The following is a 57671-nucleotide window of genomic DNA, read 5'->3' as shown; positions in this document are numbered from 1 at the left end:
AGTGCCAAGCGACGGCCCGGTGATTGACGCGGGCTGTGGCGGTGGACGATGGCTGCTCCGACTCCACCAGCGCGGTCGGCGTATGATCGGTGTGGATCTGTTCGAGCCGGTGCTGCAACAGATTCATCGCCAGGCTCCGGCGGTTCCGTTGGTGCGAGCCGTCATCGCGACGTTGCCGTTTCGATCGGCATCGCTGGCGGCTGTGGTATCGCTCGGTGTCGTCGAGCACAACGAAGCAGGGCCCGACGACGCGCTGCGCGAGTTCGCTCGAGTCTTGCGTCCGGGCGGTCGGCTATTGGTGTCGGTTCCCTATGACAATCTGGTGCGGCGATTCGTCGTGAATCATCTGTATCGTCGCTACAACACGCCCTGGGCTGGTCGCGGGTACTATTTCGTCGAGTATCGCTTCCAGCGGCACGAGATCCTCGCGGCGCTGGAGCGAAGCGGATTTCGTCCACTGAGCTGGCACCCGCACGATCTGAAGCCGCCGCGCAGCGTCGGTCTGGTGGCCGACCTCAACATGCTCGGCATCCGCTTCGAGCAACGCGACGGAGCACTGCATTTGCACGTACCGCCCAATCGTGGGTGGAAGCTGAACGGCTGGCGCGGTTGGGCGGCACGCTTGCTGCCACGAGTGTCGCCGTGGCTGACGGCGGCGGAGATCCTGGTGGTGGCGGAGAAGGCCGGAGGCCCCGCGTGACGACGTCGCGTCGTTTGGTGTCGAATACCCTCGTCGTCGTCATCGGCGGCGCGGCGCAGCGGCTGCTGCACTTCGTGACCACCATCGTGCTGGCGCGGGGCTTGGGCGAGGAAGAATTCGGCACCTATGCGTTCGTCGTCGCATACATGTTCATCTTCGGCTTCATCGTCGATCTCGGCTTCGAGCGCGTGATCACGCGCGAGATTTCGCGCCAACCTGAACGCGCCGGCGAGTTGATTGGAACGGGATTTGTCATTCGAGGCGTTCTGTCCTTGCTGGCTGCGACGGTGGCGGTGGTGGTGGCGTGGCTGCTGAACCTTCCGGCGCTGACGCAGCTCTGCATCCTGCTGACGGCTATCGGTCTACCGTTATCGATCGAGATTCTGGTGCGCGGATTTTTCCAGTCGCGCTTCGAGATGCACTACACCTACCTCCTGACGCTCCCCGGACAGATCGTGTTCGTGGCGTCGGCGGCGGTGGTGATCTCGCTCGGCGGCCGGCTGCCGGCGGTGTTTGTATCCGCTCTCATTACCGGCGTGTTGACGGTCGCGTTGATCCTGTGGGTCGCGCTGCCGAAGATGGCGGTGGTGTGGCGCCCGGACCCTATACTGCTGCGCTACCTGTGGCGCGAATCGTGGGAGTTGGGCGCGGTCATCCTGCTGTTTCTGATCAGCATGCGGATCGACCAAGTGCTGCTGTATTGGCTGCGCGGCACGGCGGACGTAGGGCAATACGCCGTGGCGGTGAAAGTGACGGAAGCGCTCAGTCTGATCCCAGAGTCGGTGATGGTAACGTTATTTCCACTGCTCGCTGCAACCGAGCGTTCGGCTCCGGAGCGTTTTCAGCAGATCTATCGGGTCACGGTGCGCTACCTGATTGCATTGGTGCTGCCGATCGCACTGCTTCTGACGCTGGAGCGTGCTCAAATCATCCGCGTGTTGTACGGCGCGGCGTACGCGGAAGGGGCGACCGCTCTGGCCCTGCTGGCGTGGTGGATGTTCTTTTCGTTCACCGGTGCGGTGTACATCAACCTCATGGTGGTCAACCGCCAGCAACGCGTCATGGCGGTGGTGAGTGCGGCGGCGGTGGCGCTCAACCTGCTGCTCAACCTGCTCTGGATCCCGCGCTGGGGTGCGACCGGGGCCGCGGCCGCGACGTTGGTGAGCGGTGCGAGCAGCTTCGTCCTCTTCAGCGTGGTCCCGCAGACGCAGGCGATTTTGCGTGTGTGTTGTCGCGAGGCGATTCGTCCTCTGATTGCCATCGCGGCGACGGCGGTCGGAGTGCGCTTGCTTATGACGCCGAGTGCACAGGCGGTCGCTGTAGTGCCGCTGTACGTCGTCCTGCTGGTCACGCTCGGCGGCGTCGACCGGCACGACTGGGCGTGGGTCGGCGAGGTATGGCATCCGACACAGCCGCGCCGGTAATGCGCCCGGCGCTGTTGCCGACGGCCGCAGCCATCGGGTTGTTGGCGGTGTATTTCTTCGTGCGCTTTCGTGACGCACTGCTCGTGTTTTTCGCGCGCGACGATTTCTGGGCAATGGACAATGCGGCAGCGATCCATTTCAACCGTCTCGCTGACATCGGCCAAGTGTTTCGTTTCAGTCACAACGGCTTTCTCCTCTATCGGCCGCTGACTGCGGTTGGATACTTCTATGTGCTCCGGCAGCTGTTCGGCTACGACGCATCCGCGTATCACGCGCTGCATCTCGCCGTCCATGGACTCAACGGGTTGCTCGTGTTCGCGATAGCACGGCGCTTAACGGCGTCGACGATCGGCGGACTAGCGGCGGCGGTTGTCTATGCGGCGGAACCCGGGCATGCGAGTGCGGTCTACTGGTTGTCGACTTTCACGATGAGCGGGACAGCCTTGGTAGTCCTGACGATGATCTATCTATGGCTGCGCACATCGTCGTCCGTCCGCGCGGTTGGCTGCGCTACGCTCCAAGTCGTCGGTCTGCTGGCAAGTGAGCACGCGGTGGTAGCGCCGCTGCTGCTCGTTACGATCGCGCTGCTACGCTCGGAGCGAGAGCCGCGCCGCCGTGTGGTCGCGCATCTTGCAGTGCCCTCGATTGTGGTCACGGCCTACCTCACTGCCAAGGTATACTATTTCAGCGCGGTACGGCCGTTTGTAGTTACCGATGCCTACGCGCCGCGGCTGGACCTGGTCGGGTGGTTACAACGTCTGGGGCAGTACAGTGCCGCGTCACTCAATGCGCTGGCACTCTTACCGCTCGGCCGACGCGCGCTGATCGGCCTCGGTTGTGCGGTGACATTCGTGGTGGTTGCCGCGCTGTGGCGGGTCGGGCGTGGCAGCGATCGCTGGCGCCTCATCGCAATCGGGGGCAGCCTGTTCGTGATCAGCTTGCTGCCCGTCCTGCCGCTCGCCGGGCACTACTTCAGCTACTTCATCGGAATCGCCGGATTGGGCGCCGCACTGGCCGCTGTCGGCTCATGTCAACTAGTGGGCGGGGTGTGGTGGCGTGGAGTCGCCGTGTCGATAGTGGCGCTGATTGTGTTGATCGACGTTGCAACCGATGGGCGGGCGGTTCGCGACAATCCGGAGGTGGTTTTGGTCAAAGGCACGGCAGAATGGTCAGCGCGTTGGGTATACCGCGTACGAAACGTTGGCGACGCGGAGCAGGGCGTGCGAGAGGTGCTGATTCCACGCGACGGTATCACCGACGATGTGTTCGCTTTGGGCGGTGCGCAGCGGTTCTTCACGGCCGACCCGCCTCGCGTTGAAGTGTACAGCCCGACCCAACCTCCAACCCAGGCGCCGGGTCGTGTGGTGCTCGTGGGGCAACCCCCGCCGATTCCGGACGCCCAACTTCCAGGTTGGGAGCCGCAGTGGCATTGGCTGCGGCTGTGGGCGGGAATGCCGGGGTGAGGTTGAATGCGATCGGCGCGAACATGGGTCCGACGTGGAGCGCCCATCGTGGGGCTGATCGGCTTCGGAATCGGGCTTGGGCTGGTCGTCCTCGAGCTGGGGTTGCGATTGGCGGTTCCGATGCTCCGTCCCGCCCCGCGCGCAATCGAACCGATTGGCGGAGCGTCGGCACCGATCCGTGTGCTCTGCGTCGGCGATTCCCACACGTACGGGCTGTGGGTCAAAACGGAGGAGAGTTACCCCGCACGTCTGCAAGCCAAGCTGTCGACCGGTCCTCGTCAGTTCGCTGTCCTCAACGCTGGAGTGCCCGGCATGAACTCGTCGCAGCTGCGGGATACGCTGCCGGATCTCCTCGACAGTTTCGCCCCGGATGTGGTGCTCCTTATGGTCGGCGTTGCCGATTTCTGGAACCGAGCTGGCGCGCAAACCAAAGAGGTGCGCAGCTGGCGCTGGATCTTACGTGGTGGCGAGTGGTGGGATCGCAGCCGGGTCGTGAAGCTCGCGCGCCTCATCCGCTTCAACCTTCGCTATCGCTCCGCGGTGCGAAATGCCGGGGTTCCCATCGTGGAGCACGGCGGTCTTGATTGGAAAATCCACGGAGGCACGCACGAGATCAGCGGGACGCACGAAGGGAGTTTCTACTACCCGGCCGAGGAGGAAGAGGTTGTTCGGCGGGTGCTGCGTCGTGATTTATCGACGATGGCGTCGGCGATACAGGCGCGTGGTGTGACGCTTGTATTGATGACGTATGCGCCCGAGGTTCCGCTGTATCGCACGATCAACGGAGTCTATCGCGATGTTGCGCAGCAGACGGGCCTTCCGCTGATTGATCTCGGCCGGCGACTTGCTGAATGGTCGGAGCCGCCGGGGCAAACGAGCGCGTATTTCCCCGACTTCCATCCGCGGCCTGCCGGCTACGAACTGATCGCCACGGTCGTGGCGGAGGCACTGCCGGTCTATGTCGAAAGCTCAAGGCGATGAAGCCGGCGAGTGGGTGCCGAGCGCGAGCAAGCGTTCATCCGTGCTGGCGTCCGGGCTCATCCGCTCGACAATGCGCGCCGGGTTGCCGACGACTACACAGTACGGTGGAACGCTCTCGGTGACGACGGTGCCGGCCCCGACCACGGCGCCGCGGTGCAAGGTAACGCCCTTGAGGATGAGGGTGTTGATGCCCAGCCAGACGTCGTCTTCGATGATGATCGGCGCACTGCGAACGGTCAGCATGCTGCCGAGCGGGATGCGCCGCTCGCTGGCCTGCATCGAATGGACGTCGTTGTCGTAGATCTTCGTGCCGGCGCCGATCCAGCAGTGATTGCCGATTGACACCTTGCGCGCCACGCAGATCACGTGATGCCCGCCAAAGGTGATGTGATTCTTCAACTCCAAGTGTGCCGGATCCGGTAGCCCCATGCCGACGACGAGGGACATGCCCTCGACGAACTCGACGTCGTCACCAATGTCGATGATCCCGTCGCCGTTGATCCGCGGTGCGGGACCGTGGAGCCGCAATTTGCGTCCAACGGTTCGGCAGCGATAGCGCAGCGCCGGTTCATAGACGAGAATTTGCATTAGCAACGTGCGCACATTGAACAGCAGCGGCCGCGCGTAGAACAGTGCGCCACCCAGCATGCGACCGGTTGGCAAGTGGACCGTCCCGCGCGCCCGCTCAAGTTGGCGAATCACCTGGATGAAGGGGTGGACCTTGGGAGCCTCGGCCATGCGCCCATCGCATACGGCAGCCGCGTGAGAGCGTCAACTGAAGGACCGCCGCCGCGATTCCGCGTTTACTTGTCGATGCAAACTAGGTTAAGCTGACAAGTATGGCTGGAATTGCTCGGGCGCTCAGCGTGGTAGCGCCGCGTTCCTTGAAGTTGCTGCTGGCGAAGAACGACAATCTCACCCCACGGCGTCTGTTCAACGTCATCCTCAACAAGGTCGAAATGAAGCTCGGCCGGACCCATTTGGTCTCGCGTCCGTACGAGCTGTGCATCGACGTGAGCAATAAATGCAACCTCAGCTGTCCGTTCTGTCCGACGGGGCGACATGAGATCGGTCGCGGCAAGGGCCATGTCACGTACGAGACGTTCGCCGGGATCCTCGATGAGCTGGCGCCGTATGCGCTGACGCTCGAGCTCTTCAATTGGGGGGAGGCGTTCTTCAACCCCGAACTCCCGCGGCTGATTGCGTTTGCAACCCGCAAACGGTTGGCGACGCTGATGTCGAGCAACCTCAGCTTTCGACTCAAGGAAGACTATATCCGTTCAGTCATCGCGAGTGGCCTGACCTACATGACGGCCTCAGTGGACGGCGCGGATCAGCAGTCGTACGAGGTGTACCGCCGCGGCGGGAAGTTCGATCTGGTTATCGAGAACCTGCGGACCTTCGTGCGCCTGAAGCGGGAGATGAACAGCGAGTTTCCCCGCATCTGCTGGCAGTATCTCATTTTCGCCCACAACGAAGAGCGGGTGGACGAGGCTCGGCGCCTAGCGCAGGAGATCGGGCTCGACACGTTCTCGGCGATGGGTGGGTTGTACGAGGACCCGAGCTGGGCCCCCAAGGGTGACTACTCGTTTGCCTACCTCGACATGCGCGCCAACCGGTGCGCTTGGCTTTGGAAGAAGGCGGTCTTTCACTGGGACGGTGGAATGGCGTCGTGCTGCATGGGCTTCTACAAACACGACGACTTCGCGGACTGGACGCCGGGAACGTTTGGGCAGATGTGGAACAACGCGAAGTTCATTGCCGCGCGCCGAATCTGGACCGAAAAGGACTCTCCGTTACCCGAAGGGCACTTCTGTACCGATTGCGACAAGGTCCGCTTCTATCGAGGCATGCCGTTGCACTCGAAGATGAAGCTGCCTCCCGAGCTGAGGGAACTCGAGGCGAGCTAGCCGCTCTGTGCTTCTACTGAGGAACCATCGAGTCGCGTGACAACCCGAGCCGGGTTCCCTGCAACGACGCAGCCGGCCGGAACACTAGCGGTCACGACCGCTCCCGCAGCGACCACGGCCCCTCGCCCGATGGTGACACCTTTGAGGACGAGCGCATGCAAGCCGATCCAGGCGTCATCCTCGATCACTACCGGTGCGCTCTTGATGAACGGCATGGTGTCGTTCTGCTCGCGGCGCCGCACAGGGTCCATTGGGTGCATGTCGTTGTCGTAGATGCACACCCCTGGGCCGGTACGGACGTGCGTTCCAATCGTGAGGCCGCGCGCGACACAAAAAATGTTCTGTGGCCCAACGTGAGCATAGTCACCGATACGCAACAGGGGTGGTTCAGGAGTGCCGAGGCCCACGAGCAGGCTGAGGTCGGGAGCGATCTCGACCTCGCGCCCAATCTCGATGATGCCGTCGCCCATGATGCGGGGCGCGCCATACAACCGGAGTCCGGTACCGACCTCACGGCAGCGCGCCCGCAACGCCGGCTCGTTCACCAATGTCTGCGTGAACCAACCCCACAAGTTGCCAATGAAGGGGCGCGCGTGAAACAGAGACTCCCGTAGCCATTGCGGATAGGGCAACTGCGTGCGACCGCGCGCAAGATCAAGGCGCCAAGTCAGCCGCACCAGTAGTGGATGAATCTTCTCCGCCGCCATACTGAACGCCGCGATAGGGAAATGCACCGGGCAAGTCAAACCGGTCCCCCGCGATGAGTGGCCTGCGCTTGCTGTGCCGCATGGGCTCGTGTACGAGTTGCGGCCAATTCAGTGGTGAGGGGCAATGACCGCGATCCCGGGTTTCGTACGCCGCAGCTTCGCGAGGCTTGGTTGGCAAAGGTTCTCGGGCGCTGCGGACAACCCGCAAGCCCCGCCGCATCTGCCGATCACGGTCCTGCCGGCGGCGACCCATGTACCGGCGCTCGACGAAGACTGGCTGTATTGGCCGAATCCTGACGAGCACTATCAAGCAATGCTCGCGGGAGAAGCGCGGTACTGGCGCGGCGGTGATCCGCTGAACGAACTCATTGCCAGCCAGCCTCGCACGCAGCGTCGGTACTTCGCATTCATGAATGAGACGCTCACCGGCGATGCCGGGACGCCTTGGTACCGCGCGATAACGCGTGGCCGGCGGTTTGCGCGTGCGGCCAGCCTCGGCAGTAGCGGTGGGACGGTCGAAGCCGAATTGCTCCGTCACGGTGTGGACGAGATGGTTCTCTACGATCTCGGTGGTGCGCCGCCCGCCGGCACATATCAGATGCCGCGCAGCGTGCGAGCCCGGTGCCGCTGGGAAGCGGCCGACCTCAATTTTGCGGCGCTGCCTGAGCACCACTTCGATCTCATCCTCGACAACTCCGCGTTGCACCACATCGTCAACTTGGAGCACGTGCTGTTTCAGATTCGCCGGGCGTTGCGGCCGGACGGAGTGTTGGCGGTGTCGGACTACATCGGCCCCGCTCGCTTTCAACACTCGCAGACGGCCCGCGAGATTGCGGATGCCGTGCGGCGCGCGTTGCCGGCGTCGCTGCGCCGCCCCGGGCTCGATTGCATGGAAAATGCGCCGCTCGGCGAGGCGTGGCCACACAGCCCTTTCGAGTCGGTACGATCGAGCGACATCGTGCCCTTGCTGCACCACTTCTTTGAGCCCGCGCACTGGATCGAGCTGAACGGGCTTTGGTTTTTGCTGGGCTTCAAGCTCGATCCCAAGATCTATCGCGAGCACGCGTGCCTGGAGTGGCTGCTGCGACTCGACCTCGAACTCACTCGTGCGTGCGTCATGCCGGCCACATTGGGTGTCGGCTTGTTTCGGCCTCGCGCGACTGCCGCAACGCAGGCGAATCGGCGCGCGGCACTGAGCGAGGAGAATCATCCTTAACAATCGAGACTCGGCGTGTAACAAGACGCCGATGCGATCGACCGGCAGTGGCTGGCGCGATGCGGCCGTGAGTGGGCTGGTGCTAGCCGCCTGTGTGGTGACGCCGCTGGCGTGGTGGAGTCTGCGCCTTGGCCCTATGCGGTCAGGCGGCATCCCAACCCTCTTTACCTACGACGAATACCAGTACTCGTTGCCCGCGTTGGAATACGCGGCCCAAGCGTTTCGGGCGAGATCCGTCCCACTGTGGAACCCCACACAGTTGTGCGGCACGCCGTATCTCGCGGCGCAGCTCCACGGTGCGTTGTATCCCCTGCACTGGCTCGTCGCCATTTGGGACGTTCCCCAGGTTCTCCGCTGGATGCTGTTTATCCACTCGATGCTGGCGATCGGCGGAACGTATTGGTGCGCGCGCGGCTTTGGAGTCGGCCGCGCGGCGGCGTTGTTGGGTGGCGTCACCTATGCCTTCAGCGGAACAGTCACCGACCTCAACTTCGCGAGCATGGAGCCAGGGCCGGTGATCGCGGCATGGTTGCCATGGCAACTCGGATTGACCCGGAAGCTTTTGCGGACCGATGCGCGGTGGGGATGGTATGCCGTCGGCTTGGGTGCGACGACCGCGTTGTGCGTTGTTGGCGGGCATATTCCGATGCTGGCGGACTTCTTCTACCTCTGCGGGGGGTATGCCATTGCACAGTTGGTCGTCACGGCTCATCGAGGGGGCGCGAAGGCGGCCGGTTCACAAATGGTGCGCCTCGGCGTAGCCGGCGTTGTTTTGGTAACTCTCAGCGCCGTTCAGGTATTCCCCACACTTGAACTGGGGCTGCGCAGTCCGCGCCAACCCGGTGCGTTGACGAAAGGAGGTGGGACCGACCCACCAGCATGGTTGCCACCCGATCAATTGTTGCGGGACATCTTGTACCCGTGGCCACGAGCGTTTGGACTCGGCGGTGAAGGCCATGTCGGAACGGCGGCGCTCGCGCTCGCGGCGGTTCCGCTGTTGTGGCGCCGAACCCGCCGCCGCGGGATATTTTTCTGCGCCGCAGCGCTTGCCGCGACTCTCATCGCGCTCGGGGATCACACCCCCGTTTACCGTTGGTATCTACACTTGCCGGGATCGTCGCTGATTCGCATCCCGCAACGCTTCATGTTGATAACGGCGCTTTGCCTTTCGCTGTTGGGTGCCCTCGGTGCCGATACGCTACGGCGGCATCGGCGGGTGAGCGAAGTGGCCATCTCGACTGCGGCAGGAGTGGGTCTACTGGCAATACTCTGGTGGGGGTTACGTACGGTCAATGTGCGATGGCAGCAGGGTGATCCGTCGGCTGTTGCCGCATTGCGGCAGCATGGGATGTGGTTCGTGGCGTGGGGCGCATTGTTTGCGTTCCCGCATCGCTGGTTCGGCGCACAGTGGCGGCGGGCACTGGTTGTCGTCGTCGTCGCAGCTAGCGTGGTGGAACTATACGGTTCGATCGGTGCACAGTTCTCGATTCCCGCGAACCAACCGGACGCCTTGCAGGTTCCTTGGAACGCGGCCGCCTTCATCCGCCAGCGGCAAGGCTTGACCCGCACCTTCGCCCCAAATGGCTTGTCGTCGCAGGATGCGTTGATGCGCGAGATCCCGCCCAAGCTGGGCATGCTGACAGGCCTGAACGTCATCGGTGACTACGAGGTGTTGCTCGACAGTCGCTACAATACGCTGGTCAATCAGATCGAAGGCGTGGCCGAATCCAAATGGGGCGGGTTCGTTGCCAGTCGAATTGGACGAATCGGAGCGCAGCAAGCGCCCTTGCTACGCGTCTTGGGTGTAGGCTTCGTCTTGATCCATCGCGACGCCGCGATTGATGTGTCCGGATTGCCGCCAGCGGTGTATCGCGACGCCGACTACGATGTGTACGAGATCGCCGAACCGTTGTCGCGCGCGTATGTGGCCACGCATGTGTCGGTGGCGCCGACGGCGGAGCAGGCGTTGGCCGCTCTGATCAACGGCACTGCGCTGATTCTGGAGCATGGAGTCGTCGTAGAGGAAACCGCATTGGCCAACCGCGATTCGGCGGGCCGTGTAACAGTTACGGCATACGCGCCCCAGCGGGTCGAGTTGCAAGCGCAGCTCGAACGCCCAGGCCTCGTCGTACTGCAGGATCAGTTCGATCCGTACTGGACCGCGACGGTCGATGGCCACGCGACGGAGATCGTGCGGGCCAACTACGCATTTCGCGCGGTCGCCGTCGATGCCGGGGCGCATACCGTGCGCTTCGTGTATCGCCCGTGGTTGTTGTACGCAGGTGCCGCAACGACGCTCGCAACGGTGATCGTCTTGCTGGCGCTCGGTCTCCGCTCACTGACCCGATGGAGGCGGGAGCGCTCGATCCCGTTGCACGCCGATGCGTGACGGCAGACGCCGCGACTTCGTGGCGGGTATCATGCTCAGCCTCGCAGGTCTGGCGATTGCCGTCGTCGGCATCGAACTGTACCTGCGCTCGCGCGTGCCACCCAGCTTCGCCGTAAGCGAAGCCACAATTGGCTACGTGCTTGCGCCCCAACACGCGCAAACCATCCCGGTCGTGGAGCACACCAACGGCGATGTCGTGCGACGCACCAACAACCTCGGATTGCGACGCGACAGCGACACGGCAGTCGACAAACCGCCGGGCACCTGCCGCATCTTGCTACTCGGCGATTCGCAGACCGAAGGCGTCGTCAACAATGCCGAGACGTACGCGGCGCGCCTGGAGCAGGGAGAGCGGGAGCGTGGAGCGGCCAATGTGGAAATCCTCAACGCCGCGGTGAGCGGGTATTCGCCGCTGCTCGAGTATCTGTGGCTTCGCGAGCGTGGACTGCGACTGCGACCCGATGCCATCATCGTTGCGCTCTACACCGGCAACGACGTTGCCGAGCTGTTGATGCGCCACGAAGACTTCGGTGGCCTCGGCCCGCGCTTCGCTATTCCATTTTTGGTGCGCGACGGCGGCGAGTGGCATGTCGAACCACCGGGAGCCGACCTCGGCCTTGCCGGTGGCGTCGACTGGTGGCTGCAGACGCGGCTGCGCGCTTACGTCCTGGCACGTCGGGCTGTGTTGGGACCCGCGCGTGAAGTCCGCGACGCGACGGCGCGGGTGGCAGCAGAGTGTGCCGGATGTCTCCAAACAATGTGGCAAGCCGCGATGGCTGACGGCGATCCAAAGCGCCTTGACGATGGCTTTGCGAAGCTCGACTACCTACTTGGCCAGTTTCACGCGATCGCTGTCGGCCTGCGGATTCCGCTGCTGGTGGCGGTCATCCCAACCAAGATTGAAGTCGAGGGAGCCACAGTTGCTCAGTACGTCGAACACGCCGCGACGATCTTGGGATTGCACTACGACGCCGCGGCGTTCGACGACGCCGTGCGCGAACGGATGCTGGCACTCGCTGCGCAAAACGGGCTTCAGACGGTCGATCTGTTACCGGCGTTGCGGGCCGCGGCCGACGCTCATGGTCGCGCGCAGTATTGGAGCGTTGACTGGCACCTGAACCCCGAGGGGCACCAAGTGATCGCCGAACAGTTAGCCCCCTCAATTGCGAGCCTCTGCGCTGCGCGGCTGCGCTGACCACACTGAGCGTTGGATGCTCGAAGCCAATTCCGCTCAGCGGTCGATGCGGGCTTTGCGTACCAGGAACGGTCGCTCGATCGTGCAGTAGGTGGCGGTTGAGAGCACAAGGACCCCGATCGCGAGGAATGCGGCGATGGCGCTGGTTCGAGTGTTCCACTCGAGCAGGGGACCGAATCGCGAGTGTTGCAAGGCGTTCACGGACAGGTCCAGGAAGGGGTAGTGCACCATGTAGATCGAGTACGACAACGTCCCTACGGTCCGCAAGATCGGATTTGACAGCAGTGGCTTGAGTCGTACCGGCGTGTGTAAAAGCAACAGCAGACACACCGTCCACAGCGCGCCTTCGAGTGCGTGCCACACGTGGTAGGTGGACTCCGCGCGCGGGTAGCCGACGGAGGTCACCCACGCGAGCAGGCAGCCAAGCCCCAGCAGCGTCGCCAACAGAGCGAAGTCGGCTCCACCGTAGCGCATCCACGGCCGTTGTGCGCACCACTCGCGGGCGCGCAACCCGTAGCGTGCGGAGTACCAGGCGGCCACAATGCCGAGGGCAAAGAGTGAGGCGCGCCCGAACAGCGAATGCGTCAACCACACCTGAAGGGCGACAGATGGAAGCGTGACATAGCGCGCGGCAAACGCCAGATACGCCGCTGCGTACGTCACAATGAGAGCCGCGCCCCAGAGACGGCCCGTTCGGGATCGCACCGCGTACGGAAGCAGTGGCAGCAGAACGTAGAACTGGACCTCGGTACTCAAACTCCACCACACTGCGCTGTAGGGCCACAGGGGGTTTGCGAATCCGGGGGCGAGATCAACGAAGGCCAAATGTGGCAGACCACGAAGAACGGCGACTGGTTGCGGCGCACACAGAACGCTGGCGGTGAACACGGTGGCCCAGTACAGCGGCAGGATCCGCAACGCGCGGCGAGTGCAGTAGTTGCGGCGATTCACTGGCGCCTCGCCAGCAGCCTCGCGCAAGAACGGCTGCGATAGCAAGAAGGCGCTGAGCACGAAGAAGAGGCTGACCCCTGTGTGCCCGGCGTGCACAAACGCGGACAGCGGCGAGACGGTTGTTCCAAGCAGGCGCTCCTGGCCGCCGGCCATCAGCATGTCGAGGTGGTAAAGCATCACCAAGGTGATGGCGACCCCGCGCAGCGATTCGATCTCTGGAACGTAGACCGAAGACGGTCGGATACCCGCCGGCCGTGCCGCTTCAAGCTCCCGCGGTATGGCTGGCATGGGCGGGATGGTATCTCACGCTCACCACGGAGCAAACCTGATCTCGCCATATCCACGCGCAGCAGGCGTGCCGAGGTTGGGCTGCTCACGATCACACGCTTGACGCTCTCGACCTCATCGCATACTTCTCGCGCGGTTTGCGAAGTCAGCTTGGTGCAATCCACGGCTCGGAGAAAGGGGTGGAGGTCATGATGCCGCACCGAACATTCGCGGTGGTAGTGCTGTGGGGAATGTTGTTGCTCGCGCGTGCGGCGCAGGCGGAGCCGTATCTGGCGGTGCGCGAGGGCTACAACTGTAGCGGCTGTCACACCAATGTTACCGGCGGCGGCAAACGCAGCGACATCCCGACGATTCATGCGCACGACATTCTCCACTACCCGAATTGGTTCGGGAAGTTCTCCAACCCGACCGATCCGTTCACCGGCGAAGTCAACAAGTACATCAGCCTCGGCGGCGATCTGCGCGTGAGCAACGTCGCGACCTTTCAGGACCAGGGTGCCAACGGGCGCGTGAACAACAACACCGCCTTCCGCGGTCGCCTCCAGACCGACACCCTCGACGTCAACGAAGCCGAAACGTACCTCGAACTGCGACTGATTCCCGAGATGCTCACCTTCTATCTCGATCAGGAGTTCGCCCCGAGCACCGACACGCGCGAGGTCTTCGGCTTGCTGCGCGGCTTGCCGTTCAACGGCTTCGTCAAAGCCGGCCGCATGTTCCTGCCGTACGGACTGCAATTGCTTGATGACACCGCGTTCATCCGCGGTGGGCGCAATGGCTCGTCGACCACCAACTTCAGCTTCAACACTCGCCAGGCCGCCTTCGAAGTGGGCGTTGAGCCGGGGCCGTACAGCGCGATCTTCGCAGTCTCCAACGGCGCGTCGGGCGATCGCGACGTGTGGGTGAGCGGGACGGTGTCGGCGATGTGGACCGAGGTGCCGGTTGTGCGCAACGTCTTCCTCGGCGGCTCCGCCGCGCACATGGGCGGCAGCGTTGACAACGTCGAGTTCTGCTTCTTCGGCGGCAGCAACCTTGGGCCGCTGACCGGTCTGGGTGAAGTCGACTTCCTCGAAACCAACACCGCGACCGCGGGGCAACAGGGCACCTTCATCGGCTATGGCGAGCTCGATTACTTGCTGATGCGCTGGCTCAACCTCAAGTCGACCGTCAGCTACTCCGACGATGACGGCGATCTCACCAGCCGAGCCAATGACAGCGAGAACGTTGTGACCGTCGGCCTCGAACCGTTTCTCAACCGCTTTGTGCAAACGCGGTTGACCTACTCCGTGAGCAACGGCGTCGAGTCGAAGCCCAACCACAATCAAGATCTGTGGATCGCCGAGCTGCACTTGTTCTTCTGAGGAGTGGGGACAGGGAAGAAATCTCCCGCAGCCAACCGCCGACTCGCTCCTTCACGGCAACGCTCCCTGCACGATCCATGTGCGGATGAGTTCGATCTGCGCGGCGGTCAGCGGTGATTTGCCGAGTGGCATGAGCGAACCCTCGGGCGGACTGGGGTGGGTCACCTTGATCAGCAGAAAACTGTCCGGCGCATCGCCGGGCTTGACGCGGAGCAACTGCGCGACCTGAGCGGCCACATTTGCCGCCGGTACGTTCACGAGCTGCGCGTATGACTGCCCCTCCACGAGCGAGAGATCGCCGGCTTGGAATGCGGCGGTGTGACAAAACTCATCAATGCACGTCGGGTTGAAAATCGACGTCTGAATGTTGGCGAAGGTTGCATCCGCATTGAAGGTTGGTGTTGCGGTCGCCGTGGCTGTGGGCGACGAGGATGGTGTCGCGGTGGCAGTGGGCGTGGCCCGGAGTGTGCCCGTTGGCGTCTGCGTCGGCGTGTCGCTCGGCAGCGGCGTGGCGGTCTGAGTCGGCGACGACGTCGCGGTGGCGGTGTTAGTCGCGGTGGGAGTCAGCGTCGGCGTCGGCGATGCGCCCTCGAATTGTGGCGCGCCGGTTCTGATCCAGACGCGGATCTGTTCGACCTGCGCGGCCGACAACTGCGCACCGGTGAGCGGCATGCGACCGCCTTCACCGGGCGCCGGGTTCACGCACTTGATGACCAAGAAGCTGTTGTCAGGCTCGAATGGTTGCACACGGCGCAGCCCGGCTTGCTGTGCGACGGCGTTGTTGGTCGGTTGTTGCAGCAGGTCGTGGTAGGCGTCGGCCTCCACGAGGGACAGATTGCCGGCGCGGCTGATGGGGTTGTGGCAACTGCCACTGATGCAACTGGGATTGAAGATGTCGCGTTGGATCGCCGCGAGGCCGCCGGCGGCATCCGAGCCAACGTCGGGGCCCGCCCCCGCACAGCTGAGCACAGTTGTCAGGAGAACGACGGCACCGAGCAATCGGACGCGTGCGCAGGAGTGAGAGCGCAACGGATTCGGCTCCGACGAAGCAGGCTACAGCGCCTTTGAGGCGGTGACCATGAGGCTGGCCACGCCTTGGCGCACGAACTTCTTGCCGGTGACTTCGGCGCGGCTGCCGGTCAACTTCTTGAGCGCCTCGTACGGCTCGTTGTTGTCGTGATCGTCGATCAACAGATACACGTCGCCGGCATCGGTGAGGATGCCCATCGGCACCCCGGACTTGGCGCACAACAGGGCGCAGCTCTTATGGTCCGGACCCTTCTTGTCCTTGGCCATATAGCAGGCCATGTCGAGGATCTCGCCTTGGAAGGTGACGACCTCCTGCGCCCGCGCCGCCGGCTGCAGCCGCGCCGAAACGAGGGCGATAGCGCTGGCCACCAACACGATGAGAACACGACGCCGCATGCACATTTCTCCCTTTGCAAAGCTAACCGGCGTCAGTAGTATGTGCGGTGAAAAGCTTTGTCAATTTGAGTTTTAGCAATGCAAGAAGATTCTCAGCGCAGGATGAAGTTGCTGCGTCGCGCAACCACCGCGTCGTGTGTCTGAGTGCTCCCGTCGCCACCGAAGCGCGTCGCTTGCGCAGTGAAATCGACCGATCGCACAGAAGGACGGTGTCATGTCGCTGAGTAGCCGCCCCGAACCTGCTATGAACGCGGCGCGCAGTGAAGGACGGCGCAGCGATCCGACCATGGCATCGGGCAATCCATTTCGGCAACAGTTCGGCTTCGTGTACGGCACCGGCCTGGCGTTCGGGTTGCACCTCGGGCTGCTGCATCTCTATCTGTTCCGCTCCCCCGGCGCGCTGGCGACCTTTCTCGTCAGTACGCTGATTTTCTCGACCGTCACGCTGATGCTGTGGAAGTGGATGCTGCCGCGCTTCGCCACCGTGCCGCGCGGCTGGCGGCTGATGGCGCAGTTGGCCGCCTGCGCGTTGGTGTTCATGGTCCTGTCGGTGGTGGTGACGGAAGCGCACGCCGCCATCGTCGGCGGGTCGTCGATTTTCTTCTATCCGTACACCGGGAGCGAGGTGACGGTGACCATTCCGGCCGCGGCACTGCGCGGGGCGCCCCTGATGTACACGCTGATTCCGATCGTCCCAACGGCGCTCATGTGCGTGGTGGGCTTCAATCAACATTGGTGGCGCATCCTCACGCTCGAAAATCGCGAACGCGAACTGCGCGAATCGGCGGTCACGGCGCAATTGGCCGCGCTGCGCGCACAACTCAATCCGCATTTCTTCTTCAATAGCCTGAATTCGATAGCGCAGTTGATCTCGACCGATCCGGCAAAGGCGGAGGTCTGCGTGGAACGGTTGGCGGAAATCTTTCGCTACATGTTGCGTCGCGGCCATTCCGAGTTCGTCTCGCTGCAAGAAGAGTTGGAGATCGCCGAAGCCTACTTGGAAATCGAACGCGCGCGATTCGGTGACGACCTCACCGTGGAGGAACAAATTGACGAGCGCGCGCGGCGCATCCCGTTGCCCGAATTGATTCTCCAACCGCTGGTGGAAAACGCGGTCAAGCACGGCATCTCGCGTAAGATCGGCGGCGGGCGAGTGCGGATTGAAGCCGCGTTCGACAACGGCGATCTCCGGCTCACGGTGGCGGACACCGGTGCGGGGATTCCCGCTGGTCGCGATATCTTCGATAGCGGAGTCGGACTGAAGAGCGTCCGCGACCGCTTGCAGCGCCACTACGGCCCGACCTACGCTCCGGTCGTACAGAGCGCGAACGGGCGAGGGACCACGGTGACGCTGCGTATCCCGTTGCCTACCGGAGCCGGTGAAGCTTGATGATGCCGCGGTTCGCACCAATATCCGCGCCAATATTCCTACAATGATCCGCACGCTGTTGGTCGACGACGAAAAATTGGCCCGCGACCGGCTCGCTTCCTTTCTCAAAAGCGTTCCTGATGTCGAGGTGGTTGGGCAGGCCAAGAACGGCGTCGAAGCCGTTCGCATGATCGAGGAGTCCGATCCTCAGATGGTGTTGCTCGACGTGCAAATGCCAGGGCTCGACGGCTTCGGCGTGTTGCGCAGCATCACCAAGGCGCCGCAGATCGTCTTTGCCACCGCCTTCGACGAATACGCGATCCGCGCCTTCGATGTGCACGCGGTCGACTACTTGCTCAAGCCGATCACTCGCGCGCGGCTGGAGCAGGCCGTGGGTCGCGTGCGCGATCGTTTGGCGGCGCAGGCGCCGGCGCCGCAGCTGCGCGCCATCATCGACTTGCTCGCAAAGCGGGAGCCGCGCTACGCGGCGCAGGTGCCCGTGCACAAGGGCAAGCAGATCGTCATCGTCGCGGTCGAGGATGTCCTGTGGTTCGAAGTGGAGTATCGCCTGGTCTATACGCACGTCGACGGCAGTCGGTACATGACCAACTTCACGCTCAAGGAGCTCGAAGAGCGCCTCGATCCCGAGGTGTTTTTCCGCGCCCACAAATCGCGGCTGGTCAACTTGCGCAAAGTGAAGGCGATCGTTCCGTGGTTCGGCGGGCGCTTCAAGCTGGTGATGCGAGATCAAACCGGTTCGGAGGTCGAGCTGAGCCGGGCGCAGGCGCGCACGCTGCGCGCGCGGATGAAGTGGTGAGTGGCGCGAGCTGGCGCGTCCGCTACACGCCCAAAGTGAGCGCGGAAATCGCGTTGACCCTCTCAACGAAAGAGTTTACAGTCCCGCGCCGTCGAATCAGTTGATCGTCAAAACCGTGAGGCGCCTGAAGGAGCACGAATGCGAACGCGAGGCTTGGTTTGGATAACGGGCGTAGCCCTGTGGTTGAGCGCGGGAGCCGGATCGCCGGCATTGGCCGAATGCCCGGGCGATTGTCCGGTCGCTGGCGGCGGCACACCCAGTGTGGATTGCTTGGCCGAGTATTTCGGGTTGGCGGCGACCACCGCGGCGGCGGCAACGAACACGATTGAATGTCAGGACGGGGCCGCGTGCGACCACGATGGCGCGGTCGACGGCAAGTGCGTCTTCGATGTCCATGTCTGCGTCAACCAGGACGATCCAAACCTCACCGCGTGTACGACGAAGGGCGTGACGAGCTATCGCCTGAAGAGTGCGAGCGGCAACGCCGAACTGACCAGCTTGCAGTCGAAGGTGACGGCCATCCTCCCCACCAGCGAGAGCCGCTGCAGCGCCGAGCAGACGCTCACGGTGCCGCTCTTGGGTCCGGCGGACAAACCCCTGCCGGGGCAACTGCGCATCCGCGCCACGGCCAGCGGTGCGTCCGGTGGCGACTACGATCGGGTCACCCTGGTGTGTACTCCCCCGCCGCGCCCGCTCGGCGTGCGCCACTTCAGCATCAATCCCAGCACCAGTCCGCTCGATGCGGTGCTCGGCGGGCTAACGCTGAAGCCGGGCAAGTTTCAAGGCTACCTCGACTTGCGCGCCGGCATTCCGGATGAGAAGGGGATTGCGGTGATCGATGTCGTCGGCGCCAGCGAATTCGTGTTTGCCGATCTGCGGCCCTTGGCTTCCAACATCCTGTGTCTCAAGCCGCACGTACCGGCGATGGCGGCGGGCATTGTCGCCTGTAAGGGTCAGCTCGACCTCAGCTACTCCGCCACCGTCAATCACGTCGCCGGGGTGGTAGGCGAGAACGGCTTCACCGAAGAGGATTGCACCAACCTCACGGACACGCTGGGCCACGGGCACGTGGAAGGTCCGGACGAGGAGCATCCCGGAGTGTGCAATGGCCCGACCCACGTTGGCGTCGCCGGCTTGGGTGATAGCGGTCACGGCGCGATGGCACTGGTCCCGGATTCCGCCAGCGGCTTGACCGGGTTGACCTTCGACCTGTCGTTCATCACTCCGGGTCGCTGCCGCGCCAATACCGAGACGGCGTGCACCAGCAGCGCCGATTGTGCTGCCGATGACGTCTGCATGAAAACCTGCGCCGATGCACCGGCGGGGCAAACGACACCGATACCGTTCGTCTCCGGACCGGTCCACATCGGAATTCAGAACGCCGATGCGCAAGACGCTAACGATAAGGTGTTTGACACCCATGGGCAGAACTTCTCGTGCTACAATTGGACCACCGAGAATGGCCCGGGCAAGCTGGTCTTTGGCTTCCCCCAACTGCACGGGTTCTCCATCAGTGCGGATCAACCCAAGAGCGATCTGATTACCGCATTCGAGTTGTCGGATAAGTGAACGCTTCGTCCCCGACACCCGCGCGGCGCGGTGAGTCTTGGCAACGCCGCGCCGCTCGGCGCGTCGTCGTCGCCTGCGTGAGCGTCGGGTTCTGCGTCGGCGGGTTCTACGCGCGCCTATCAGCGCAGAACTTTGCAGCCGGCGATGCCAACTGCGATGGCGCAATCAACGCCGCGGACCAAGCCGCGCTGCAAGCTGCGCTGTTTCAGAACGGCGACTGTGCCGGCGCCGACGCCAACGGCGACGGTCGTGTGAACGCGGCCGATCTCACCGCGTTGATGCTGAAGTTGGGTAGCCCAACCCCGACGGCGACCGGGTCGCGCCTACCGTCGCCGACGCGCACATTGACTGGAACACGCACGCTCACGCCAACACTGACGCCGACGGGTACGCGGACCGCCAGCCCCACCCTCACACCGACCAATACTCGAACCCCGACCGAAACCATCACCGGCACCTTGCCGCCTACTGACACGCCGACGAGTACGCCGACCGACACCAACACGGCGACGCCGACATCGACACCCACGATCACGCGGACGCCGACAATCACTCGCTCGCCGACGATCACATTGTCGCCGACGATTACCAAGACGCCGTCGTTCACGCGCACGCCGCCGCCGAGTGCGACGCCCTCAACCACTCCCTCATCGACGCCGACGCGCACCAGCTCGCGCACCCCCACGACCACGTGGACGCCGACGCAGACCCGCATTCCCACTTACACGTTCACTCCGACGTTCACGCTGTCGCCGGCGCCGACGCTGCCGCCGACCAATACGCGCACGCCGTCGCGCACCCCAAGCAGTACCCTGACCACTACCCCCTCGTTGACACCGACTGTCTCGCCGACACCTCGGCCGTCGCTGACGCCGACCGTCTCGGCGACATCGACGGTCACGCAGACGCCCAGTCTGACGCGGACGCCGAGTCGTACGCCGACGCCGACCAACACGCCGACCTTTACTCCGACCGGGACCGCGACGTTGACGCGCACTATCACGCGTACCCCGACGATTACCGGAACCCCGACGAATACCGGCACCGCAACCAAGACCCGAACCGCGTCGTTGACTCCTACCAATACCCCGACACTGACGAGCACGAAGACAGCGACCTTCACGCGCACGATCACCGCGACAGTCACGCCGTCGCTGACCCGCACGCCGACGCGCACCATCACGCCGACCATCACCAAGACCCCCACTCGCACGCCGACGCCGACGGTGCCGATCCCGTTTGGTCCGCACCTCACCTTCTTCGGCTTGGCGGGCGCGGACAATCACGTCGCGACGCCCACCACCAGCGACGATCAAGGGCACGACGTGTACATGCGTACGGTGGGCTCGGGTTTCATCATCGTCGTCGAGGCGCAACCGGGGACCGGCCGCAAACGGGTGGGCTCGGCGACCTTCGAGAGCGATCCGTCCGATCCTACCATACGACCCGATCTGCAGATCTTGGCCAGCCGCGCGCTCGGCAACGGCAGTCCGGTGATCTGCGACCGCGGCCCGGCGCCCGCTCCGCTCGGCGGGGTGCCGGCGGCGGTACTCGACTTCGGCCCATCCCAAGCCGTCGCCAACTCGATGAGCGACTTGGCCTGTCGCTTCGATACCCACGAGAGTGGTGGCGATTCCTGTACCCTCGGCGTGCTGGGCGTGCCCGCCTTCCATGGGATGGGGACAACGGAGCAGTTCTGCACCGCGCCGGTGGTCGGCCGCGAGATTTCGTTCCCCCACGGCGACACGCTGATCAGCGTGCAGGTGCGCGATATCCTCGGCAACATCGGCGATCGCCGGACGATCGTGATCCGCGTGCAGTGAGCGCCGCGCGGATTTTGCGTTGCTCGCGGGCCACGGCTATGGTGCCCGCGACAAGGAGATCGCTATGCGGCGTGTCGGACTACTATTCGTGATCGGCGGGTTGGCGTTGGCCGCGGTGGCGGTGGCAGGCGACCCGCCGCCGGTGATGCTTGACCTCGGACCGCTCAAGCCGACGCCCGCGCCCACGCCGGAAGCGGCCGACCGCAAACGGCTGATCACCACCCTAACCGTTCAGAACATCGCCGGCGGCGACAGTGTCATGAGCTTCGAGGCCACCGACGTGGCGGACACCGGCAAGGGAAAGTTTCGCACCATCGCCGCCGCGCGCTACTCGCTGCGCGACGACAATCCGAAGCTCCAGTCCCTGCGCCAGAAGATCATCGAAGAAATCCGATCGCTCGAAGGCGACTTGCTCGACTATGCCAAGATCGCCGGCCCGCCCAAAGAACACCGGCCGCTGCTGAGCGCCTCCAGCAGCTCCGAAGAGAAGGCGGACAAGCCGGAGACGTCCGACAAGCCGGAGACACCGGAGTAAGTCCTAGTGAACCCCAAGCAGCCCGTGTCACTCTGAGCCGCAGGCGAAGAATCTCTCTTCACAGGTTCGGTGGTGGCAGCCGTCCCTGGCTGCCCGTTCACTGCACCGCCGACTGATCCCACGCGAAGGTGCCGGTCTCGATCTGCACGTGGGTCGTCTCTGCGCGCTGACGTCGGGACGGCAAACGTCACCATGCTTGGACCGTCGGTTTGAACGGGTATAGGTATTGATCCATGCTACAGGCTGGCGAGAAAATGAAACTCGCGCGATCTTGGGTGTGCGCGAGCGTATCGGTCGTGCTCGCAGTCGTCGCGTTGGTAAACGAACCAGCAGAGGCCAACGACTGCATCTACGTTGGCGGGCAAAAGGGAATCAGTGTCATCGACGCGCAGACAAGGTCGGTGGTCGCGATGATTCCGGAGCCGGTAATCGGTACGATTGCGATTGACCATGCACGATTGCGGGCGTACGCGGCCAGCGATTCCATCCTGGAGGTGGACCTGCAAACGAACACCGTCACTGCGACTATTCCTTTTCCATGCGGTGTCTTCCCCGGCTTTCAAGTTGTCGTGAGCCCAGACGGTTCGCACCTATACATCCTCGGGTACGACATATCAGGGGAGAGTAAATTGGTAGCAGCCGATATCAGAACCGGTACGGCTTACTCGCCGCCCGTGAACCTGCACGCAAACAATGGCGAGCCGTTGATGGACATCACTCCGGATGGCAAGTTCCTCTACGTGGCCCGCCCGCCCTTCGGCGTGAGCGTTGTCGACACTGCGACATTCACCATCGCTGCCGAGGTTTCAGGGTTTCCGCGGGGGGCGTTTGCGTACTCGGTGGTCATCACCCCGGACGGCACGCGGGCCTACACTATCGACGGCGGCAATCTGGTGTCGGTCATCGATACCGCGACCAACGCAGTGATCGACCGCATCAGAATGATGAATTGCCGAGGGGGCAACTGCGGCACCTACAGCCTCGCCGTGAGCCCGGATAGCCGCTACGTCTACGCCGTCAACTACACCGACGAAAGCATTGGCGCGATCGATACGCTCACCAACACCGAGCTGTACACGTCGCCGTACCCGAGAAGCCTTGCGGACCCGACCGCCCACGGCGCGGTGGCGATGCACCCGGTCTTCATGGCCGTCTCGCCGGACGGGCAGACACTTGCGGTAACCCACGACTACTTCGACAGCGTCCGCGACTTCAACCTGTTACGACCGAATTTCCTGTGGATCGTCCATGCATATACCCACAAGGTAGAGTTCTCGGATTCGCCCAACCCCGTCTTCTTCTCGCGCGCATTGGCGATCGCCTCGGTGCCGGGCGGCTGTGCCGGCGCGCCAATCGCGTGCGTCGGCGATTGCGATGGCTTGGGTACGGTCACCGTCGATGAACTTGTAGAAGGGGTGGCAATGGCTCTCGGCGAACAGTCCGTTGCGACGTGCGCAGCTCTTGACGCGAATCGCGATGACGCCGTCACCGTCGACGAGTTGATCCGCGCCGTACACAACGCGCTGAATGGATGTACGGTTGAAACACCAACGCCTATACCGGTCCCGGTGTGCCCTTCACTCACGCCGACGCAGACGCGCATGCCGACTCCGACCGCAACGTACTGCAACGGCTGTCCGCCGAGCCCCACGCCGACCCGCACCTTTCCGCCGTGAATGAGGGCGCAGCGAGCAGCGCCCCTACGAAGGCGCGGCTACCGCAGCAGCGGCAGCAACGCGGGAACATCCGCGGCCGTTACGACGCCATCGTGATTGATGTCGGCGCGCTGGTTGAGCGGGTCGTTGAAGATCGCCTCGATCAGCGCATCGAGATCCAGTTGATTGGCGATGCCGTCGTTGTTGACGTCGCCGGGCACAGGTGTCGGTGTTGATGTTGGGCCGGTGCGGGTTGGCGTTGCGGTGATCGTCGGTGTGCGGGTGATGGTTGGCGGACGGGTCGGCGTGATTGTCGGCGATATCGTCGGCGTTGGGGTGGAGGTGATCGTCACCGTCGGCGCGGGCGTTTGCGCTTTGCCGAGAAAGAATCGGCTGTAGCGCAACAGATTGCGTAACCCAGCGCCGTCGGCGTTGGGTCGCCCCGTCCAACAATAGGCTAAGGTGGTGACGATGACGCGGCCGTCGCCGTGAACGTACTCGATCCACGACGGCCCGTCGAAGTTCTGCAGCACGCGCGTCGCGCCGGCCGGCACGTTGATCAGCACGCCGTTGTCGGTGGTATTCCAGGCATCGAAGGTCTCCGTCACCAACGCCTCACCGCCGTAGCCGGCGCCGGTGAGGTACGGATGCGCTCCTTGCAGAATCTGTTGCGTGTTGTGGCCGCTGGTGGGGAGATAGCCGACGCCGTCCGGCGCGATCTGGTCTTGCTCGCCAGTGGTGCCGGGGTTGTTCGCGACATTGATCACCACTACGCCGCCCAACGCAGCGAAGCGCTCGATGAAGCCGCCAGGCAATGACAGGGACCGCATCAGATCGTAGTCGCCCTGACGCAAGTCCGGTGCGAGGTACAGGGTCTGGAAGCGTTGCTGCTCGCGCACCGGATCGCGATTGGCCAGCGTATTCAACCCCGGGCTGAACGAAGTGAACGACAGGTCGAGGGAGCGCAGGGTGGTGCAGTCGACCTGATTGGCGCTGACGGGAAAGATGAAGTCGGCGCGCACCAATGGCGTGGGCGTGGCCGTCGGCGGTGTTCCGGTGATCGTGGGCGTGACGGTGATCGTCGCCGACTTGGTGGCGGTGACGGTTGCCGATGCGGTCGCCGTCGCTGTCGGCGTTGCTGACGGTGCGAGTGTTGGCGTCAATGTTGGCGTCGGGGTCGCCGTGGTCGTGCGTGATGGGGAAGGCGAGAGTGTCTTGGTGGCGCTGGTAGTTGGCGAGGTGGTTGCGGTGATCGTCGAGCTGCTGGTCGTCGAAGCGGTGGCGGAGGCTGATGGCGATGCAGAGGCCGTCAGCGTTACCGACGGAGTGTCGGTCGGCGATGGGGTGACCGTCGCGGTCGTGGTGGGCGGCTGACTGCCGGTGACGGTCGGTGTTGCGGTCGGTGTGTTAGTCGGCGTGGCGGTGATCGTGGCGGTGTCGGTCACCGTAGCGGAGGTCGTGGCCGTCGCGGTCGCCGTGATGGTGAGGGTCGGACTCGGGGTGATCGTGGGGCTCGCGGTGTCCGACGGCGTTGGCGTGCTCGTCGGCGTCGGCGACTCCGTGAGCGTAGGGGTTGCGGTCCGCGTCGCGGTCTCCGTTGAGGTGGCGGTTGTCGATGGCGTATCGGTCACGGTTGGTGTCGCACTCTTGGTCGCGGTCGCCGAGGGCGTTTGGGTCGGCGCCGCGGTGAACGTCTGAGTGGGCGTGGCCGTGCGCGTGCCGGTGGGCGTGCGTGTGGGCGTTGCGGTCATCGTGCCGGTAGGAGTGGGCGAAGGCACACCGGTGGTGTCGTACGCCACCTCGATCAGCATCTGCGTCACGCTCGTCGAACGTGTGCTGGAGGCGTGGCGGACGCCGATTTCGGTCGCATCGAGGTCGGCAACGGTCCACGGTTGCACGGTACTGGGATTCAACTGATCGAGCCGCATGAAGGCCTGCGCGTTGGCGCCGAAGTCGACGATGATGGATACCGAGTCCATCCCGCCGCCGCTGCCGCCGCAATGGTTCGAGTCGGTACGCAGAAACAGCCCGGTGTCGGTACCGGCGGCGTCGGGCGACTCGAAGCCCGTCACCACCGTCTTCACCGCAAGGATGCGTCCGAAGACGCCGAGTGGGCCGACCGGCTGATGACAGAAGGACGTGCGGAAGTCGGGTGTGTTAGTCTGCACACTACTCGCGCCGGGCGGACGATTGTCAACGCAAGTGAAGTCGCCCGCGGCGTCACACCCGTTGCCGACCCACTGCGTATACGTGCCGTCGGCCGAGGGGACGGCGGCGGCGATGGCCACGTTAGCCGGCCAGATGTTGGTGGCCGAGAGCGTGTGATCATCCCACACCAGCTTCAGATCATGCGGGTCCGCGGTGTCCGCGCCGATGGTTGTCGTGGTGAACGAAGCGGTGGAAGGCTGGCCGCCGCTCACTTCAGTCGCGCCGTTCACGCGCAGCTCGACTCCGCCACTGAGGTACTGCAACTCGTAATGAGTGAAGGCCGGGCAGAGTGTCAGCGCGGTGGTTGACGTGCCGATCGTGTTGCCGTTCGCACGCACGGTGACGGTCCAGTTTGCATTCAACAGCAACTCGGCCACTTCGCCGTCGAGGCTGAACCACTTGCGGATACGTCGCGGGGCCGGGTTCGTGCCGCCAAGCACGGTCGATACGCGGCACGTGTAGATGCCGTCGGTGAAGATGTCCGAGTCGGGGACCGCGCTGAGCTGGACACTCAGGGCTTTGACGAAGCCGGAGCCTACCGTTGTCAGGGCGCCGTACTGCCCGGTGTGCGGTGTCGGCACGACGATCGCCGCGCCGCCATAGTCGGCCAACCAGTCGGCTTCGAATCCCGTCATGCGATCGAGCGCGCGCAACGTCGGTGCTGTCGCCGTCGGCGTAGCCGTGTCGGTCGGCGTGGTGGTGGAGGTCGCCGTCGCCGTGTCGGTCGCCGTGTTGGATGGCGTCGGACTGAGTGTGATCGTTGGCGTGGCCGTCGCGGTCGGCGTCGCGGTGCCGGTGGCCGTCGCCGTCGGAGTGAACGAGGCGGTGTCGGTCGGGGTGACGGTGGGCGTCGGGGTCGCGGTCGGCGTGGGGGTCGGTGTGAAGGTGGGGGTCGCGGTAAACGTGAACGTCGGTGTCGAAGTGCTGGTCGGAGTTGCGGTCGGGGTTGGGGTCGCGGTCGCGGTCGGCGTGTCAGTGAACGTTGGCGTCGGGGTTGGGGTGACACTGGGCGTTGCCGTCGGACTTGCCGTCGGAGTCGCCGTTGGTGTTGCCGTGGGCGTGGGAGTGGCGGTCGGTGTGAAGGTCGGAGTCGCCGTCGGCGTTGGCGAAGGAAATCCGGTCGTGTCGAAGGCGATCTCACGCAGCACTTGGGTGACTTGGGCGGCGTTGCCGGTACCAGTGTAGGTCAAGAATGTTTCGAGGCTGTCGAGATCTCCCGGAAGCCAAGCGAGGCTCGTGGCCGGATTGCTGCCATCGACGCGGGCGAAACCCAGGAACGATCCGCCCAGCGTCAGCGCCGTCGCGCTCGATGTCGTGCCGGCTGAGCCGCCGCACGCCGTTGAGTTCACACGCACGGCCAGGTCTACCGACGTCGGCGCGGGCATCGCATCGGCGACGACACTGGTCTTGACCGCGACGATGTTCCCGTACACGCCCAACGGTCCGCTCGCCGCGAGGCAGAACGACTGTAGCGCATCGCTCTGGCTAGTGGAGACAAACGTCGTGCTGCCGTTTGGCGGCTGCTCGTTCACACACGTCGCCGCGTCGGCGCAGCCGGTATGCGTCCATTGATCCGTCGGTGCGGTGCTCGGCAGCACACCGACGATCTGGAGCGTGCCGGGGAACGTGGTCGTGCGTGCGACGCTGTGGTCGTCCCACACGATGCTGAGCAGCGCCGCTTCGGCGTCATCGGGACCGATGCGAGTGATGTCGATGAGCGAATTCGACAGCGTCGCGTTCATTCCTTCCAAGGCACCGTCTACGAACAGGCTCGCGTTGGTGTTCCCGACGTATTGCACTTCCACGTGCGTGAAGGCCGGGCATTGGCTCACGACGACAGTGGAGATCGCGATGGTATTGTTGGCGACCCGCAGCTCAAGTTTGTTGTCGGAGCGCAGGATGAGTTCGATGACGACGGTGTTCGCGCTCAGCCAACTGCGAATCCGGCGCGTCGTCCCGGCGTCTTTGGCGCTGATGCAGAGCCACACACCGTCGGTCACTGTGGTCGAGGGCGTCGAGAGGATTGCGTTCACATACTCGTTGCTGCTCGATGCGGCGGCGGTGAGTAGACCGTACTGGCCGCTGTGAGCGGTGATGCTGCCGCTGGGGTTGCCGGCGCCGACGGCGTAGTCACCGGCTCCACCGCTTTCGAAGCCGTTGAAGCGGTCGAAGTCGCGTGAGGTCGCTTGCACGCGCGCGACGCTGACGAGCGACACGACGAGCGCGAGCCTGAACGCGGCACGGCGTGCGCTCGGCAGGCATCTATGAATGATGTGAGATCGCTCCACAGGCGTGAAAGTACGTTGACTCGCTAGAGGGCCTCTGATACCTAGGCCGCGCCTCCGGCACAAGCTTGCCGCATGAAATTCCCTTCCGTGAAAGGATTTCGCGACGTCCTGCCGGACGAAAGCGCCCGCTGGTCGTGGCTCGAAGCGCAAGCGCGTGCCGTCTTCCAGCGATACAACGTGACCGAAGTTCGTCTTCCCATCGTCGAGCGCACCAGCCTGTTCAGTCGTTCTATAGGTGATACGACCGACATCGTCGAGAAAGAAATGTACACATTCTCAGATCGCGATGGGACCGCGCTGTCGTTACGGCCCGAAGGGACGGCGTCGGTCGTGCGCGCGTATGTCGAACACGCCGTCGCGCAACGCGAGCCGGTGTCGAAATGGTTCTACCTCGGCCCGATGTTTCGTCGCGAGCGGCCGCAGAAGGGCCGTACGCGTCAGTTCTCCCAAATTGGCGTCGAAGTGATCGGGCGCGATGACGCCGCCGCCGATGCCGAGGTGCTACTGCTGCTCAGCGACTTGCTGGGTGCGATGCACGTGACCGGCGTCGAGCTGCAGATCAATTCCCTCGGCTGCGGGCAGTGTCGCCCGGCGTACCGTGAGCTGTTGGCCGCATACGGCGCGGCGCGCCGCGAACAGCTGTGCGAGAATTGCACGCGGCGGCTCGAACGCAATCCGCTGCGCCTGCTCGATTGTAAGGTACCGACGTGTCAGGCCGCGACCGCCGATGCGCCGATGATGCTCGATCATCTGTGCGCAGCGTGCGCCGCGCACTTTAGCGCGGTGCGCGCGCTGGTGGATCGCGAAGGTGTGGCGGTGGTCGTCAACCCGCGCATCGTGCGCGGCCTCGACTACTACAACCGCACCGCATTCGAGGTGCTGGCGCCGGGGCTCGGCGCGCAGAACGCGATCGGGGCCGGCGGGCGCTATGACGGGTTGGTGAAAGAAATTGGCGGGCCGGACGTCGGCGGCATCGGCTTCGCGCTCGGCATGGAGCGGCTGACGATGGTGCTGCCCGAGATGAGCGTTGCCACGCCTCCGGCGGTGTTCATCTGCCCGGTCGGCGCCGCGGCGGAGTCCGATGCGATGCACCTGGCGCATCGCTTGCGCACCGACGGCGGCCTCGCCGTCGAGATCGACGCGGCTGGCAAAAGCTTGAAGAGCCAAATGCGTCGCGCCGACAAGAGCGGCGCGCGTTTCGCGTTGATCATTGGTGAAGACGAATTGGCGCGCCAGGCCGCGACGGTCCGCGACATGGTAGCGAAGCGCGACTATCCCAGCGCGCTGCCGTTGACGGTATCGGTCGACGAGTTGCAAGCCACGCTGGCGCGGCTGAGCGAGCGCGCGGGTGATCCGGCATGAACGACGGAGCAAAAGACGTGGGACTCGAAGATTGGCAGCGCAGCCACTTCGCGGGCACGCTGGGTGCGACGGACGAGGGACGCACTGTTACGGTCATGGGCTGGGTGAACTCGCGCCGCGATCACGGCGGTGTCGTCTTCATCGATCTGCGCGACCGCTCCGGTATCGTGCAACTCGTGTTCAATCCCGAGCGCAGCCCGGTGGCGCATGCCGTGGCGGAACAGGTGCGTAGCGAGTTTGTGCTGGCGGTGCGCGGAACCATCGCCCGCCGCTCAGCGGACACCGTGAATCCCAACCTGCCGACCGGCGAGGTCGAGATCGTCGCCAGCGAGGCGCGCATTTTGAATCGCGCGCGTCCGATCCCGTTCGCCATCGACGACGACGCGGGCGTGGCTGAAGCGACACGATTGAAGTACCGCTACCTCGATTTGCGCCGGCCCGAGATGCAGCAGAACCTGATGCTGCGCCACCGCCTCAACAAAGTGATTCGCGATTACCTCGATGCCCAGGGCTTCCTCGAACTCGAAACGCCGGTGTTGGGGCGCAGCACGCCGGAGGGTTCACGCGACTATCTGGTGCCGAGCCGCGTCAACCCCGGCACGTTCTACGCCCTGGCGCAGTCGCCGCAGTTGTACAAGCAATTGTTCATGGTGAGCGGCTTCGATCGCTACTACCAATTGGCGCGCTGCTTCCGCGACGAAGATTTGCGTGCGGATCGCCAACCCGAGTTTACGCAGCTCGATCTCGAGATGTCGTTCGTCCGGCAAGACGACATCCTGCGCGTCGTCGAAGGGATGCTAGTGGAGGTCTTTGCCTTGCGCGGCATCGTGGTGCCGAATCCGATTCCCCGCCTGAGCTACGCGGATGCGATCGGCCGCTTCGGCAGCGACAAACCCGATCTGCGCTTCGGACTCGAACTGGTCGATATCTCCGCCCTGGTGCGCACGGTCGAGTTCAAAGTGTTCCGCGATACGGTCGAGCGTGGCGGCATCGTCAAGGCGATTCGTGTGCCCGATGGCAGTCGCCTGTCGCGCAAGGATCTCGATGGGATGCCGGAGATCGTCGCTCCCTACGGCGCCAAAGGCGTAGCGTGGGTGAAGCTGAACGCCGACGGCTGGCAGTCGCCGATCGCGAAGTTCTTCACTCCCGAGCAGCGCCGCGCCATCGAGGAGGCGTGCGCTGCCATCGTCGGCGACGTGGTGTTGTTCGTCGCGGATTCGCCGCGGGTCGTCAACGACTCGCTCGGGTGTCTTCGTTTGCATCTCGCGAACCTGTTGGGTCTCATCGCGGCCGATCGCTTTGCGTTCGTGTGGGTCACCGACTTCCCACTGTTCGAGCACTCCGCGGAGAAGCGGCTGGTTTCTGTCAACCATCCGTTCACGGCACCGCGCGAAGACGAGCTGGAGCGATTGTCCGACGCGCCCGAGACCATCCGCGCGCAAGCGTACGATGTCGTACTCAACGGCACCGAACTCGGTGGCGGCAGCATTCGTATCCATCGGCCGGAGGTGCAGGCGCGCGTGTTCGAGGTTCTCGGAATGAGTGAAACGGAAGCGCGCGACAGATTCGGTTTTTTGCTCGACGCGCTGGCGTTGGGGGCGCCACCGCACGGTGGACTCGCGCTCGGTGTGGACCGGCTCTGCATGCTGCTGTGCGGCGTCGACTCGATCCGCGATGTGATCGCATTCCCCAAGACGCAGCGCGCCGCGTGCTTGATGACCGAGGCGCCCAGCGTGGTCGATCCGCGGCAGCTCCGTGAACTCGGCCTGAGGCTGGCATGAGCCGCTTCCTCGTGCGCGCGGCTCTTGCGTTGAACGTTCTGATCCTGGGCGGCTGTTCCGCGATCTTCAAGCCCAGCGAGCCGATGATCTCGCCGCCGGTCAAGCTGTTCGCTGTTCTGCCGCTCAAGCGCGTCGACGTGTCGTTGGAACCGCAGGCTGTAGGAGTGGAAGTGGAGCAAGCGGCGGCGCCGGACGCGGAGCGAGTGGTGACCGCGCAGATCTACGCCGTGATGGCCGAATCGTCGACCTGGCGCTTCGTTCCCGATCTGCAAGTGGAGCAAGCGATGCGCGACGTACACGCCGCCGAGTTGGAGGCGCGTGCGTTGCAGTTGGGTAAGGTAGTCAAGGCTGACGGGGTGTTCTACGGCACGGTCTCGCGCTTCCGCGAGCGTGACGGGAGTGAGTACGGTGCCCGCCACGGGGCCTCGGTGTCGTTCCGCTTGGCCCTGGTGTCGGTCGAGACCGGCGCCACGGTGTGGGAGGGACGATTCGATCAAACGCAGCAAGCCCTGAGTTCCAATTTGCTCGACTGGTGGATGTTCTGGGAGGCGGGGCCGAAGTGGGTCAGCGCGCGCGAGCTGTCCCACCTCGGCGTGGAACAATTGCTGGGCCAGTTGCGGGTTCGCCTCCCCTGAGTCAGGCGATGCGCGTTGCGGTGGTCGGAGCCAATGGCCAGCTCGCCAGCGACTTGCTGCCGCTGCTGAGCACCCACCATACGCCGATCCCGCTCACCCACGCGGATTGCGAACTGCGCGATCACGAGGCGGTGCGCGCGCGACTCGATCGCGAGCGCCCGGACGTGGTCATCAACACCGCCGCCTTTCACCGCGTCGATGACTGCGAACAAGAAGTCGAAGCCGCCTTCGCGGTCAACGCGTTCGGCGTCTTGCAGTTGGCGCGCTGGTGCGCTGCGCACGACGCAACGTTGATCCACTTCAGCACCGACTACGTGTTCGCCGGTGACGTCGCCTCACCGCGCAGCGAGGCCGACGCAGCGGAACCGCTGAGCGTGTACGGAGCCTCGAAACTGGCGGGCGAGCATCTCGTGCGACAAGCCTGTCCGCGTCACTTCGTCATTCGTACGTGTGGACTGTACGGTCACGCCGGCAGCAGCGGCAAAGGCGGCAATTTCGTCGAGACCATGCTGCGCCTGGGGCGTGCAGGCAAGCCAATTCGCGTGGTCCACGATCAGGTGCTGACCCCGACCGCGACGGCCGATCTCGCGCCGAAGGTGTTGCAGTTGCTCGAAACCACAGCGTTCGGTCTGTATCACATCACCGACGCCGGGGCGTGCTCATGGTTCGAGTTTGCCGCCGCGGCGTTTCGGCTCGCCGGCATTGTCGCTGACCTGTCGCCGACGACGTCTGCCGCGTTTGGCGCGGCGGCGCGGCGGCCGGCCTACTCGGTGCTTCGTCATGATCGCCTGGCGGCGCTGGGTCTCGATGACTTGCCGCCTTGGCAGGACGCACTGGCGTGTTATCTGCGCGGCCGCCCGTCGTCAGTCTGATTGCACCGCGACCAGCGCCTGCTGCGCTTCTAACCAATCCGGTTCCGCTTCGGCGATCCGGGCGGCGAGTCCCCGTGCCTGCTCGCGGTGTCCGCTGTGCACGAGCAGCGAAACAATGTTCAGCAACTCGGGGTTGCGGAGCGATATGCCGGGTTCGGCCGCGGCGAGTTGGTCGACGAGACGGAAGACGGCGGGAACCGGCCCGGTCTGCTGGAGCAAGTCGCGCAGCCAGCGGCCGCGCGCGAGGGCCGCGGTTGGCAGGTCGAACCCGGCGATCTCGCGGAGGAGCATCGCGCGACTCGTATCGCCGCCGTATAAGATTAGCGGATCGTCGCCGACACTGAGATCAATGACGTTGCCGCTATTGATCCAGCCCGTCAGCTCGGGCCAGGCGCCCCCGAGCTGCACGCTGAGCGGCGCCACCAACCATCCGCGCACACCGTGCTCCAAGGCGCTCGCGAGACGTCCCGCGGGCGCTTCGGGTAGCACTTGGCGCAGCAGGCCCGGCGCGTAGAAGAGCAACGCCTCACGCGCGCCCGGCGCTGCGACCGCGTCGTCCGACCATGCGTTGTTGCCGACCACGGCAGCGACTGTGCGCCAGTCGGGTAGCGGCGTCGCCGCCGGCCCGCGGAGCACGAGCAGATTCGGCACGATGATCGCCAGTGCGACGGCGGCTCGTAGGTATGGTCGTGCGGGTGGTCGGATCAACTGCAACGGCCACTCGAACCCGCGCGCCGCGAGCAACAGGTAGAGCGGCAACAGCAGTAGGACTTGGTGAGGATCGAACGGGTGGGGGAGCTGATAGGTCACCGCCAGCGTGGTCGCAACAGTAGCGACTACGCTCATCGTGACGAGGCTCGAAGCCAGGCGCGCTTCGAATACCCCCCGCGCGACGCCCGCGGCGGCGGCGCACGCCACGGCAATCACCCACGCCGGTGACACTGGGCGGTCGTCCACCGTGAAGGCGCGCACGAGACCGGTGAAGGTGTCGGTGGTGATGTGTGGAACGTACATCACCGAGCCGCGACCGGCTTGGGCATCGAGCCACAGCCACGGAGCGAAGGCGAAGAGCGCTGCTAGTGAGGCGGCGAACAGGCGCCCGGTGGCTGGGCGAATATCTCGCTGGAACGCGGCCGCCACTGTTGCGACCACGAGTATCGCCGCCAGTACCGGTACGGCGCCGTAGTGACTGTAGAAGGCTGCGGTACTGATGGCCGCGAAGGCCAGCGTCTTCCGCCAGGTTGGTTGCTGCAGAACTCGCCACGCGCAGGTGACGAGTCCGACGACCAGCAGGCCGGCGAGTGCCGCCGCTTGCACTTCGCGCGATGCGGCGATGTGCGCGGGCGCCAGCGCGAGTAGTGCCGCGCCAACCAGTGCCGGGGCGCCGAACAAAACGCTGCCCGCGAGGCCGACGGCGAGGATCGTCGCACTGCCGAACAGAGCCGCCGATGCACGCGCCGTGGTTTCCGTACGTCCCCAGCGGTGCTGCGCGATGTGTGTGAGAATCGCCGGCAGCGGTGTGGTGCCGGTTTGTTGCGCGACAGCCGCCGGCAGTTGAGTCAGCGGTTGCTCCGCGATGAGCGCGTCGCGAATTTCGTTGAGGGAGAGTCCGACCTTGCCGAGCTGGTCAAACCGTACGGCCGCCCCTAGCACGAGCAGGCTCAGCAGTATCGTCCATTCCCACCAGCGCATCGGCTGCGCCTAGCAGAGGCCAACGCAGCCGGGCAAGCCCAGCAAGCCGAGGATGCTCAGACGACTCTCAGAACTGTTGGTGGGCGCCGTCGAGACCGTGGGCGTCATGCGGGTGCGGCACCCAGTTGGTGTCTGGCGGATGCTTGATGTGCAACGGGTCGCGCAGCATCTGCAGCACCAATCCGACCGGCAGGACGAGGATGAAGAAGAAAATGAACATGATGATGCGGGTGTTGATGACGCCGAGGACGTGCGCGAAGCGCATCCAACCATCCCACGCGCGCCGCCACAATGGCCGCGGAGGTATGCTGGTGTTGTCCGCAAGATCGATGCCTGGGTTCGAAATGGTGGTCTCGTGTTGCACAGATACTCCTTGTACGTTGATCTATTGCTGTCGGCAGTCGGTTTTGCAAGGGAAACATCCGGCGTTTCACGCTCCCGCCGGCGGGCGCGATTGCAGCACGGCACGAGCGACGGTCACATGATAGGCGATGCCCGACCACAGGCTGATCACCAACGAGATCCACAGGAAATACATTCCGCCGCCGTGGAAATCGACGCCGAGAAATCGGTAGTGGAGCAACAACCCGCAGAGCGCGAACATCTGATAGATCATCTTGTACTTGCCGAGCTCTTCGGCGCCGAGAACGACGCCCTCACCCGAGGCGATGGCGCGTAGTCCGGTGACTGCCAGTTCGCGCCCGACGATCAGAACGACCATCCACGCCGGTACGCGTGGCTGGCGGTCGAGGCACGCCAGCATCACCAGCGCGGCCATCACGATCAGTTTGTCGGCGAGCGGATCGAGAAACTTGCCGAGCGTGGTTATGATGCCGTGCCGGCGGGCGAGCCAGCCGTCGAAGAAATCACTCAAACAGGCGAGAAAGAAAACCAGCGCGGCCAACAGCGCGGCCCCGCGTCCGGTATCGGTGAGCAGCCACACCAGCACAGGAATCAGCGCGATGCGAAACAGCGACAGAAGATTCGGCAACCGCGCCATTCGCGTCGGCTACCATGACTGCAGGCGTGAGGCTAGAGCGCGGCCAGGGGGGAACTACTGCGCGCGCAGGTAGTGATCGCGGAAGCGCAGCACGCGGGCGAGGTATTCGACCGTCTCCGGATACGGTGGCACGCCGCCGTAGTTGTCGACCGCCTTCTCGCCGGCATTGTAGGCGGCGACCGCAAGCCGAATGTTGCCGCTGTAGCGATCGAGCAGCATGCGCAGATGGCGCACGCCGCCTTCGACGTTCTGCCGCGGCTCCCAGACTCGCCACACGTTGTGCCGGTGCGCCGTCGACGGCATCAGTTGCATCAGCCCCTGCGCCCCTTTGGGAGAGAGCGCTTGCGGGACGAAGTCGGATTCGGCGCGGATCACGGCCTTCACCAGCGCGGTATCGACCCCATTGCGATGGGCGGCGTCACGGATGATCTGGTCGTAGCGCTGGTAACGCTCGCGGTCGACGATCGGCCCCATCCGGCGCACCCAGCCGCTGAAGTCGGGCACGAAGGGCCGGTACGCCGGCTCGGAGGGTGCGTTGCTGAAGTGCAACACCCCGGCGCGGTCGCGATACATATAGATATCGGCGCGCGCGGCGGTGGCGCACAGGCAAACAGCGACAATGAGTAGTATGCCCCTCCGCATTGTGTCGAAGGCTACGAAGTTTTACCGGTGTGGTCAACCGATTTCTTTCTCGGCTTGCCTTGGCCGTGTACACCGTGTGATATGCGAGGCGACATCTCGCGGCTTCGGCAGGGCGGATAGGAGAGCACAGAAGGGGCGATGGACGCGGACTTTCTCGTCATCGGCGGTGGATTGGCGGGGCTGACTTTCGCTCTCGAAGCAGCGGCGCACGGGTCGGTCTTGGTGCTCACCAAGACCGGCATGCCGGAGAGCAACACCACGCATGCGCAAGGTGGGATCGCCTCGGTGTGGAGTCCCGAGGATTCGTTCGACGAGCATATCGAGGACACCATGGTCGCAGGGGCTGGCTTGTGTCATCGCGACATCGTCGAGATCGTCGTCTGCGAAGGCCCCGACCGCATCCGCGACCTCATCGCGCGCGGCATCCATTTTTCGCTGCGCCCGGGCAAGGAGGACGAGTACGACCTCGGGCGCGAAGGCGGCCACTCGCGTCGTCGCGTGCTGCACGCCTCTGATGCGACCGGCCAAGAGATCATGCGCGCGTTGGTCGAGGCGGTGCGGCGCACGCCGGCGATCACCGTGCTCGAAGATCATATTGCCATCGATCTGCTCATTGATGCCAAGTCCGATCCGTCGATCGGCACGCCGTCGTGCTGGGGCGTCTACGCGCTCGACAAGCGTACCGCTGAAATCAAAACGTTGCGCGCGCGCGCCACGGTGCTAGCGACCGGTGGGGCAGGGAAAGTGTACCTCTACACCACCAACCCGGACATCGCGACCGGCGACGGCGTCGCGTTGGCGTATCGCGCCGGCGTGCCGATCGCCAACATGGAGTTCATCCAGTTCCACCCGACGTGTCTGTTTCACCCGGCGGCGAAGTCGTTCTTGATCAGCGAGGCGTTGCGCGGCGAAGGGGCGGTGCTTCGAAGACCTGACGGCGTCGAGTTCATGAAACGTTACGACGCGCGCGCCGAGCTGGCGCCGCGCGACATCGTTGCGCGGGCCATCGACAGCGAGATGAAGGTGTACGGCTTCGAGCACGTCTATCTCGACATCACGCACAAGGGTGCCGCCTTCGTGCGCGAACGGTTTCCGACCATTCACGCGCGCTGTCTCGAGTTCGGCATCGACATCACCAGGGACCCGATTCCGGTAGTGCCGGCCGCGCACTACTGCTGCGGTGGCGTGCTCACCGATGCGGACGGAGTCACCACCGTGCGCCGGCTGTACGCCGCCGGCGAAGTGGCAATGACCGGGCTGCACGGCGCCAATCGGCTGGCGTCGAATTCGCTGCTCGAAGCCATGGTGTTCGGTCACCGATCCGCGCGCCACGCGGTCGCCTTGATTGCCGTTGATCGCGCGACCCCACCGGACCGTCCGGCGTGGAATCCGGGCGCCGCGACCGACAGCGACGAGTCGGTCGTCGTCACCCAGAACTGGGACGAGATCCGCCGGCTGATGTGGAACTACGTCGGCATCGTGCGTTCGAATCGCCGCCTGGCGCGCGCCCTCAAGCGCATCACGCTGTTGCAGGAAGAGATCCGGCAATACTACTGGGACTTCAAGGTCACCGCCGACCTGATCGAGCTGCGCAACATTGCGCTGGTTGCCGAACTGATCATCATCGCCGCCATCACGCGCAAAGAGAGCCGCGGCCTGCACTACACGATCGACTACCCGGAGCACGACGACACGCACCGGCAGCGCGATACGATCGTCACGCGCGGTGAGCAATTCGCGCCCGATCAGGAATTCCTGGCATCGCTCTACCGCCGCCGCGCGTCGGCGTGAACGAAGGAAGCGGGAATGGAGATCGCGGGACCGGGCTGCCGGCGAGCCGCAGGCGCCGCTGTGACGCGAAAGCATCCGAATGCGGATCGAGAGCGCGGCTGGCAGCGGTCCTTCCGGCCTTGAATATCCCACGCCGGTGCTCAATCGCAGCGGCTGTCTGGCGCGGGGGTACGGGATGTCATTGGATGCGCCGAATCCAAGGATGCGCCGAATCCAAAGTTGACAGCACCAACATGGCGAGGAGCAGGCATGGCTAGCAGCGACGTGGCTCCAGTGGTGTCTCGCGAAGCGGCGATCGAGAACGCAATCATGGCAAGCCCCGAGGCCATCGGATACCCTGGGGCCCTTGCGATTCGGCGCTGTCGCGTCGCGGAACCGTGTGGGTTGGTTGACCTCATCCTCCTACCCATAGCTGGTCAGACGCGCCTTGTCCTTGTTGAGGCGAAGGCGACTGCGGCACAAGATGCCGCGGCTAAGGTGGTGGGGCAGTTGCTGATGTACTACGCCGGCGCCCTGATGCTTGGTAGTGCGGGCTTAGCCTTCCTGCGGTGGTACGCTGAGCAGCATCCAGAGCGCTCACGAAGCACGACAAAGATCTCTCCAAAGGCCCTTACCGGCGGGCTTTCGCCTGGCCCGACTGCATGGGCAGCGATGTATGCCGGCACTGGCATCGCACCCGAGCAGATCCAGTTGTTTATCGCCTTAGATGGGGAACCGCATCGAGCCTTCGTGCCGACCCTTCGCGTGCTTTCACAATACCACGGCCTGTCGATTCATTACTGTGTCGTGAGGGATGGCGTTGTTACCCCAGGTGCGGTCTAACCGCTTCGAGCCGACGCCCCACCAGCCGCGCCGTGCCGCCGGCGGCTCAAGCGCGATCCGTTAACCGATCCCGATCGGAAACTTTGCGCACAACGCGATGACGTCGTCGGCGACGCGCTTGAGCGCCGATTCATCGCCGACGCTTTGCAGCGCGCGGGCGATGAGGTCGGCGATCGTTTGCATCTCTGGTTCCTTCATCCCACGGGTGGTCACTGCCGGCGTGCCGATGCGAACGCCGCTGGTGACGAACGGGGATCGGGTTTCGAACGGGACTGTGTTCTTGTTGACCGTGATGTGCGCCTGATCGAGTGTCTCTTGCGCGATCTTGCCGGTGAGTTCGCTGGCGCGTAGATCGAGCAGCATGAGGTGATTGTCGGTACCGCCGGACACTAGCTTGAACCCGTTGCGCATCAGTCCGGCCGCGAGCGCCTTGGCGTTGCTGACGATCTGTTGCTGATAGGCCTTGAAGCCAGGGCTGAGGGCTTCTTGGAACGCGACCGCCTTCGCGGCGATCACGTGCATCAGCGGTCCGCCTTGATTGCCCGGGAATACGGATGAGTTCAGGCTCTTCGCAAATGCTTCGCGGCACATGATCATGCCGCCGCGCGGGCCGCGCAGGGTTTTGTGCGTGGTGGTGGTGACGAACTCGCAATGAGGTACGGGTGAGGCGTGAATGCCGGCCGCGACCAAGCCGGCGAAGTGAGCGATGTCGGCCATGATGACGGCACCGACTTCGTCGGCGGCGGCGCGGAAGGGCACGAAGTCGATCGCGCGCGGGTAGGCGCTGTAGCCGACGACGATCATCTTGGGCCGGTGTTGACGCGCCAGCGCGCGCATCGCCTCGTAGTCGAGCCGCTCGTCCTCGCGGCGCACGCCGTACGGAATCACCTTGAAGAACTTGCCCGAGAAGTTCGCCGGGTTACCGTGAGTCAGGTGACCGCCGTGGCTGAGGTCCATCGCCAAGATCGTGTCGCCCGGACTGAGCTGGGAGAAGTACACCGCCATGTTGGCCTGCGAGCCCGAGTGCGGCTGCACATTGACATGGTCGGCGCCGAACAACTGCTTGGCGCGATCGATGGCTAGTTGCTCGGCCACGTCGACGAACTCGCAGCCGCCGTAGTAGCGCTTGCCCGGATAGCCTTCGGCGTACTTGTTGGTGAGGATCGATCCCTGCGCTTCAAGCACGGCGCGGCTGACGACGTTCTCCGACGCGATCAGCTCGAGGTTGTGCTGCTGGCGCTCGGTCTCGCGCCGGATGACGTCGAAGATTTCCGGATCGGTCTGCTGCAATGCGCTACTCATCGCTGACTACTCACGGCGGTGCCCGTCGTCTCGTGTTGAACCTGATCTCCGGGGCGATGCGGTGCGCCCGGATACGTGGCTCAGGGTTTTTTGTTGTCCTCGATGAACTTGACGACGTCGTGCACCGTGCGGATCTTTTCCGCCTGCTCGTCGGTGATTTCGAGGTCGTATTCTTCTTCGAGCGCCATCACCAACTCGACGATGTCGAGCGAATCGGCACCCAAATCTTCGATGAAGGACGCGTCCGGCGTGACCTCTTCCGGGCCGACACCGAGTTGCTCCGCTATAATGGCCTTCACCTTGTCCTCAACCGCTGACGCCATACCGCTCTCCCTCCTTGCTCACATGTAGAGGCCGCCGTTCACGCCCACCACTTGGCCGGTGATATAGCCGGCTTCCGGCTGAACGAGAAACGCGACCGCCGCGGCCACTTCTTCCGCCGTGCCGAGTCGGCCCGCCGGGATGGCCTTGAGATACTCCGCCCGCACCGTCTCGGGCAAGCGCTGCACCATTTCCGTTTCAATGAATCCGGGCGAAACGGCGTTGACGGTGATGTTGCGGGCGGCCAACTCGCGCGCCATCGACTTGGTGAAGCCGATCAGCCCGGCCTTCGCCGCCGCATAGGCGCCTTGACCCGCATTGCCCATCTCGGCGATCACCGAGGTGATGTTGACGATGCGCCCGTAGCGCGCGCGCACCATTGTGCGGGCAGCGGCCTTGGTGCAGTTGAACGCGCCGCGGAGATTCACCGCCAGCACGCGGTCCCAGTCGTCTGCCTTCATGCGCAGAATCAGCGTGTCGATGGTGATGCCGGCGTTGTTGATGAGCACATCGAGCCGCCCGCAGCGTTCGACCAACTCGGTGACTGCGGTGCCGGTCGCCTCACCATCGGCGACATCGAACTGCACGGCCTCGGCGTCGCCCGCTGCCTCCTTGATGGCACGCACACACTCATCGGCGGCTGCCTGATTGCTCACGTAGGTGATGACTACGCGCGCGCCCTGGGCGGCTAAGCGCTGTGCGATCGCGCGGCCAATGCCGCGCGAGCCCCCGGTGACCAACGCAACCTGATCGGCGAGCGGGCTCACGGGCAAACGCACTCACTCCGCGCTGCCCTCGATGACCTTGCGGCCGCGATACGAGCCGCAACGCGAGCAGGCGCGATGGCGCAAGGTCGGTTCGCCGCAGTCCGGGCAGGTCGACAGCGCTGGCGCCGTCAACGCGTCGTGTGCGCGCCGCTGGTTTTTCTTTGAGTGAGAGGTCTTCCGTTTCGGAACTGCCATGGGTGTGAACTCCTTCTGATTGATGGCAGCGAGGGCTGCCCGCCGGATTTGGACGCTTAGGGATGAACTTTCAGTGTACGCAATACGGCCAATCGAGGATCGCCGCGTTCCTCGTGGCAGTCACACGGTGTCAGGTTGCGGTTGACGCCGCACTGCGGGCACAGGCCGGCGCATTCTTCGCGGCACAGCGGTCGGGTCGGCAACGCGAGCATGATCTGTTCGTGCAGCAGCGGCGAGAGGTCGATCTCGTCGCCTTCGTAGTAACTCAGATCGGTGTCGTCGGCTTCCAATTCGCGTCCCTCGCCGAGTTCACGGTGCGGCGTGTAGACGAAAGAAAAATCGAGCGCGAGCGGGAACGTATACTCTTCAAGGCAACGCGAGCAACGGCCGATGATGTCGCCATCGACGCGACCTCCGAAGAAAAGGTCGTCGCCGGCGCGATAGCATGACACGGTGACCGGCAGCAGCGCCGGCAGGCGGAAATCTTGCACAGGCTCCGCCAGCAAGCGGGCGAGCTCCTGGGTCGGCTCGTCAAAGCGCCGCTCCTTGGCCGCGGCCTCGATATCGCGAACGTGAAATTTCACACGGGTATCCCAGGTGGAAAAGCGCGGGAAAGGTACCGAACGGACCCGCCAAGGTCAAGGCGGGTGAATGTGCGATGTGCAGGAAAGCTCAAGCCGACAGCCTTGGGGAGTCCACTTCAGTGGACTTGGTTTCGATTCAGCCAGGGAATTTATTCCCTGGCGGTACTCGCGCGGGGCTCAGTCACCCTTTCTCCGCGGCGGTGCGCTCGAGCCGGCGGACGCGACGGAACAGCTCCGGCAGACGGGGCAGGGCGGCCGAAATGCGCCGCCACACCTGCATCTCGACCGCCGGATAGCCGCCGACCGTAACCCCGGCGGCCACATCGTTCGGGACACCACTTTGGGCCGCGATCTGCGCTCCATCGCCAATGGTGAGGTGGCCGGCACTGCCGGCCTGTCCGCCCATCCGTACGAACCGCCCCACTCTGGTGCTGCCCGAGATGCCGACCTGCGCGGCGAGCATCGCGCCCGATCCGACGTCGCAGCCGTGCGCAATCATCACGAGGTTGTCGATCTTGGCGGCGCGGCGAATGATGGTGTCGCCGACGGCGGCGCGATCGATGGTCGCGTTGGCCCCGATCTCGACCTCGTCCTCGATCACCACCCGACCGGTCTGTGGGATCTTCATGATCTGCCCGTGTTCGTCAGCAGTGTAGCCGAACCCATCGCCGCCGATCTTGGCGCCGCTCTGCAGCGTAACGCCGTCGCCGATGTGGACCCGCTCGCGCACGCTGACGAACGAATGGGCGGTAAAGTTCCGTCCGATGATGACGTCTTCCGCGATCACGACATGGGCGGCGATTTGAGCGCCGGCGGCAATCGTGGTGCGTTCGCCGATGACGACGTACGGTCCGATCGCGGCGTTAGCGCCGATCGTCGCGTTGGTCGCCACGACGGCGGTTGGGTGAACGCCAGGGATGAAGTGCGGTGGTTGATAGAACAGGCCCAACGCCTTGGCGAACGCGAGGTACGGATCGGCGGCGCGGAGGGACGGGATTGCCACCTCGTCAGCACTGGTCGCGAGAATGATGGCCGACGCTCGGGTCGTGGTGAGAAATTGCCCGTAGCGTGGGTGCGCGAGGAAGGTGAGTTGGCCCGGGCCGGCGTTTTCGATCGGGGCGGTGCCGGTGATCTCTACCGCGCCGTCGCCGCGCAGCTCACAGCCGATTCGTTGCGCGATCTCCACGAGTTTCATTGCGCACACCTCCACTTTGCGCGCGGACCTTAGCGAGGCCGCCCAAACCGCGCAAATCGCGCAAATCGCGCGAATCGCTTCGTCGTTCGTGGCAAGCTGGGCGCCGCGAGTTCGTTGCGTGGCCGATAATGCTGTGTTACGACCGCCGCCGGAGTGACGAATGCCGCAACCGGATTTTGACAAGCGCGGTGGCTTGCTGACCGTGATCACGCAGGACGCCGACAACGGCGAAGTGCTCATGCTCGCCTACATGAACCGCGAGGCGTGGGAGCGCACGTTGGCCACCAAGACCGCGTGCTACTACAGCACGTCGCGCCAGAGTTTGTGGGTGAAAGGTGAGAGTTCCGGCAACACCCAGGAAGTCGTCGAAGTGCGCGTCGATTGCGATGCGGACGCCGTGTTGCTGAAGGTGCGCCAGCGCGGCCCAGCATGTCACGAAGGGTACCGCAACTGCTTCTTTCGCCTAGTCGAACCGACCGGTTGGCGCGTTACCGCCGAGCGCTTGCGCGATCCGGCCGAGATGTACCCGGGAAAAGCCGGTTGATCGAAGCATGAGTCTCCTGAAGTTAGGTGTGCCCAAGGGTAGTCTCGAAGGGACGACCATCGAGTTGTTCCGCAAGGCCGGGTGGAAGATCAGCATCAGCGACCGTAGCTACTTCCCGCGCATCGACGACGACCAGATCCGCTGCTCGTTGGTGCGCGCGCAGGAGATGTCTCGCTACGTCGAGGATGGCACGTTCGACGTGGGCATCACCGGCAAGGATTGGATTCTCGAAAACAACTCGAAGGTCGAAGTGATCTGCGACCTGGTATACTCCAAGGCGAGCTTCCGCCCGACCCGTTGGGTGCTGGTGGTGCCGGAGCAGTCGCCGGTGCGGAGCGCCAAAGACCTCAAGGGTAAACGCATCGCGACCGAGTTGGTCAACTACACCAAGCGCTACTTCGCCGAGCAGAACATTCCCGTCGAAGTGGAGTTCTCGTGGGGCGCCACCGAAGCCAAGGCGGCTGACGGACTGGTCGATGCCATCGTCGAGGTCACCGAAACCGGCTCGACGTTGCGCGCCAACGCGCTGCGTGTGGTGTGCGAACTGTTCGAATCCAACCCGCAAGTCATCGCCAATCGCGCCGCCCTCGCCGATCCGTGGAAGCGCGAAAAGATCGAGCAACTCAGCCTGCTGCTGCAAGGCGCGCTGGCGGCGGAAGACAAGGTCGGCATCAAGATGAACGTGCCGAAGGCCAACCTCCAGGACGTCATCGCGATGATCCCCAGTCTGACCGCCCCGACGGTGTCGCCGCTGTTTCAGACCGGGCAGTTGCACGGGATCGAGTGGTACGCCGTCGAGAGCGTGATCAGCGAGCCGGTGGTGCGCGAGTTGATTCCGAAGCTGATCAAGCATGGGGCTGTGGGCATCATCGAATATCCGCTCAACAAGGTGATCTGATGGCGTGTCGATTTTTAGCAGTGTTGGTCCTTCTCGTGGCGTGCAGCGGTTGCAGCAAACAGGATGTCGAAGCGCGCGGGCGCGACGCAGCGGTGAAGATCAAGGCATCGATCCCCGATGTCGAGTCGATTGCGCTGGAGCAGAAGGCAAGTGCTGCGGACATCAAGGCGGTGCAAGAGCAGCTCGCTCGGCTCAACGAGTATCAAGGCGACGCCGACGGCAAGATCGATTCGGTCACCGTCAATGCGATCGAGGCGTTTCAGCGAACCCAGGGGCTGAAGGCCAACGGACTGCTGACGGACGACACCAAGAAGCACCTGCAGGAAGCCGCCGCGCACGCGAAACCGGTCGCGCCCGCAAAAGCGGTCACCAACGCAGACGGATAGTCGGGCAAAAAAAAAAGGGGAGCGTGTCCGCTCCCCGTTCATCGTCACGCGCAACAACTATCTCAGCCCGCGTTCGCCTCTTCGGCTTCGGGGCCGAGCCCTTCCAGGAACGAACCCTTCTCGCCGGCCGGCATGATGTAGATGCCTTCCCAGCCGCACACCTCTTCGCACAGCTTGCACCCGACGCAGCTACTCTCGTTCACCTCGACGTTGCCGAGGTACTCGGGGCCGTTGTTGGGTGACGGGTAGATGCAGTCGAACGGACACACATCGATACACACGCCGCAGCCGTTGCAGTTGTCGGGGTGGACGATGGCAATCGGGCGCTCGTGCTTCTTCAGCACGTGGGTGACGTTACCGTAGGTGTCGAGAATCGCGTCGTCGGGGCAGATGACGCCGCACGCGCCGCAATCGATGCACAGCGCAGGCTCGATGAAATAGACCATGCGCGGCGCGCCGCTGATGGCCTTCGTGGGACACCGCTGCTCGCAGGCGGTGCAGCCGGTGCAGTCCTCAGCAATGATCGTAAACGGCATGCGAAGCTACTCCTCGCCTCTAGTCCTGCATCTTGCGGAGGATCTCGTCTTCGCGGCCTTGATCGATCAGCTCGTCGTTTTTGCGTGCCTCGCGGAAGCCAATGAAGGTGAAGAACATGACCAAGAACATCATGCCGACGATCGGAATGTTGTCCGGCGCCAACGCGATTTCCAAAAATAGGCTGATGGCCGATTGCTCGTGCATGCTGATTTCCGCTCCGTTCGCGAACGGTACCAACGGGTCCCAAGCTTGTCAACGCGGGTCCGTGGGTACGGCGAATGGCAACGACCCCCAGTCATCCTGAACGAAGTGAAGGATCTCTCTCTCTTGAGCCGACCGTGCAGAGAGAGGCTTCGCCTCCGGCTCAGCATGACGTTCGGTTGGAGCGCTCACTCAGGTTCAGTTTACTCCTGCGGCGCTGTTGTAGCGTCGCTTGCACGACTGGCGGTGGGAACACCCACAACAGCGCCTTGTCGCAAAGAACGTGTCGAAGTAGAGCTTGCCAAGTTCGTAGCGCCGATTGGTCACCATCGCGTTTCCCCAGTCGATGATCCCAGTGAGGCGACCGTTCTCGACGTACGCGTGGTTTGCGACCAAGTCGCCGTGATGTAGCGTACTCCGATGCCCGATCGCGACGTCGCCGCCACCTTCGTTCGGTGGACGTTCATGCGGGCAATCTTCCACCGCGGCTGGTGGCTCGTCACCAGTCTCTACCTCGTCGTCGACGCCAACCTATCCCCGTTCCAGCTCGTGTTCATCGGCACCGCGCAGGGCCTCACTGCGCTGGCGTTCGAGATCCCAACCGGGGTCATGGCCGACACGATCAGCCGCAAGTGGTCGATCGTGATCGCGCATCTCGTGATGGGTACCGGCATGCTGGTCACCGGGCTCGTCACGACTTTCCCCGCACTCGTGGCGACGCAGATGTTGTGGGGGCTGGCTTGGACGTTCTCAAGCGGTGCCGACGTCGCGTGGCTTACGGATGAGCTCGACCGACCCGAGCGCACGGCCGCAGTGTTGACGGCGAGTGCTCGCTGGGAGCAGGTTGGAGCGGCCACCGGCCTAGTCGGGTTCGGCGCGCTGGCCTGGGCAACCAACCTCGCCACGTCGATCGTGGTCTCCGGTCTCGCAATGCTAGCGCTGGGGTTGTTCGTCGTGGCGCGGTTCACCGAACACCACTTCACCCCAACCCGCGAACACCGTTGGCGGAAGTCGGTGTCGATCTTCCGCCGTGGGGTCGACCTCGCGCGCCGCGATCACGAGATCCTGCTCGTCTTCGCCGCGACGATCCTCGTGAACGGTGCCGCGGAAGCGTTCGGTCGGTTGTTCCCCAAGCGGCTCGTCGAGCTCGGCTTCCCCGAAAGACCCGCTCCGATCGTGTGGCTCACCGCCCTCGGTCTCGTCACCTTGGCGGTCGGCGCGCTCGCGCTCCGTATCGTCGAGGCGCGCATCGACGGCGTGGGCGTCGGCCGGCGCGTGTATTCGGCGGCGTGCATCATCGGTGCGCTCGGCCTGATCGTGCTCGCCGTGGCGCCCGACGACATCACCGCAATGGCGGGCGTGCTGCTCGTGAGCGGCATCTCGTTGACCGTGACCCGTTGCGTCAGCGTGATCTGGGTCAACCGGCGCGCCACCAGCGACGTGCGCGCGACGGTGCAATCCTTCCTCGCCCAGGCCGAGTACTTCGGCGAGATCTCTCTCGGAATCGCGCTCGGCATCCTCGCCCAGGCGACCAGCATCGCGGTCGCTATGATGGGCTCCTGCGCACTCATTGCGTGCGCCGGCGCGCTGGTCGTTCGATCGCGCGCCGAGCGATGACATCGTCGACGGTGATCGCGCCAACCCCAATTCGCGAACCCTTGGACTGTTCCTAGCCGTATTGGTTCGCCACGTTGATGCTGATCGCCTTCAACGCTTCCATCGGCGTGATCCGCTGATCCGATCCGATGACCACACCGTCTCGGGAGATCCGATTGACTGCCGTCCAGATCACGAACATCAAGAGCGCGCGTTCTTTTCTGCGCGTCGTTCGGTGAGCGGCTTGTCGGGTAGCCTAACAGCGAGATGCTGCATAGATACTGCTGAATCCTTCACGCCACGAGCGGATACGCGGCTCCCACTGGAGTTCGCGCTTGGCTTTGGCATTCGATGCGCCGCGTTGTTCATTCATGATGTACACCAGCATGTCGCCGAGCTTCTGCCGAGCGAGAGCCTCGTCCATGTGAGTGGGCGCGGGCGCGTCGAGGAGCTTGGCGGCGAACGGCAGCCACTCACTCAATCGCGCTGGCGAGTCATCCACGATGTTGTAGATGCCTTGCCCATCATGCGTCAGCGCCTTCACCGTTGCTGCGGCGGCGTCATGCAGGTTGATGAACGAATAGGTTCCGGCGCCCGCGCCAACTATCGGCATCTTGCCCATGCGAATGGCGCGCGGAATCGCCGCTTCGGGATCGTAGTTGGTTCCGGGGCCGTAGAACCATCCGTAGCGGAGGACAATAGCGGCCATTCCGTTCGCTTCGAGCGTTTGACGCTCAAGCGATGCGATGGCCTCAGCCAAGGGTCGGATTGCCGGAGGTGCATCGAGATACAGCGGGGTATCCTCGTCGGTAAGTCCGCTGCCGCCCGGTGAACAAATGAACGAAATGCTCTGCGCGATGAATCGTCGCGCGCCAGCGGCGTGCGCGGCGGAAACAAGATTGCGCGTGCCTTCGGTGCGCACCCGGATAGTTTCCGCCAACGGATCGGCGTCCTTGGCTCCAAACGCGGTGAGCTGGTGGATGACGACCTCCGGTTCGGCCTCGACGACCAATGCAGCGAGACGCACCGGGTCGTACACGTCGCCGACGACCGCTACGGCGCCCATCCGTTCGAGCTGCGACGCGCGATCGGCGGAGCGGGTAAGCGCTACGACCTTGTGCCCTGCGCTCGCGAGCAATGGCATGAGTACGCGCCCGATAGCACCTGTACCGCCAGCGATGAATATCTTCATCGAATCTTCAACCCTCCGCGCAGGTAATGATGCTCGCTTGGCCTTGTAGATCGTCTTTCCTTCCTTGATCGTCTCGACGACCTTGATGTCCTTGATCGTCATGGGATCTACCGTCAGCGGATTCTTGTCGAGAATCACGAGATCGGCGAGCTTGCCGGGCTCCAGCGAACCTTTGGACTGTTCCTCACCGTATTGGTTCGCCACGTTGATGGTGATCGCCTTCAACGCTTCCATCGGCGTGATCCGCTGATCCGGCCCGATGACCACGCCGTTTCGCGAGATCCGATTGACTGCCGTCCAGATCACGAGCATCTGATCGAGCGGCGTAACGACGAAGTCGGTGTGATTGGTGGGCCGCAGTCCCTTGTCGATGGCGGCCCGCATCGGGCTGAGGAAGAACGTCTGCTCCTTGCCGCGGTTCAGGAGGTGCGTATCGGCGAAGTAGTACGCGTGTTCGGTGAAGAACGACGGCGTCATCTTGTAGGCGACGTACTTGTCCAACTGGTCGGGCCGGACCATTTGCGAGTGGATGACGGTGACGTGGCGCTGCTTGGAGAGATCACCGGCCGCGGCGTACTCGTGCGCCCGCAAGAGCATGTCGATCGCGGCATCGCCATTGGCGTGAGCGTTCAGAGGCAGACCGAAGTCGTAGACCTTCTTGACGAAGGCCTTCACGTAGTCCTCGGGGAATCCGGGCTCGCCTTTCCAGTTCTTCTCACCACCCGGGCCGCCGGTCAGGTACGGCGTGGTGAAGCAGGCGGTCTTGCCCTGGATCGAACCGTCGAGGGTGATCTTGGCGCCGCCGAGCTTCACGCGGTTGACGTACTTGCCCCACGTGTTGACCGGGTTCTTCTCGATCACCGCATCGAAGTCGGTGACGAACGGGTAGGCCACCACATCGATGCTGTTGGCACCCGCGGCGGCGGCGCGCTGCATCAGCGCAAGCTCCGACGCGTGCGTGGCGCCCTCTTGCGCGGTAGTGATGCCGGCTGCGGCGTAGAGCATCTGGCCGGCACGACTCCACGCGACTTCCTGCTCGGCGTTCGGCTTGGGCAGTGAAGCAAAGATCGGCAGGAAGGCCGTCTCCATCAGCAAGCCCGCCGGTTCGTTGGAACCCGCTTTGCGAAGAATGATTCCGCCCGGCGGGGTCTTGGTCTTTGCGGAAATCCCGTACTGCTTCATCGCCGCCGAGTTCAGGACGGCACCGTGCATCGACACATGCCCCACCAGCACGGGATTGTCCGCGAAGTCGAGATCGAGATCATCGCGAGTCAGCCCAACCCCGTTCGGCATCGCGTTGTCATCGTAGCCGTAGGCTTGAATCAACTCGCCCTTGTGGACCTTCTGCTCGTCGCGGAATTTCTTGATCTCGGCAACGATGCTGGGAATGTCCTTGCCGGGTCCGGCCGGCGGCGCGAAGACGTTGACCTGATTGGCCACGGAGAGCGCGCTGAAGTAGTGGCTGTGAGGGTCGAGGAAGCCAGGCAGCAAGGTCTTGCCGGCAAGGTCGACGACGGTCGTGGTCGCTCCTTTGTGCGCGCTGTCAATCTGGCTGCGCGCACCGATGGAGAGAATCTTGCCGTCCTTCACCGCAACCGCCTCCACTGTAGGCTGGGCGTCGTTGATGGTGATGATGTCGCCACCCGTGTAGATCGTGTCTGCAGACGGGCCGCGTTTAGTTGCGCTGCACCCTGTGGCAACTGCCACGCTTGCCACAACCGCTAGGATCAGGATCGGTCTGATTGTCATTTCCATCCTCTTTTGTGGTGGAGAGTGCTCCAATCATTCCGGCAGCGCTGTCGCAAGCCCCGCCCACGGACCCCGAGCAATCGCCGCGAGGACTTCGCCATCACCGCACTGGTGAAGATGCCGGCTTGGAGTGCCCATGAACCAACGCGTGTCGTCATTCCCGCAGTTTTTTGAGCGGGAATCCATCCGGTCCGCCACACGCCCCTGGATGCCCGCTAGAAGATTGCGGGCATGACGGACGACTGGAGTGTTCGTTCATTGGCTTGAGCTGCGAGGGTCCTTCGCATCATCACGCGCTTCTCATTTCGAAAACAGGCGGTGCATTCCATCGATGGACTCAGGGCCATACGAGACCACGCCAACCGGAACGGCTACTCGATCGCCTCGATGATCTTCCCAGCCCATACGGGACTGAAGCCTCCGCACAGTTCGATGAGCTGGATGCCCTCGGCTACCATCTCTTTGGCTGCCGCTACCCGTCGCGGGGATGACTGACGCCCACCACCTTCATCGAGAACGTGTCCGTCCCTGGCTGGCAGCGGCTTTTGCCCGCCGCTCGGCTCGAACAGTGGGCAGACTGCTCAGAACCCTTCAGAAGGGACCGAGAAATCACCTCGATCAGCTGCGGGGGGAGTTGGTGCGATAACTGCGCGGCCTACCCTCCTAGGTGAGCTGCGATGCTCCGTAGCTGCAGCTTCACGGACACGCCGGTGATTCGCTCAAAGCGCCGCGCGAGGCCAGGCACAAGAGGCTCCCACAATCTGGCGACGGGGTTGCCCACAGCGTCAACTCGATTCTTGGCGACGACTGCTATCAAGCGCAGGCAGTGTAATGCTTCATGCCAGTGAAGCGACACGTCATCGATGTGGTGGAAGCGCGCATAGGCAGCTCCGAATATCCGAGCCGCACGCCGTCCGAGAGCTTGGACCACTGGTCGCACTGCCGCGGACATCTGGCCCGGCACGAAGCTGAGCAACACGGCGGTGCGCGCCACGTCGAACTCGTTATCGGCAACGGTGGCGAGCTCCCAGTCGAGCACGGCGGTGATCTCGCTTTCTACGGCAAGGAGGTTGAAGGCGTGGAGGTCGCCGTGACAGACAACCGGCCGAGCGGGTGGAGCTGGTCTGTGTTTGAGCAGCCAGTTGAGGCCGGTCATGCCGCCGGAGAGATTGGGAACCTGGGACTCAATTTCCCGTAGCACCGCATCGGCTCCAAGCGGTGCTGCGGCACAGCCGGAAGCTGTGAGCTGATCGAGGACAACGCGCGCATCCAGAGCGTGCAATGCCGCCATCGTGTCGGCGAGCACAAAAGGGATGCGCTGGAACGCCCGCCACGCGCTGCGAGGCCCAGAGACGGTCACGGGGTAGAGGCCACGCGCGCGGTCCATGACCACGAACGGCCGGCCAAGTCCGGCGGCCGAGTCACCACTCATGCGCACGCGGGGTGCCGGAAAGCCGAGGTCGGCCACCGCTCGCTGAATGACCGCCTCACGCACTGCGGCGCTGTCGTCGTGCATGAGGCGAACGACAAGCGCGCCGTCGAGTCCGTCAGGCGGGTTGGCGAGGCGAAATGCAAAGAGGTCAGCCGAGTACCCGCCCGACAATCGCTGGGGCGCCTCGGCATATGCGAGGTCATCGCGACGAACGATTGTGTTGAGCACCGACAAGAGGCGTTCGATGGGTGCAGAATCAGGACTGTCGCGCATCAGCGCCGGCTCCAATCTGTAGTCGGCTAACGGATTGCCGCTGAGCGGCCGGCGCGCTCCGACGCGTGCGACAACCGAGCTTCGTGGCCGGTCCGCTCGAGCGGCTTGGGCGGCGCCACCGGACTACTTGTGCCGCTGAACAAGGTCAACTCCGTTCCCCGCTGGATCAGAGAGATTCGCCACGTCATGGCGGCCGATTGGTTCAAGTTCGTTGCGCCTGATCTCCCCATCCAGACGGCCACCTGCAGCGAGCACGCGCTCAACCGCCTGGTCGATGTTGTCCACGATCAAGTCGAGATGAACGGGCGTCCAATGACGGCGATAGTCACGAGTGATGAGGCCGGCGGTTCCCGCCGGGAGCTTCATGATCCAAAAGGTCTGTTCCTTCAGCTTCACCCGGGCCCAGTCGGGGTGGCGCTCGACCAAGGCAAGGCCAAGGCCTCGGCAGTAGAACTCGACTGCGCGATCTACGTCGTCAACGTCTATGGTGATCTCGAGTCTCACTGCTCGGTGCCTCGCGCAGCCCAACTACAATTCGGCTGCGGCGGACCTGCTGGCCGCACTGATGTACTCGTTCCGATCATTCTAGCTGTAGTTCTTGAGCTGCGGCCAGATCTCCCGCAGCGGCCGGCGCGGCGCGCGGCAAACGTAGACGGTCTTCCTGCGCACCACTGGCATGCAGTATTCACAGTCGATCGCTTGCACGGGTGTGACGACGCCGAACCATTCACTCAATCGATCCGCGGAGCTGGAGACGGCGAGCATCACCTCGCCGGAGTACGGCTCGGGCCCCCACAGCCAGTAGTTATTGTGCGTGCCGATGGCGTGCGGCAGTCCGGTGTGAGATCCGAAAAAGTTGATCGCACCTGCTTCTCCAAAGGTCTCGGTCAGGATGCCGGCCCGCATCTGCTCATCTGGTGAGAGCCGTGCGTACGCCTGCGCGACCGCGTCAGTCAACTCGTACCAGCCAAACTGGAAGCCGAACTGCGGCGGCATCGCCCCTTCGTCGAACTCCGTCTGCAGGCGCGACATACCGAGCGTGCGCTCGTAGGCCAGGAAGCGCTCGGGTCGCAACACCGGGAGAGCGAACGGTGCCGAGAACGCCCCGGCGACGACGATGAGGGCCGCCGTCGCGGCGGGCAACCATCTCCACCTGCGCCGCCGTGCCAGGCGCTCGACGGCGAGGGCACCCGCGGCAAAGACGATGGGGTACGCCGGCGCCAAGTAGTACGGCCGCGCCGCACCGCTGCTCATGAGCAGCAGGAAGACCGTGATCCAGATCCAGGCCAAGAGGCAATACGGCCGCCCGGCGGGGCTGCCGAAGTACTGTACGAGTCCGGCGCCGCTGAGCAGCGCCAGCACCGGATGCATGGCGCGGATCTGCTCGCGCATGAAGGCGAGCGGCGGCTTCTGGGCCATCACGTCACCCATCCCGGTGCGCATGAACTCCAACGTCGGCCAGTGGTGCTGCGCTTGCCAAAGGAGGTTCGGCATCGATACCAGCGCCGCGACCAACCCACACAGCCAGGGCCACGGCGTAAGCAGCCAGCGCCGTTGCGGGGTGAGGATAAGACCGACCGCCACGCCCATGCCGAGCCAGATCACGCTCCACTTATTGAGCAAGCCGACACCGAGGACGACACCGAGCGCTAGCCACAGCCGCGGGTCGGCGCCGTTGAGGAGCCGGAGCAGCAGATAGGCGGCCAGCGTCCAAACGGCGAGGTCGATGGCGTTCATGGAGTAGTAGCCGGTGGTGAACAGCACGACCGGCGAGACGAGGACTGCCAACCCTGCAAGCCCTTGGGCGGCGCGACCGCCGCCCAACTCTCGGCTCATCAGCCCGGCGAGTACGATGGCCGTCGCGCCCGCCAGCGCTGCCGTGAACCGCAGCGCGAGCAGCGAATCGCCGAGAACCGCACGCACCGCACCGAGCGCCGCGATCGAGAACGGCGGGTGATCGACGTACCCCCAGGCGAGTCGGTTCGAGCAGTCAAGAAAATAGAGCTCGTCGGCACTGTAGCCGTAACCGATCATCACAGTCGACGCGACGTGGAGCGCGAGCTTGAGTACGGCCAGGCTGAGCAGCAGCCGCCAAGCAGGTGGCGGCAGAGCAAGGCAGTTCGCAGATCCTTCGATGGACAACGTCATGCCCTTATGGCGCATCGCAACTGCGGGCCGAACGGTTTAACGACGAGCCGCGCGTCTTTTGCGTCGGCTGCATTGCTTTGATGTTGGGCGGCGACGGGTCGCGTTCACGGTCCGTTTTCCAGACTGATCAGGCCCTTACGACACGGGATACGGGCCGTCCGCAAACTCACGATCATGATACCCCTTCGACCCGACCGCATGCGCCAGCGGACTCCGGGGGGCGTCCCCTGTTCTCAGGCAATCGATGATTCGCCGGAAGTCATACCGGGGCTGCCAACCCAGTTCCCGCCGCGCACGCTCATTCACGTACACCCGCTCGATGCCGGGGAACATCTTCCAACCGCGACGAGCGTACTCCTCTGCGTACTCCGGGACCCGCCGTTCTACCACCTGTGAGGCGTTCAAACGCAAGTCGGCTAGGTCGTCGGGCTGGAAGGGCGTTGTCGCGCTGATGATGTATCGCCCGAAGCCGATCGATGGGGCCTTCTCGATGGCGAGCACATGAGCGTCAACGACATCTTGGAGGTCCACTCGCCGGTAGAGATACTCGTTCGCCTTGACGTTGTCGTCGTCGTAAACCCTACGGACCGTCGGATCGTCGTCCACCTCCGGGAAGAACCGCGACGTCCGCAGGACGAGGCACGCGAGCCGGTGGCGGCGGTGAAACAACTCACACAAATCCTCGGCCGCCGTCTTGGTCACGCCGTAAATGTTCTTGGGGACGGGTCGCACGTCCTCGGTCACCCACGCCGCGGGCGCACCCGGCGGCGGCGTCAGCGCCCGCCCGAACGCGCTGGTCGTACTCGTGAAGATGAAGGACGAGACGCCGGCCGACACCGCTTCCTCGAGAAGGTTGAGCGTGCCGGTAATGTTGATATCGACGAAGTCCTGTCGGGTGTGGGTGGCGACGTGTGGCTTGTGCAGGGTCGCCGCGTGAATGACGGCGTCCACGCCCTGCACGCACTGCTGCACGAAGTCGCGGTCGGTGATCGTCCCCACGCTCCCAGTGAAGGGCGACGCCGTTCGGTCGAGGCCGACGACTTGGTGTGTCGTGCCCTGCATGGTGCGAACCAGGGCCTCGCCGAGATGCCCACTGCTACCCGTGACCAAGATTTTCATGGTGCATCAACTCCCTCGACGACCGCAGGGGACCATGGCAATTACGCTTCCTGCCCTTGCGCTGTCCTGCGGCCCAACGCTTTGCATCAGCCGCGGCCGAAGGCCGTCGGCTGCATGCCGGAGTTATGCCCCAGAGCATCACGAATCCCGGAGGGAGCCCAGACGTTCGACTTAGTTCGGCGCAACTTCGCCAAGCAGAGGCCTTGGTACTCCTCTAGCCACGCCACTATGCCGTCGAAATCCCGCCCCTCAACCAGCCATCTCGTGTCCCTGAGAAACTGTTCCGCAGGCGCAGAGAACCATGCCGTCGTCGCTAGTATCCCTCGCGGGCATCCCCCTAACGGAAGTCTGGGATCAGCGTGTCCAATAACTACACCGGCCAGCTGCCTCACAACACCGACGCCGACTCGTCTCCTAGGACCGTATCGCTTGCATTCGATCAGGAATTTGAGAGTCCCGTCGGTGTTATCAAGTGCGAGCACATCCGCACCTCCATCGCGCGTCCGCTTCGTCAGGACGGGATGTAGCCCGAATGAATGAACTAGTTCCGCAACGAGCTCCTCGAACTCGCGCGGTTTCAGTTCGTAGAGGCGGGCGGGGGATCGGAGGAATTCACTGAAGAGTTTGCGATCGAGAACGCGCGCGATCTCTACGATTCCTTGGTCGTCAGGGTCGTCGCCAAGTGCGCCGAGATCGAAAGTCGACAACAACGCAAAATACGATTCGGGAACCGGCGTGCCGTCCTGCCACCGACAACGAGCCGCGGAATCCCTAAGGTTAGCCGCCTCTTGCAGCATCCTGCGTCGAAATACTTCAGCCCTACCTTTGAACGGGACCGTCCACACCCCCGTGAGGCGCCAGCCTTCGAAATTCGCTGCGGCAGCCTGAGCGGCGGCTTCGAGCGCCGCCCTAGCGTTGGCGGCGCTTGCCGCTCGGGCGGCAAACTCGGCGGCGAGTGGTCCGCAGGCTACATCGGGGGCGCCAATTGCGGCCTCTCGCATCCACACGGATCTCGCCTCTTCGGCGACTTCCAGCGCTTCCGGCGCCGGGGTCCCTGAAGCCGCTGCTTGTGACGCAAGCCTCAGCGCTCTTTCTGCGACACCACCATCGTCAAATGGGTTGTGGACTGTCGCACGACGGGCACACCTCAACGCGAACGCAACGGCTGCCGTCCGAGGCAACGGCTCGCACGCGGAGAGAACGTCGCGGGCGACCTCATCGTAGTTGCTCATCGCGCCCACCTTAGGCTCGTCAGGGCGTCGCCACGACGCACTCGCCTTGTGGGGCTGTTACGCAGTGCCATTGGGGTGGTGCTCCCTCCATCGAGAAGCGGCATAACGCTATCCCGATGAGCCGCGCCCGCTTTTGGCGTCGGTCTCGATCGGGTTGTTAGGTGAACTCCCACCCGTGCCGCGATGCAGCGCTCGCAGGAGCGCTCCGAGAAGTTCGATCCTTTTGGCGCGCAATAGCTTGCTGCCACCCGCAAACGAAGACTGGATCGCTCCGAGTTTCATGTTTCCCAGAGTCCAAAGGGAAGACTCCTCCAAGCGAGGAACCACGAAGACACCAGCGCCACTAAGGCCGCACGGAGGGACTTCCGGCAGCGGCGCACCATCTGACGAGGAGGCTATGTCTTTCGGATCATACCCGATGAAGACGTCCACCGTCTCGTCAACCGGTGTCTTGAGAGCGTCACGGTCGGGGTGTGGTTTCCGAGAGGACACGTTCGCGACGTAGAGAAAGGGACCCGGTTTCAGGATGACGGGCGAATCGGACAATACAGAAACCATTCTCCACGGGAACCCAAGAATGGCCACGAGTGCGCCAGGTCGCAAATCCGCGCTGCTGCATTCCGCCCAAGGGACCGGTGTCACTCTGAGCCGAGCAGCCATGTCTCCAGGTACTCGAATTACTGCGACGTCCTCGCGGGGGATCTCGTCTGCGGAACGCGGCTCGACCAGCGCCCGATGGAAACCCTTTGCGGCAATTCCGGGTGGGCCAGCCTGCGCGGTCGCGAGGCGAAGAGTGTCCCAATCGCGAATGTCGGACAGGCAATGACTTGCGGTGGCGAGAAACAAATCGCCGGAAAACTCGACAAATGTCCCGCTAAACTGATTGGTGCCCTGATCGCTTGCGAGGATTGCAACGGAGTCGCGGATGCGCTCCTTGACGGCTTCAAACATTTCTTGCTTCACAGCACTGCTTGCCATCTCTGGTTCACCTAACGAGCTTGTAGAAAAACCATTTGGCCGCATGGCCTCCGTCTCGGGAGGCGCTGATCGTGGATTGGGTGAATCATTCGCTGTGGTCGGTCGGTCTGTTTCCGACGTGGCGTCGTGCTTGGCTGCGGATCGTCCGGGT

General features: G+C 63.9%; 51 protein-coding genes (1 of these 51 running past the window's edge). 25 read left to right on the top strand and 26 right to left on the bottom strand.

The genetic code is table 11. The features are described 5' to 3' along the window. The 4 genes from HYR72_01855 to HYR72_01840 all read left to right on the top strand — a co-directional run. Nucleotides 1–700: the 3' portion of a class I SAM-dependent methyltransferase gene (locus HYR72_01855; protein MBI1813702.1), read on the top strand. Its footprint begins 140 nt before the window's first position; the window shows 700 of its 840 coding nt (coding positions 141–840); its start codon lies off the left edge, out of view; the stop codon is at nucleotides 698–700. Then, nucleotides 697–2124: a flippase gene (locus HYR72_01850; protein ID MBI1813701.1), complete on the top strand. Its 1428-nt coding sequence runs from the start codon at nucleotides 697–699 to the stop codon at nucleotides 2122–2124. Before HYR72_01855 ends, HYR72_01850 begins: the two co-directional genes overlap by 4 nt. Continuing rightward, complete coding sequence (locus HYR72_01845; protein ID MBI1813700.1) at nucleotides 2097–3587, top strand: hypothetical protein; 1491 nt, start codon at nucleotides 2097–2099, stop codon at nucleotides 3585–3587. Before HYR72_01850 ends, HYR72_01845 begins: the two co-directional genes overlap by 28 nt. Nucleotides 3588–3767: 180 nt before the next feature. Then, the gene (locus HYR72_01840; protein ID MBI1813699.1) at nucleotides 3768–4568 is read left to right on the top strand and encodes a hypothetical protein; all 801 of its coding nucleotides are present in this window, start codon (nucleotides 3768–3770) and stop codon (nucleotides 4566–4568) included. Here the strand turns inward: HYR72_01840 and HYR72_01835 are convergent. Then, nucleotides 4557–5306, bottom strand: a complete 750-nt coding sequence (locus tag HYR72_01835) for an acyltransferase (protein MBI1813698.1) — start codon at nucleotides 5304–5306, stop codon at nucleotides 4557–4559. The two genes, HYR72_01840 and HYR72_01835, sit on opposite strands and share 12 nt — an antisense overlap. A 101-nt stretch (nucleotides 5307–5407) precedes the next feature. On the opposite strand from HYR72_01835, the gene HYR72_01830 reads away from it, so the two are divergent. Further along, nucleotides 5408–6478, top strand: a complete 1071-nt coding sequence (locus HYR72_01830; GenBank protein MBI1813697.1) for a radical SAM protein — start codon at nucleotides 5408–5410, stop codon at nucleotides 6476–6478. Here HYR72_01830 and HYR72_01825 read toward each other — a convergent pair. Next, entirely contained in the window at nucleotides 6475–6948 is a 474-nt protein-coding gene (locus tag HYR72_01825) for an acyltransferase (GenBank protein MBI1813696.1), read from the bottom strand. The two genes, HYR72_01830 and HYR72_01825, sit on opposite strands and share 4 nt — an antisense overlap. A gap of 361 nt (nucleotides 6949–7309) precedes the next feature. Here HYR72_01825 and HYR72_01820 point away from each other — a divergent pair, with 361 nt between their 5' ends. The 3 genes from HYR72_01820 to HYR72_01810 are packed head-to-tail and all read left to right on the top strand — an operon-like array spanning nucleotide 7310 to nucleotide 11985. Next, nucleotides 7310–8401, top strand: coding sequence for a methyltransferase domain-containing protein (locus tag HYR72_01820; protein MBI1813695.1), 1092 nt, complete (start codon nucleotides 7310–7312; stop codon nucleotides 8399–8401). A 31-nt stretch (nucleotides 8402–8432) separates the two neighbouring features. Continuing rightward, a complete protein-coding gene (locus HYR72_01815) occupies nucleotides 8433–10790 on the top strand; it encodes a YfhO family protein (protein MBI1813694.1) in 2358 nt (785 codons plus the stop codon). Between the two features lie 31 nt (nucleotides 10791–10821). Further along, nucleotides 10822–11985: an SGNH/GDSL hydrolase family protein gene (locus tag HYR72_01810; GenBank protein MBI1813693.1), complete on the top strand. Its 1164-nt coding sequence runs from the start codon at nucleotides 10822–10824 to the stop codon at nucleotides 11983–11985. Nucleotides 11986–12021: 36 nt separating this feature from the next. Here the strand turns inward: HYR72_01810 and HYR72_01805 are convergent, their stop codons facing one another. Next, complete coding sequence (locus tag HYR72_01805) at nucleotides 12022–13224, bottom strand: acyltransferase (GenBank protein ID MBI1813692.1); 1203 nt, start codon at nucleotides 13222–13224, stop codon at nucleotides 12022–12024. A gap of 188 nt (nucleotides 13225–13412) precedes the next feature. On the opposite strand from HYR72_01805, the gene HYR72_01800 reads away from it, so the two are divergent. After that, nucleotides 13413–14585, top strand: a complete 1173-nt coding sequence (locus tag HYR72_01800) for a hypothetical protein (protein MBI1813691.1) — start codon at nucleotides 13413–13415, stop codon at nucleotides 14583–14585. A 51-nt stretch (nucleotides 14586–14636) separates the two neighbouring features. Here the strand turns inward: HYR72_01800 and HYR72_01795 are convergent, their stop codons facing one another. Together HYR72_01795 and HYR72_01790 are read right to left on the bottom strand one after the other, a co-directional pair. Beyond that, a complete protein-coding gene (locus HYR72_01795; protein MBI1813690.1) occupies nucleotides 14637–15614 on the bottom strand; it encodes a hypothetical protein in 978 nt (325 codons plus the stop codon). A 24-nt stretch (nucleotides 15615–15638) separates the two neighbouring features. Next, entirely contained in the window at nucleotides 15639–16010 is a 372-nt protein-coding gene (locus HYR72_01790) for a hypothetical protein (protein MBI1813689.1), read from the bottom strand. Nucleotides 16011–16224: 214 nt separating this feature from the next. On the opposite strand from HYR72_01790, the gene HYR72_01785 reads away from it, so the two are divergent. From HYR72_01785 to HYR72_01760, 6 genes are all read left to right on the top strand, one after another. Then, nucleotides 16225–17400: a histidine kinase gene (locus HYR72_01785; protein ID MBI1813688.1), complete on the top strand. Its 1176-nt coding sequence runs from the start codon at nucleotides 16225–16227 to the stop codon at nucleotides 17398–17400. After that, nucleotides 17390–18196: a LytTR family transcriptional regulator DNA-binding domain-containing protein gene (locus tag HYR72_01780; GenBank protein MBI1813687.1), complete on the top strand. Its 807-nt coding sequence runs from the start codon at nucleotides 17390–17392 to the stop codon at nucleotides 18194–18196. Before HYR72_01785 ends, HYR72_01780 begins: the two co-directional genes overlap by 11 nt. Before the next feature lie 138 nt (nucleotides 18197–18334). Then, entirely contained in the window at nucleotides 18335–19765 is a 1431-nt protein-coding gene (locus HYR72_01775) for a hypothetical protein (protein MBI1813686.1), read from the top strand. Continuing rightward, nucleotides 19762–21588, top strand: coding sequence for a hypothetical protein (locus HYR72_01770; GenBank protein MBI1813685.1), 1827 nt, complete (start codon nucleotides 19762–19764; stop codon nucleotides 21586–21588). Before HYR72_01775 ends, HYR72_01770 begins: the two co-directional genes overlap by 4 nt. 64 nt (nucleotides 21589–21652) lie before the next feature. Continuing rightward, on the top strand, nucleotides 21653–22123 hold the full coding sequence (locus HYR72_01765) for a hypothetical protein (GenBank protein ID MBI1813684.1): 471 nt from the start codon (nucleotides 21653–21655) through the stop codon (nucleotides 22121–22123). 254 nt (nucleotides 22124–22377) lie between these two features. Further along, nucleotides 22378–23799, top strand: a complete 1422-nt coding sequence (locus HYR72_01760; GenBank protein MBI1813683.1) for a YncE family protein — start codon at nucleotides 22378–22380, stop codon at nucleotides 23797–23799. A 38-nt stretch (nucleotides 23800–23837) separates the two neighbouring features. Here HYR72_01760 and HYR72_01755 read toward each other — a convergent pair whose 3' ends face one another. Continuing rightward, the gene (locus tag HYR72_01755; protein MBI1813682.1) at nucleotides 23838–28202 is read right to left on the bottom strand and encodes a hypothetical protein; all 4365 of its coding nucleotides are present in this window, start codon (nucleotides 28200–28202) and stop codon (nucleotides 23838–23840) included. Between the two features lie 144 nt (nucleotides 28203–28346). Here HYR72_01755 and HYR72_01750 point away from each other — a divergent pair, with 144 nt between their 5' ends. From HYR72_01750 to rfbD, 4 genes are read left to right on the top strand one after another with little or no spacing between them, the layout of a single operon-like run. After that, nucleotides 28347–29636 carry a histidine--tRNA ligase gene (locus HYR72_01750; GenBank protein ID MBI1813681.1) on the top strand — a complete coding sequence of 430 codons (1290 nt, stop codon included), beginning with the start codon at nucleotides 28347–28349 and terminating at the stop codon, nucleotides 29634–29636. Next, nucleotides 29633–31417 (top strand): aspartate--tRNA ligase, encoded by a 1785-nt coding sequence (gene aspS / locus HYR72_01745; protein ID MBI1813680.1) that lies wholly within the window; start codon nucleotides 29633–29635, stop codon nucleotides 31415–31417. The genes HYR72_01750 and aspS overlap by 4 nt, the downstream gene beginning before the upstream one ends. Next, nucleotides 31414–32052 carry a hypothetical protein gene (locus HYR72_01740; GenBank protein ID MBI1813679.1) on the top strand — a complete coding sequence of 213 codons (639 nt, stop codon included), beginning with the start codon at nucleotides 31414–31416 and terminating at the stop codon, nucleotides 32050–32052. The genes aspS and HYR72_01740 overlap by 4 nt, the downstream gene beginning before the upstream one ends. 8 nt (nucleotides 32053–32060) lie before the next feature. Next, nucleotides 32061–32924 (top strand): dTDP-4-dehydrorhamnose reductase, encoded by an 864-nt coding sequence (gene rfbD / locus HYR72_01735; protein MBI1813678.1) that lies wholly within the window; start codon nucleotides 32061–32063, stop codon nucleotides 32922–32924. Here the strand turns inward: rfbD and HYR72_01730 are convergent. From HYR72_01730 to HYR72_01715, 4 genes are all read right to left on the bottom strand, one after another. Beyond that, nucleotides 32916–34616 carry a glycosyltransferase family 39 protein gene (locus HYR72_01730; GenBank protein ID MBI1813677.1) on the bottom strand — a complete coding sequence of 567 codons (1701 nt, stop codon included), beginning with the start codon at nucleotides 34614–34616 and terminating at the stop codon, nucleotides 32916–32918. The genes rfbD and HYR72_01730 overlap by 9 nt on opposite strands. Nucleotides 34617–34683: 67 nt before the next feature. After that, nucleotides 34684–34980 (bottom strand): hypothetical protein, encoded by a 297-nt coding sequence (locus HYR72_01725; GenBank protein ID MBI1813676.1) that lies wholly within the window; start codon nucleotides 34978–34980, stop codon nucleotides 34684–34686. A 66-nt stretch (nucleotides 34981–35046) separates the two neighbouring features. Beyond that, nucleotides 35047–35616 carry a CDP-diacylglycerol--glycerol-3-phosphate 3-phosphatidyltransferase gene (pgsA, locus tag HYR72_01720; protein ID MBI1813675.1) on the bottom strand — a complete coding sequence of 190 codons (570 nt, stop codon included), beginning with the start codon at nucleotides 35614–35616 and terminating at the stop codon, nucleotides 35047–35049. Nucleotides 35617–35670: 54 nt separating this feature from the next. Then, nucleotides 35671–36258, bottom strand: coding sequence for a lytic transglycosylase domain-containing protein (locus tag HYR72_01715; GenBank protein ID MBI1813674.1), 588 nt, complete (start codon nucleotides 36256–36258; stop codon nucleotides 35671–35673). Between the two features lie 138 nt (nucleotides 36259–36396). Between HYR72_01715 and nadB the strand changes: the two genes are divergently transcribed. Both nadB and HYR72_01705 read left to right on the top strand, forming a co-directional pair. Then, nucleotides 36397–38049, top strand: coding sequence for an L-aspartate oxidase (nadB, locus tag HYR72_01710; GenBank protein ID MBI1813673.1), 1653 nt, complete (start codon nucleotides 36397–36399; stop codon nucleotides 38047–38049). Between the two features lie 249 nt (nucleotides 38050–38298). Next, nucleotides 38299–38871: a hypothetical protein gene (locus tag HYR72_01705; protein ID MBI1813672.1), complete on the top strand. Its 573-nt coding sequence runs from the start codon at nucleotides 38299–38301 to the stop codon at nucleotides 38869–38871. 60 nt (nucleotides 38872–38931) lie between these two features. On the opposite strand, the gene HYR72_01700 is transcribed toward HYR72_01705, so the two are convergent. The 6 genes from HYR72_01700 to lpxD form a co-directional block, all read right to left on the bottom strand. Further along, a complete protein-coding gene (locus tag HYR72_01700) occupies nucleotides 38932–40173 on the bottom strand; it encodes a serine hydroxymethyltransferase (GenBank protein ID MBI1813671.1) in 1242 nt (413 codons plus the stop codon). Between the two features lie 80 nt (nucleotides 40174–40253). Next, the gene (gene acpP / locus HYR72_01695) at nucleotides 40254–40496 is read right to left on the bottom strand and encodes an acyl carrier protein (protein ID MBI1813670.1); all 243 of its coding nucleotides are present in this window, start codon (nucleotides 40494–40496) and stop codon (nucleotides 40254–40256) included. A gap of 18 nt (nucleotides 40497–40514) precedes the next feature. Further along, nucleotides 40515–41261 carry a 3-oxoacyl-[acyl-carrier-protein] reductase gene (gene fabG / locus HYR72_01690; GenBank protein ID MBI1813669.1) on the bottom strand — a complete coding sequence of 249 codons (747 nt, stop codon included), beginning with the start codon at nucleotides 41259–41261 and terminating at the stop codon, nucleotides 40515–40517. A 12-nt stretch (nucleotides 41262–41273) separates the two neighbouring features. Next, nucleotides 41274–41456 (bottom strand): 50S ribosomal protein L32, encoded by a 183-nt coding sequence (gene rpmF / locus HYR72_01685; protein MBI1813668.1) that lies wholly within the window; start codon nucleotides 41454–41456, stop codon nucleotides 41274–41276. Nucleotides 41457–41512: 56 nt separating this feature from the next. Beyond that, entirely contained in the window at nucleotides 41513–42040 is a 528-nt protein-coding gene (locus HYR72_01680; GenBank protein ID MBI1813667.1) for a DUF177 domain-containing protein, read from the bottom strand. Nucleotides 42041–42221: 181 nt separating this feature from the next. Next, nucleotides 42222–43235 carry a UDP-3-O-(3-hydroxymyristoyl)glucosamine N-acyltransferase gene (gene lpxD / locus HYR72_01675; GenBank protein MBI1813666.1) on the bottom strand — a complete coding sequence of 338 codons (1014 nt, stop codon included), beginning with the start codon at nucleotides 43233–43235 and terminating at the stop codon, nucleotides 42222–42224. A 160-nt stretch (nucleotides 43236–43395) separates the two neighbouring features. On the opposite strand from lpxD, the gene hisI reads away from it, so the two are divergent. From hisI to HYR72_01660, 3 genes are read left to right on the top strand one after another with little or no spacing between them, the layout of a single operon-like run. Beyond that, on the top strand, nucleotides 43396–43779 hold the full coding sequence (gene hisI, locus HYR72_01670) for a phosphoribosyl-AMP cyclohydrolase (protein MBI1813665.1): 384 nt from the start codon (nucleotides 43396–43398) through the stop codon (nucleotides 43777–43779). 7 nt (nucleotides 43780–43786) lie between these two features. Next, nucleotides 43787–44677, top strand: a complete 891-nt coding sequence (locus HYR72_01665; GenBank protein ID MBI1813664.1) for an ATP phosphoribosyltransferase — start codon at nucleotides 43787–43789, stop codon at nucleotides 44675–44677. Then, on the top strand, nucleotides 44677–45063 hold the full coding sequence (locus tag HYR72_01660) for a peptidoglycan-binding protein (protein MBI1813663.1): 387 nt from the start codon (nucleotides 44677–44679) through the stop codon (nucleotides 45061–45063). Before HYR72_01665 ends, HYR72_01660 begins: the two co-directional genes overlap by 1 nt. 62 nt (nucleotides 45064–45125) lie before the next feature. Here the strand turns inward: HYR72_01660 and HYR72_01655 are convergent, their stop codons facing one another. From HYR72_01655 to HYR72_01645, 3 genes are all read right to left on the bottom strand, one after another. Further along, nucleotides 45126–45599, bottom strand: coding sequence for a 4Fe-4S binding protein (locus HYR72_01655; protein ID MBI1813662.1), 474 nt, complete (start codon nucleotides 45597–45599; stop codon nucleotides 45126–45128). Nucleotides 45600–45618: 19 nt separating this feature from the next. Further along, on the bottom strand, nucleotides 45619–45804 hold the full coding sequence (locus HYR72_01650; protein MBI1813661.1) for a hypothetical protein: 186 nt from the start codon (nucleotides 45802–45804) through the stop codon (nucleotides 45619–45621). Nucleotides 45805–45999: 195 nt separating this feature from the next. Further along, on the bottom strand, nucleotides 46000–46284 hold the full coding sequence (locus HYR72_01645; protein ID MBI1813660.1) for a phosphotransferase: 285 nt from the start codon (nucleotides 46282–46284) through the stop codon (nucleotides 46000–46002). On the opposite strand from HYR72_01645, the gene HYR72_01640 reads away from it, so the two are divergent. After that, a complete protein-coding gene (locus HYR72_01640; protein ID MBI1813659.1) occupies nucleotides 46222–47418 on the top strand; it encodes an MFS transporter in 1197 nt (398 codons plus the stop codon). The two genes, HYR72_01645 and HYR72_01640, sit on opposite strands and share 63 nt — an antisense overlap. A gap of 235 nt (nucleotides 47419–47653) precedes the next feature. On the opposite strand, the gene HYR72_01635 is transcribed toward HYR72_01640, so the two are convergent. From HYR72_01635 to HYR72_01605, 7 genes are all read right to left on the bottom strand, one after another. Next, nucleotides 47654–50338, bottom strand: a complete 2685-nt coding sequence (locus HYR72_01635; protein MBI1813658.1) for an amidohydrolase family protein — start codon at nucleotides 50336–50338, stop codon at nucleotides 47654–47656. Between the two features lie 655 nt (nucleotides 50339–50993). Beyond that, on the bottom strand, nucleotides 50994–52043 hold the full coding sequence (locus HYR72_01630; protein ID MBI1813657.1) for a phosphotransferase: 1050 nt from the start codon (nucleotides 52041–52043) through the stop codon (nucleotides 50994–50996). Between the two features lie 123 nt (nucleotides 52044–52166). After that, a complete protein-coding gene (locus tag HYR72_01625) occupies nucleotides 52167–52547 on the bottom strand; it encodes a VOC family protein (protein ID MBI1813656.1) in 381 nt (126 codons plus the stop codon). Between the two features lie 81 nt (nucleotides 52548–52628). Further along, nucleotides 52629–54191: a glycosyltransferase family 39 protein gene (locus tag HYR72_01620; protein ID MBI1813655.1), complete on the bottom strand. Its 1563-nt coding sequence runs from the start codon at nucleotides 54189–54191 to the stop codon at nucleotides 52629–52631. Between the two features lie 135 nt (nucleotides 54192–54326). Continuing rightward, nucleotides 54327–55310, bottom strand: a complete 984-nt coding sequence (locus tag HYR72_01615) for an NAD(P)-dependent oxidoreductase (protein ID MBI1813654.1) — start codon at nucleotides 55308–55310, stop codon at nucleotides 54327–54329. A gap of 86 nt (nucleotides 55311–55396) precedes the next feature. Further along, nucleotides 55397–56542 carry a restriction endonuclease gene (locus HYR72_01610; protein MBI1813653.1) on the bottom strand — a complete coding sequence of 382 codons (1146 nt, stop codon included), beginning with the start codon at nucleotides 56540–56542 and terminating at the stop codon, nucleotides 55397–55399. Between the two features lie 108 nt (nucleotides 56543–56650). Then, a complete protein-coding gene (locus HYR72_01605) occupies nucleotides 56651–57520 on the bottom strand; it encodes a trypsin-like peptidase domain-containing protein (protein ID MBI1813652.1) in 870 nt (289 codons plus the stop codon). Nucleotides 57521–57671: the final 151 nt, after the last annotated feature.

It is taken from the genome of Deltaproteobacteria bacterium (assembly GCA_016178705.1).
Lineage (GTDB): Bacteria > Desulfobacterota > Binatia > HRBIN30 > JACQVA1 > JACOST01.
This window is presented reverse-complemented; position numbering and strand designations above follow the sequence as displayed.

Coding starts and splice junctions, on each gene's coding strand:
- HYR72_01700 (MBI1813671.1), bottom strand. CDS start 40,173: ATGAGTAGCGCATTGCAGCAGACCGATCCGGAAATCTTCGACGTCATC.
- HYR72_01640 (MBI1813659.1), top strand. CDS start 46,222: ATGCCCGATCGCGACGTCGCCGCCACCTTCGTTCGGTGGACGTTCATG.
- HYR72_01650 (MBI1813661.1), bottom strand. CDS start 45,804: ATGCACGAGCAATCGGCCATCAGCCTATTTTTGGAAATCGCGTTGGCG.
- pgsA (MBI1813675.1), bottom strand. CDS start 35,616: ATGGCGCGGTTGCCGAATCTTCTGTCGCTGTTTCGCATCGCGCTGATT.
- HYR72_01845 (MBI1813700.1), top strand. CDS start 2,097: ATGGCATCCGACACAGCCGCGCCGGTAATGCGCCCGGCGCTGTTGCCG.
- rpmF (MBI1813668.1), bottom strand. CDS start 41,456: ATGGCAGTTCCGAAACGGAAGACCTCTCACTCAAAGAAAAACCAGCGG.
- aspS (MBI1813680.1), top strand. CDS start 29,633: ATGAACGACGGAGCAAAAGACGTGGGACTCGAAGATTGGCAGCGCAGC.
- HYR72_01785 (MBI1813688.1), top strand. CDS start 16,225: ATGTCGCTGAGTAGCCGCCCCGAACCTGCTATGAACGCGGCGCGCAGT.
- HYR72_01800 (MBI1813691.1), top strand. CDS start 13,413: ATGATGCCGCACCGAACATTCGCGGTGGTAGTGCTGTGGGGAATGTTG.
- HYR72_01805 (MBI1813692.1), bottom strand. CDS start 13,224: ATGCCAGCCATACCGCGGGAGCTTGAAGCGGCACGGCCGGCGGGTATC.
- HYR72_01760 (MBI1813683.1), top strand. CDS start 22,378: ATGAAACTCGCGCGATCTTGGGTGTGCGCGAGCGTATCGGTCGTGCTC.
- HYR72_01705 (MBI1813672.1), top strand. CDS start 38,299: ATGGCTAGCAGCGACGTGGCTCCAGTGGTGTCTCGCGAAGCGGCGATC.
- HYR72_01605 (MBI1813652.1), bottom strand. CDS start 57,520: ATGGCAAGCAGTGCTGTGAAGCAAGAAATGTTTGAAGCCGTCAAGGAG.
- HYR72_01765 (MBI1813684.1), top strand. CDS start 21,653: ATGCGGCGTGTCGGACTACTATTCGTGATCGGCGGGTTGGCGTTGGCC.
- HYR72_01830 (MBI1813697.1), top strand. CDS start 5,408: ATGGCTGGAATTGCTCGGGCGCTCAGCGTGGTAGCGCCGCGTTCCTTG.
- acpP (MBI1813670.1), bottom strand. CDS start 40,496: ATGGCGTCAGCGGTTGAGGACAAGGTGAAGGCCATTATAGCGGAGCAA.
- HYR72_01665 (MBI1813664.1), top strand. CDS start 43,787: ATGAGTCTCCTGAAGTTAGGTGTGCCCAAGGGTAGTCTCGAAGGGACG.
- HYR72_01835 (MBI1813698.1), bottom strand. CDS start 5,306: ATGGCCGAGGCTCCCAAGGTCCACCCCTTCATCCAGGTGATTCGCCAA.
- HYR72_01715 (MBI1813674.1), bottom strand. CDS start 36,258: ATGCGGAGGGGCATACTACTCATTGTCGCTGTTTGCCTGTGCGCCACC.
- lpxD (MBI1813666.1), bottom strand. CDS start 43,235: ATGAAACTCGTGGAGATCGCGCAACGAATCGGCTGTGAGCTGCGCGGC.
- HYR72_01730 (MBI1813677.1), bottom strand. CDS start 34,616: ATGCGCTGGTGGGAATGGACGATACTGCTGAGCCTGCTCGTGCTAGGG.
- HYR72_01630 (MBI1813657.1), bottom strand. CDS start 52,043: ATGCGCGACAGTCCTGATTCTGCACCCATCGAACGCCTCTTGTCGGTG.
- HYR72_01775 (MBI1813686.1), top strand. CDS start 18,335: ATGCGAACGCGAGGCTTGGTTTGGATAACGGGCGTAGCCCTGTGGTTG.
- HYR72_01620 (MBI1813655.1), bottom strand. CDS start 54,191: ATGACGTTGTCCATCGAAGGATCTGCGAACTGCCTTGCTCTGCCGCCA.
- HYR72_01790 (MBI1813689.1), bottom strand. CDS start 16,010: ATGCGGCGTCGTGTTCTCATCGTGTTGGTGGCCAGCGCTATCGCCCTC.
- HYR72_01610 (MBI1813653.1), bottom strand. CDS start 56,542: ATGAGCAACTACGATGAGGTCGCCCGCGACGTTCTCTCCGCGTGCGAG.
- HYR72_01740 (MBI1813679.1), top strand. CDS start 31,414: ATGAGCCGCTTCCTCGTGCGCGCGGCTCTTGCGTTGAACGTTCTGATC.
- HYR72_01660 (MBI1813663.1), top strand. CDS start 44,677: ATGGCGTGTCGATTTTTAGCAGTGTTGGTCCTTCTCGTGGCGTGCAGC.
- HYR72_01815 (MBI1813694.1), top strand. CDS start 8,433: ATGCGATCGACCGGCAGTGGCTGGCGCGATGCGGCCGTGAGTGGGCTG.
- HYR72_01655 (MBI1813662.1), bottom strand. CDS start 45,599: ATGCCGTTTACGATCATTGCTGAGGACTGCACCGGCTGCACCGCCTGC.
- HYR72_01750 (MBI1813681.1), top strand. CDS start 28,347: ATGAAATTCCCTTCCGTGAAAGGATTTCGCGACGTCCTGCCGGACGAA.
- rfbD (MBI1813678.1), top strand. CDS start 32,061: ATGCGCGTTGCGGTGGTCGGAGCCAATGGCCAGCTCGCCAGCGACTTG.
- hisI (MBI1813665.1), top strand. CDS start 43,396: ATGCCGCAACCGGATTTTGACAAGCGCGGTGGCTTGCTGACCGTGATC.
- nadB (MBI1813673.1), top strand. CDS start 36,397: ATGGACGCGGACTTTCTCGTCATCGGCGGTGGATTGGCGGGGCTGACT.
- HYR72_01825 (MBI1813696.1), bottom strand. CDS start 6,948: ATGGGCGACGGCATCATCGAGATTGGGCGCGAGGTCGAGATCGCTCCC.
- HYR72_01810 (MBI1813693.1), top strand. CDS start 10,822: ATGCTCAGCCTCGCAGGTCTGGCGATTGCCGTCGTCGGCATCGAACTG.
- HYR72_01635 (MBI1813658.1), bottom strand. CDS start 50,338: ATGACAATCAGACCGATCCTGATCCTAGCGGTTGTGGCAAGCGTGGCA.
- HYR72_01615 (MBI1813654.1), bottom strand. CDS start 55,310: ATGAAAATCTTGGTCACGGGTAGCAGTGGGCATCTCGGCGAGGCCCTG.
- HYR72_01820 (MBI1813695.1), top strand. CDS start 7,310: ATGACCGCGATCCCGGGTTTCGTACGCCGCAGCTTCGCGAGGCTTGGT.